Origin of the sequence: Shewanella sp. M16, from assembly GCF_018224605.1 — a bacterium.
Lineage (GTDB): Bacteria > Pseudomonadota > Gammaproteobacteria > Enterobacterales > Shewanellaceae > Shewanella > Shewanella oncorhynchi.
This window is the reverse complement of record NZ_JAGTUL010000008.1, coordinates 115,343-171,391: the sequence shown is the minus strand read 5'-3', so window position 1 is coordinate 171,391 and position 56,049 is coordinate 115,343. Positions and strand designations below refer to the sequence as shown.

46 protein-coding genes and 2 pseudogenes are annotated in these 56,049 nt (G+C 45.8%); 20 read left to right on the top strand and 28 right to left on the bottom strand.

Annotated elements, in window-relative coordinates; genetic code table 11:
• A pseudogene (locus KFE26_RS07835) lies at window positions 1-280 on the bottom strand (TerC family protein); the annotation flags it as partial.
• 690 nt (window positions 281-970) lie between these two features.
• On the opposite strand from KFE26_RS07835, the gene KFE26_RS07830 reads away from it, so the two are divergent.
• Window positions 971-2,596 carry a peptide MFS transporter gene (locus KFE26_RS07830; protein ID WP_212600076.1) on the top strand — a complete coding sequence of 542 codons (1,626 nt, stop codon included), beginning with the start codon at window positions 971-973 and terminating at the stop codon, window positions 2,594-2,596.
• Window positions 2,597-2,621: 25 nt separating this feature from the next.
• Here KFE26_RS07830 and KFE26_RS07825 read toward each other — a convergent pair whose 3' ends face one another.
• Both KFE26_RS07825 and KFE26_RS07820 read right to left on the bottom strand, forming a co-directional pair.
• The gene (locus KFE26_RS07825; protein WP_212600075.1) at window positions 2,622-2,876 is read right to left on the bottom strand and encodes a DUF3624 domain-containing protein; all 255 of its coding nucleotides are present in this window, start codon (window positions 2,874-2,876) and stop codon (window positions 2,622-2,624) included.
• 168 nt (window positions 2,877-3,044) lie between these two features.
• Window positions 3,045-4,427, bottom strand: a complete 1,383-nt coding sequence (locus KFE26_RS07820; protein WP_212600074.1) for an IS4 family transposase — start codon at window positions 4,425-4,427, stop codon at window positions 3,045-3,047.
• A 122-nt stretch (window positions 4,428-4,549) separates the two neighbouring features.
• On the opposite strand from KFE26_RS07820, the pseudogene KFE26_RS07815 reads away from it, so the two are divergent.
• Window positions 4,550-5,441, top strand: a pseudogene (locus KFE26_RS07815) (IS982 family transposase).
• A gap of 344 nt (window positions 5,442-5,785) precedes the next feature.
• A complete protein-coding gene (locus KFE26_RS07810; RefSeq protein ID WP_249195610.1) occupies window positions 5,786-7,537 on the top strand; it encodes a GSCFA domain-containing protein in 1,752 nt (583 codons plus the stop codon).
• A gap of 39 nt (window positions 7,538-7,576) precedes the next feature.
• On the opposite strand, the gene oleD is transcribed toward KFE26_RS07810, so the two are convergent.
• The 5 genes from oleD to KFE26_RS07785 all read right to left on the bottom strand — a co-directional run bounded on the left by oleD (window position 7,577) and on the right by KFE26_RS07785 (window position 14,446).
• Window positions 7,577-8,722: a 2-alkyl-3-oxoalkanoate reductase gene (oleD, locus tag KFE26_RS07805; protein ID WP_212600072.1), complete on the bottom strand. Its 1,146-nt coding sequence runs from the start codon at window positions 8,720-8,722 to the stop codon at window positions 7,577-7,579.
• A gap of 150 nt (window positions 8,723-8,872) precedes the next feature.
• Window positions 8,873-10,717 (bottom strand): olefin beta-lactone synthetase, encoded by a 1,845-nt coding sequence (gene oleC / locus KFE26_RS07800; RefSeq protein WP_212600071.1) that lies wholly within the window; start codon window positions 10,715-10,717, stop codon window positions 8,873-8,875.
• Complete coding sequence (locus KFE26_RS07795; protein WP_212600070.1) at window positions 10,717-11,625, bottom strand: alpha/beta fold hydrolase; 909 nt, start codon at window positions 11,623-11,625, stop codon at window positions 10,717-10,719. The genes oleC and KFE26_RS07795 overlap by 1 nt, the downstream gene beginning before the upstream one ends.
• A 168-nt stretch (window positions 11,626-11,793) precedes the next feature.
• On the bottom strand, window positions 11,794-12,843 hold the full coding sequence (locus KFE26_RS07790; protein WP_028760522.1) for a 3-oxoacyl-ACP synthase III: 1,050 nt from the start codon (window positions 12,841-12,843) through the stop codon (window positions 11,794-11,796).
• Window positions 12,844-13,096: 253 nt separating this feature from the next.
• Window positions 13,097-14,446, bottom strand: coding sequence for a methyltransferase (locus KFE26_RS07785; protein WP_212600069.1), 1,350 nt, complete (start codon window positions 14,444-14,446; stop codon window positions 13,097-13,099).
• 160 nt (window positions 14,447-14,606) lie between these two features.
• Here KFE26_RS07785 and KFE26_RS07780 point away from each other — a divergent pair, with 160 nt between their 5' ends.
• Window positions 14,607-14,840: a DUF1289 domain-containing protein gene (locus KFE26_RS07780; protein WP_006085323.1), complete on the top strand. Its 234-nt coding sequence runs from the start codon at window positions 14,607-14,609 to the stop codon at window positions 14,838-14,840.
• A 56-nt stretch (window positions 14,841-14,896) separates the two neighbouring features.
• Here KFE26_RS07780 and KFE26_RS07775 read toward each other — a convergent pair whose 3' ends face one another.
• The 3 genes from KFE26_RS07775 to KFE26_RS07765 all read right to left on the bottom strand — a co-directional run bounded on the left by KFE26_RS07775 (window position 14,897) and on the right by KFE26_RS07765 (window position 18,381).
• Window positions 14,897-15,259, bottom strand: a complete 363-nt coding sequence (locus KFE26_RS07775) for a YajD family HNH nuclease (RefSeq protein ID WP_028760525.1) — start codon at window positions 15,257-15,259, stop codon at window positions 14,897-14,899.
• 165 nt (window positions 15,260-15,424) lie between these two features.
• Window positions 15,425-17,401 carry a BCCT family transporter gene (locus tag KFE26_RS07770; RefSeq protein WP_105249669.1) on the bottom strand — a complete coding sequence of 659 codons (1,977 nt, stop codon included), beginning with the start codon at window positions 17,399-17,401 and terminating at the stop codon, window positions 15,425-15,427.
• Window positions 17,402-17,799: 398 nt separating this feature from the next.
• Window positions 17,800-18,381: a DUF502 domain-containing protein gene (locus tag KFE26_RS07765; RefSeq protein ID WP_212600068.1), complete on the bottom strand. Its 582-nt coding sequence runs from the start codon at window positions 18,379-18,381 to the stop codon at window positions 17,800-17,802.
• Window positions 18,382-18,567: 186 nt separating this feature from the next.
• Here KFE26_RS07765 and KFE26_RS07760 point away from each other — a divergent pair, with 186 nt between their 5' ends.
• On the top strand, window positions 18,568-18,963 hold the full coding sequence (locus tag KFE26_RS07760; protein ID WP_028760528.1) for a VOC family protein: 396 nt from the start codon (window positions 18,568-18,570) through the stop codon (window positions 18,961-18,963).
• A gap of 199 nt (window positions 18,964-19,162) precedes the next feature.
• Here the strand turns inward: KFE26_RS07760 and KFE26_RS07755 are convergent, their stop codons facing one another.
• Window positions 19,163-19,387 (bottom strand): hypothetical protein, encoded by a 225-nt coding sequence (locus tag KFE26_RS07755; protein WP_212600067.1) that lies wholly within the window; start codon window positions 19,385-19,387, stop codon window positions 19,163-19,165.
• A gap of 171 nt (window positions 19,388-19,558) precedes the next feature.
• Here KFE26_RS07755 and KFE26_RS07750 point away from each other — a divergent pair, with 171 nt between their 5' ends.
• On the top strand, window positions 19,559-20,665 hold the full coding sequence (locus KFE26_RS07750) for a tetratricopeptide repeat protein (protein ID WP_212600066.1): 1,107 nt from the start codon (window positions 19,559-19,561) through the stop codon (window positions 20,663-20,665).
• Between the two features lie 441 nt (window positions 20,666-21,106).
• Here the strand turns inward: KFE26_RS07750 and KFE26_RS07745 are convergent, their stop codons facing one another.
• The 5 genes from KFE26_RS07745 to KFE26_RS07725 form a co-directional block, all read right to left on the bottom strand.
• Window positions 21,107-22,189, bottom strand: a complete 1,083-nt coding sequence (locus tag KFE26_RS07745) for a DUF3137 domain-containing protein (RefSeq protein ID WP_212600080.1) — start codon at window positions 22,187-22,189, stop codon at window positions 21,107-21,109.
• Window positions 22,190-22,657: 468 nt separating this feature from the next.
• Complete coding sequence (gene phoU, locus KFE26_RS07740) at window positions 22,658-23,368, bottom strand: phosphate signaling complex protein PhoU (protein WP_028760530.1); 711 nt, start codon at window positions 23,366-23,368, stop codon at window positions 22,658-22,660.
• A 70-nt stretch (window positions 23,369-23,438) separates the two neighbouring features.
• Window positions 23,439-24,257, bottom strand: coding sequence for a phosphate ABC transporter ATP-binding protein PstB (gene pstB / locus KFE26_RS07735; protein WP_028760531.1), 819 nt, complete (start codon window positions 24,255-24,257; stop codon window positions 23,439-23,441).
• A 33-nt stretch (window positions 24,258-24,290) separates the two neighbouring features.
• Window positions 24,291-25,949, bottom strand: coding sequence for a phosphate ABC transporter permease PstA (gene pstA / locus KFE26_RS07730; protein ID WP_028760532.1), 1,659 nt, complete (start codon window positions 25,947-25,949; stop codon window positions 24,291-24,293).
• 59 nt (window positions 25,950-26,008) lie between these two features.
• The gene (locus tag KFE26_RS07725) at window positions 26,009-28,267 is read right to left on the bottom strand and encodes an ABC transporter permease subunit (protein ID WP_198572158.1); all 2,259 of its coding nucleotides are present in this window, start codon (window positions 28,265-28,267) and stop codon (window positions 26,009-26,011) included.
• Window positions 28,268-28,467: 200 nt separating this feature from the next.
• On the opposite strand from KFE26_RS07725, the gene KFE26_RS07720 reads away from it, so the two are divergent.
• The 3 genes from KFE26_RS07720 (at window position 28,468) to KFE26_RS07710 (ending at window position 31,084) form a co-directional block, all read left to right on the top strand.
• Entirely contained in the window at window positions 28,468-28,968 is a 501-nt protein-coding gene (locus tag KFE26_RS07720; protein ID WP_028760534.1) for a glycine cleavage system protein R, read from the top strand.
• A gap of 467 nt (window positions 28,969-29,435) precedes the next feature.
• The gene (locus KFE26_RS07715) at window positions 29,436-30,089 is read left to right on the top strand and encodes a DedA family protein (RefSeq protein ID WP_212600065.1); all 654 of its coding nucleotides are present in this window, start codon (window positions 29,436-29,438) and stop codon (window positions 30,087-30,089) included.
• A 173-nt stretch (window positions 30,090-30,262) separates the two neighbouring features.
• The gene (locus KFE26_RS07710; protein WP_212600064.1) at window positions 30,263-31,084 is read left to right on the top strand and encodes a DUF2797 domain-containing protein; all 822 of its coding nucleotides are present in this window, start codon (window positions 30,263-30,265) and stop codon (window positions 31,082-31,084) included.
• A 248-nt stretch (window positions 31,085-31,332) separates the two neighbouring features.
• On the opposite strand, the gene KFE26_RS07705 is transcribed toward KFE26_RS07710, so the two are convergent.
• Complete coding sequence (locus KFE26_RS07705; RefSeq protein WP_113938903.1) at window positions 31,333-32,016, bottom strand: DUF4136 domain-containing protein; 684 nt, start codon at window positions 32,014-32,016, stop codon at window positions 31,333-31,335.
• Window positions 32,017-32,416: 400 nt separating this feature from the next.
• Here KFE26_RS07705 and KFE26_RS07700 point away from each other — a divergent pair, with 400 nt between their 5' ends.
• Together KFE26_RS07700 and KFE26_RS07695 are read left to right on the top strand one after the other, a co-directional pair.
• On the top strand, window positions 32,417-33,010 hold the full coding sequence (locus KFE26_RS07700) for a LysE family translocator (RefSeq protein WP_113938904.1): 594 nt from the start codon (window positions 32,417-32,419) through the stop codon (window positions 33,008-33,010).
• Between the two features lie 26 nt (window positions 33,011-33,036).
• Window positions 33,037-33,591, top strand: a complete 555-nt coding sequence (locus KFE26_RS07695) for a DUF1415 domain-containing protein (protein WP_212600063.1) — start codon at window positions 33,037-33,039, stop codon at window positions 33,589-33,591.
• A gap of 228 nt (window positions 33,592-33,819) precedes the next feature.
• Here KFE26_RS07695 and KFE26_RS07690 read toward each other — a convergent pair whose 3' ends face one another.
• The 9 genes from KFE26_RS07690 to KFE26_RS07650 form a co-directional block, all read right to left on the bottom strand.
• The gene (locus KFE26_RS07690) at window positions 33,820-34,347 is read right to left on the bottom strand and encodes a DUF4303 domain-containing protein (RefSeq protein ID WP_212600062.1); all 528 of its coding nucleotides are present in this window, start codon (window positions 34,345-34,347) and stop codon (window positions 33,820-33,822) included.
• 122 nt (window positions 34,348-34,469) lie between these two features.
• Window positions 34,470-34,943, bottom strand: coding sequence for an NTF2 fold immunity protein (locus tag KFE26_RS07685; protein WP_105249681.1), 474 nt, complete (start codon window positions 34,941-34,943; stop codon window positions 34,470-34,472).
• Window positions 34,944-35,128: 185 nt separating this feature from the next.
• The gene (locus KFE26_RS07680) at window positions 35,129-36,415 is read right to left on the bottom strand and encodes an acetyl-CoA hydrolase/transferase family protein (protein ID WP_212600061.1); all 1,287 of its coding nucleotides are present in this window, start codon (window positions 36,413-36,415) and stop codon (window positions 35,129-35,131) included.
• Between the two features lie 169 nt (window positions 36,416-36,584).
• Window positions 36,585-37,724, bottom strand: a complete 1,140-nt coding sequence (locus KFE26_RS07675) for an ABC transporter permease (protein ID WP_212600060.1) — start codon at window positions 37,722-37,724, stop codon at window positions 36,585-36,587.
• Window positions 37,714-38,670 (bottom strand): ABC transporter ATP-binding protein, encoded by a 957-nt coding sequence (locus KFE26_RS07670; RefSeq protein ID WP_212600059.1) that lies wholly within the window; start codon window positions 38,668-38,670, stop codon window positions 37,714-37,716. The genes KFE26_RS07675 and KFE26_RS07670 overlap by 11 nt, the downstream gene beginning before the upstream one ends.
• Complete coding sequence (locus tag KFE26_RS07665) at window positions 38,667-39,662, bottom strand: HlyD family secretion protein (protein ID WP_212600058.1); 996 nt, start codon at window positions 39,660-39,662, stop codon at window positions 38,667-38,669. The genes KFE26_RS07670 and KFE26_RS07665 overlap by 4 nt, the downstream gene beginning before the upstream one ends.
• On the bottom strand, window positions 39,662-40,363 hold the full coding sequence (locus KFE26_RS07660; RefSeq protein ID WP_173497124.1) for a TetR/AcrR family transcriptional regulator: 702 nt from the start codon (window positions 40,361-40,363) through the stop codon (window positions 39,662-39,664). Before KFE26_RS07660 ends, KFE26_RS07665 begins: the two co-directional genes overlap by 1 nt.
• 185 nt (window positions 40,364-40,548) lie before the next feature.
• A complete protein-coding gene (locus tag KFE26_RS07655) occupies window positions 40,549-40,896 on the bottom strand; it encodes a hypothetical protein (protein WP_113938914.1) in 348 nt (115 codons plus the stop codon).
• 592 nt (window positions 40,897-41,488) lie between these two features.
• Window positions 41,489-41,689 carry a hypothetical protein gene (locus tag KFE26_RS07650; RefSeq protein WP_173497123.1) on the bottom strand — a complete coding sequence of 67 codons (201 nt, stop codon included), beginning with the start codon at window positions 41,687-41,689 and terminating at the stop codon, window positions 41,489-41,491.
• Between KFE26_RS07650 and KFE26_RS07645 the strand changes: the two genes are divergently transcribed.
• The 9 genes from KFE26_RS07645 (at window position 41,688) to KFE26_RS07605 (ending at window position 54,106) form a co-directional block, all read left to right on the top strand.
• Window positions 41,688-42,545 carry a hypothetical protein gene (locus tag KFE26_RS07645; protein WP_028760548.1) on the top strand — a complete coding sequence of 286 codons (858 nt, stop codon included), beginning with the start codon at window positions 41,688-41,690 and terminating at the stop codon, window positions 42,543-42,545. The two genes, KFE26_RS07650 and KFE26_RS07645, sit on opposite strands and share 2 nt — an antisense overlap.
• Window positions 42,546-42,556: 11 nt before the next feature.
• On the top strand, window positions 42,557-43,885 hold the full coding sequence (locus KFE26_RS07640; protein ID WP_212600057.1) for a DUF4785 domain-containing protein: 1,329 nt from the start codon (window positions 42,557-42,559) through the stop codon (window positions 43,883-43,885).
• 434 nt (window positions 43,886-44,319) lie between these two features.
• On the top strand, window positions 44,320-47,568 hold the full coding sequence (locus KFE26_RS07635) for a winged helix-turn-helix domain-containing protein (protein WP_212600056.1): 3,249 nt from the start codon (window positions 44,320-44,322) through the stop codon (window positions 47,566-47,568).
• Between the two features lie 19 nt (window positions 47,569-47,587).
• Window positions 47,588-47,965 (top strand): DP-EP family protein, encoded by a 378-nt coding sequence (locus KFE26_RS07630; RefSeq protein WP_028760551.1) that lies wholly within the window; start codon window positions 47,588-47,590, stop codon window positions 47,963-47,965.
• A 278-nt stretch (window positions 47,966-48,243) separates the two neighbouring features.
• Complete coding sequence (locus KFE26_RS07625; protein WP_409437980.1) at window positions 48,244-48,423, top strand: hypothetical protein; 180 nt, start codon at window positions 48,244-48,246, stop codon at window positions 48,421-48,423.
• Between the two features lie 255 nt (window positions 48,424-48,678).
• On the top strand, window positions 48,679-49,707 hold the full coding sequence (locus KFE26_RS07620; RefSeq protein WP_105249692.1) for a diguanylate cyclase: 1,029 nt from the start codon (window positions 48,679-48,681) through the stop codon (window positions 49,705-49,707).
• Between the two features lie 176 nt (window positions 49,708-49,883).
• Window positions 49,884-52,478 (top strand): FAD-binding protein, encoded by a 2,595-nt coding sequence (locus KFE26_RS07615; protein ID WP_212600055.1) that lies wholly within the window; start codon window positions 49,884-49,886, stop codon window positions 52,476-52,478.
• A gap of 106 nt (window positions 52,479-52,584) precedes the next feature.
• Window positions 52,585-53,463 (top strand): DMT family transporter, encoded by an 879-nt coding sequence (locus KFE26_RS07610; RefSeq protein WP_212600054.1) that lies wholly within the window; start codon window positions 52,585-52,587, stop codon window positions 53,461-53,463.
• Between the two features lie 118 nt (window positions 53,464-53,581).
• A complete protein-coding gene (locus KFE26_RS07605) occupies window positions 53,582-54,106 on the top strand; it encodes a lipocalin family protein (RefSeq protein ID WP_212600053.1) in 525 nt (174 codons plus the stop codon).
• A gap of 174 nt (window positions 54,107-54,280) precedes the next feature.
• Here KFE26_RS07605 and KFE26_RS07600 read toward each other — a convergent pair whose 3' ends face one another.
• Entirely contained in the window at window positions 54,281-55,873 is a 1,593-nt protein-coding gene (locus tag KFE26_RS07600; RefSeq protein ID WP_081729050.1) for an ABC-F family ATPase, read from the bottom strand.
• Window positions 55,874-56,049: the final 176 nt, after the last annotated feature.

Genomic DNA, 56,049 nt, shown 5'->3' with positions numbered 1-56,049 from the left:
TAACAAATACGTTATCCATAGACAGTGATTTTTCAATCAGATAGCCCGTTAGGTATTCCATACCGGCGGTTGAACCCTTGTACCACCAGAGCCAAGCCCCAAACAATAAGCCCATACAGATATAAAAGGCTGAAAGCTTTAAACTTTCAGCCACGGTAATTTCATGCTGATCCTTGTGCAATACGCCAAGGTCAAAGGCTAATAACGCCAGCACAAAACCGAAAAACATTAACCAAACCCAAAGCGGGTAACCCACAAATAGGGTGGTAAAAAACTCCATAAGTCTCCTTAGTAACACATAACGACTGATCTAAATCAGTAAAGTTGAGCAGATAGACATTGACTCATTGTAGAAATATAAACTGTGAAATCTTATATGAAAAATGCAACTATCAAGATTAAAATTCTTTTACAATCAATATAATTATGGTGCTTATTTATACTTATGCCTCGAATAAGTTCACTTCTCAATCACAGCGCTTTCCTGAGAAAATCATCTAACCCACCCATTCGTGACATTCCTTTAGATAGCAGCCTCGAACAAGCGCGTAGATGCTCTACCAATAATGCAAAATTGCTATCAATCATAAAACTTACACTATCCATTAAACGACGAACTACAGCTAAATCAAGGCTAAAGCCGCTAAGATAAAACTGCCACAGTTGAATTATGGCCACTATTTAGCACTCATTTCTTAACTGAAAATGAATTAATTTAACCGCTTAGTATTGCTATAGCGAGCCTTAAAGAACGGCTAAAAATGTTAGTTATACAAAATATTCATCACTTTCAAGACCCTTGGCTGTTCCATATCATCCGAGTGTGATTAACTGCTGCAACAGCGCTGTCTTTTAGCGATCAAAAGCGCCGCGATAATCACAAATAATGAAAAATAATTAATAAAATTCATTACGATAAAATGAATCATTAGCTGCTCGGCGCATAAAGTGCCAGCAATGGGAGTCTTAAGTGTCAATAGAACAAAACCCGCCGCACGCAATGCAGGGCCCACAAGGCTCGCCCCCAGCTGAAATGCTATTTGGGCATCCTAAAGGCTTATTTGTCTGCTTTTTTACCGAAATGTGGGAACGCTTCTCTTTCTACGGTATGAAAGCATTACTATTTCTTTACCTGATTAAATATCATCTATTTACCGATGAATTTGGTTACAACGTGATTGGTGCTTACGGTGCCTTAGTGTATGCCATGCCCGTAGTGGGTGGCTTATTGGCCGACCGCTATATAGGCATGCGTAAAGCGGTGATCTTTGGCGGTGTTTTATTGGTGCTCGGCCACTTAGGTATGGCCTTTGAAGGCCATCAAGCGGTTATCGTTGCAGGTGAAGTTCAACGGGATGAACAAGCGCTGCAAGTATTCTATTTATCTCTTGCCTTAATCATTGTCGGTGTGGGCTTTTTAAAACCCAATATTTCCACCATAGTCGGTCAGCTTTATCCTAAATCATCCGCTAAGCGAGATTCTGGTTTTACCATTTTCTACGCGGGCATCAACTTAGGCGCCACCTTAGCCCCGCTAATTTGCGCTTATTTAGGTGAAACCTATGGCTGGAAGTACGGTTTTGGTTTGGCAGGTTTGGGGATGTTAGCGGGTTTATTGGTGTTTATTCGTGGCAAGAAACATCTGCAAGGCTTCGCTGAACCCAGAGATCCTGCGCGGATTTTAAAGAAAACCGCCGGCATAACGACAGAACAATGGATTTACTTAAGCGCAATTGGCAGCGTAATCATAGTCTGGGGGTTGATTCAAACCCACTCCCTCGTACTTTCGATTAGCAGTTTATTACCCGCTGTGAGCCCAGTGATTTGGTTCTTGCACTCAGTATCACTAGCGCTTGCCCTTGGTATTGGCTGGTTCATGGTGAAACATTGTAATCCGATTGAACGTCAACAGATGTCGGCTTTGCTGCTTTTCATCGTTGCGGGTTTGGTCTTCTTTGGCTTATATGAGCAGACCTATGGCTCTTGGGTAGCATTTTCGGACCGTGTGATGGACCGTAACATGCTCGGCCTCAAATGGAGTGCGGGACAGCTAACCTTCCTCGGCGCCTTCTTTGTGATCAGCTTGTCGCCTATCTTCGCTTGGCTGTGGCCTGCCCTCGCCCGTAAAAATTGCGACCTAAGCAAACCAGTTAAAACCGCACTCGGTATTTTGTTCGCGGGTTTATCCTTTATGGTGCTTGTACTCGGGATCCAGATGCCGCTAAGCAGTGGCTTAGTGAGTATTTGGTTCTTAGTCGCGGCTTATTTTGTATTAGAAATCGGGGAGTTATTGCTGTCGCCCATAGGCTTATCTGCCGTGACTCAGCTTTCGGTAAAACGCGTAGTCAGCCTGATGATGGGTGCTTGGTTCCTCGGCACTTCATACTCTGAAATCTTAGCCGCCGAATTAAACAAACTCGCCGCGATTGATACCCAAGGCGGCGTGATAAGTGACGTACCGAGTGCGATGGCGCTATACGAGCAACTGTTTATCTTCTCGGCGCAAATTGGCGTGGTGATGGCATTAGTCTTCTTTGCCCTTGCGCCATTAATGAAAAAAATGATGCACGAGAAAATGGCGACTAACTCAGTTTAAGCACACAAACAGAAAGTCGGTTGGCTTACTTTCGCCCTCTGAGGCGACGGTAAGCCAAGACGATAAGGTGCAAAGCAAGTAACCCCGTAAAAGCCGCGCAGAAAAACAGTAATGCAATCGAGTTTACATCCCTAAGCGCATCACGATAAAGCCACCACCACAGCGGCCAGCCGATGGCCGATAAAGCCGTAAGCTGCCACATACAGCGTTTGCAGCGACCAATCTTTTGCCTAAAGATATTCTGTGTTACATCTGTGTGATCACAATCCCCACAACTCATGCTATTCCCATTCTCAATTAATGCCAGCCTCAAGCGTCATCATAAAAAAACAGCAAATTAGCAGCACTAAATAACCTGAACTCGGGATAAGAAATGTTGAACTAATAGCCCTCCAAGTGATCGGATCTTTCGACCAAGAGAAACCCCATCACACCGGCTGTCTCTTGATCACATCTTTTGCTCAAGAGACAAGGCTAGCTGGTAACCTTCAAGGATGGTTTGCAGTTTAAACCATCCTTGCCATAACCTTTCCCAGCCTACAATTCCGCTTCGTTTGCTGTCATTCCAGCCCGCGAGTTTTCCTAATCTTAGATAAGCCCAATGCACACTGGGGACTTGTTCGGGCGGTTGGCTTTTTTCCGTCTTTAGCCATAACAACTTCCAGGCCAATGGGCTTAACAGGCTATCGCAAGGCCGTTTTTTCGCTTGTTCAGCTTGGCCTGCGTAACAACGCAGTTGCTGGATACGTGTGGCGATAAATGCCAGAATCACAATCATCCGCTCCAAATTATCTTTGCTTTGCATCCGTAAGTCTTCCACCTGCGTTCCGCCCGTTTTCCAGAATTTATGGAAGTCTTCAATCAACCAGCGGCGCTCGTAGTAGTCAAGAATTTGCTGCGCCTGCTCTGCTGTTGTGACTACCTCAGTGGTCAGTAGGTGCCAACAGAGGCCATCTGCGCTGTCTTTCTCCTGACAACCCACATAAAACAGCGGCCCAGACTGGCCCGTTTTATTCGCCGGAACCTTCACGGTAATGGGCGCAAAGCGGATATCACAGTGCGCAACTCTGGCTTTGCGACCGCCTTTTTGTTGCACCTGTACCATCCGCTCACCGGCACTTTGCAGCGTCTCACTAAACGTATAGAGTTTGTGCAGGTCTTCTTCAATACAGCGGCTTTGCATCGAGCGCACAATAAACCGTTGTTGTGTATCGGTTTTAAAGCGCAGGTATTCGATGATATTGGCTTCACGGTCACAAACCGAAATCACCTTCTGCATCTGTGGTCCCAAGCGAGTCGCCATCGCTGCTGAAGCCCGTTGCCATTTGTAACTTTCTTTCTGTTCATAATCACGTTTGGCACGTTGTTTTTTCTGGCCATAGGCCTCGCGGTCGCGTGCCCAGCGATGCTGCTCAATCAGTCCAACGACCTGCTGCGCCTTGGGTGCAAACAATAAAACCGTGTGCGCTTCCAGCCCGCTGGAATGTTTGTGGGACGTGGTATGTCCAAGTTCTTCCTCGACACTTGGGTGGGTGAACTCCAACGACGTGGTGTCTTCCAGCGCCAGTAGGCAGTCAAATGGTTCGCAGGCTTGCACTGTGGCAGCAAAACCTGCCTCAGCAATCGCTGCCGGACTGATATGCTCGTTACGGACAAAGCGATAAGCGGCTTCAATGTCTGCACTGGATGAAAGGGATTGCACGATAGATTGTCCTGTATGAGCTGCAAGTTGAGCAGCCAACTGTACAAGCCGTTTGGTCCTTCGTACATCCCCTAATTTTGCGCGCTGAAAAATGCTCTGTGCCCAGAGTGATGGTTCACTTAAAAACATGGTATGTTGTATCTGAAACAAAAGGTCAGGATCAGATCAGGGTAATTGAAAATGGTTCAAAAAAATCCCTCGGGGCAAACCGAGGGATTTGTGTAGAAGAGACAGATCACACCGGAGGGCCTATGCATAGGCTAGTGGAAGTGTTTTGCGATGTCGATGATTTTTGCGCTGTTTTCATTCCAGAATGGGAAAAAACGCTGTTAACCAATGGTACACGCAAGCGTCAGCGCCCTGGCCGTATGACGATGAGCGAAGTGATGACCATCATCATCCTTTTTCAGATGTCTCACCACCGTGATTTCAAGAACTTCTACATCGGCTATCTGGCTCATTTCTACAAATCCGCTTTTCCCAATTTACTCAGCTATACCCGCTTTCTTGAGGTGATGCCCACTGCTTTAGTGCCGCTTTGCAGTTACTTTGCCAGCCTCAAGAGTGACCCCACTGGCATCGAATTTGTCGATTCAACCAGCATCAAAGTGTGTCATAACCTACGTATTCATCGCCATAAAACCTTGGCGGGGCTGGCGTGCAGAGGTAAAGGCACCATGGGCTGGTTCTATGGATTTAAACTGCATTTAATTGTGAACCATCAAGGCGGAATAGTGGCGGCCAAAATTACCCCAGCAAATGTGCATGACACAAAACCGGTGAACGAGATGGTGCACAGTGATATGAATAAACGCTATGCAGATAAAGGGTATATCAGTAAAGCGCTGTCCAGTGAATTGCAGGAGAAAGGCGTGACGTTGGTGACGAACGTGCGTAAGAATATGAAAGCGAAGGCAATGTCGTTGTGGGATAGAGCGATGCTGTCGAGACGTTTCATCATAGAAACCATCAACGACCCGTTAAAAAATATCTCTCAAATAGTGCACTCAAGACATCGCAGTGTGCATGGTTTTATGCTCAATATGATTGCGGGGGCTTATAGTCTATCAATTGAAAGACAATAAGCCACAACTGAACCTCACTAACGCTGAGTTTAATGCTATTGCTGTTATAGCTTATTAAACCGATCTCAGGTTAAATAGCTACACCGAATTGCGACACCAAATAGTCGTCCATCTAAATACGGACACGCATAAATTCCGACATAGATCTCCATCACACCCTAGATAGTTAAGGGATCGCCTTATTAAGATCGGGTTGGTGTGGCATCATTAGCAACACTTATTTTGATGCACATTTAAATTTTTTCAGGTAAGTTGATTTCATCGGCACAATACAGAACACTCAGGCTGATACCGCATCATATTGTCGAGTGAATTTGAAGGCGCCCCTGTGTGTCGATTACATTTTGATCGCAGAGACTCTGACAGCCAATAATTTGTTTGGAAACGTAAATGGACTACCCAATGAAAACACAGTTTCTTACCCCCTACAGTGAACAAGCAGAACAATATTTTTGGAAAACTGGCGTTGCGGAAATTGATTTAGGCAAAGTGCCTTTTCAATCAATTCATAATTTGCTCATATCAAAAGACAATAGCAGCATTTCATCTGTTGGTTCATGCTTTGCTCAACATGTGGGTAAATGGATGATCGATAATAATTATCCATTTAATCGCAGCAAACTCGACAGTCGACAAATATCCAGCTTTGCCTTTGGCAATGTATATACCCCTAGATGCTTTCTTCAATGGTTAACCTTAGATCCTGCTCATTCCCACAGATTTGATATTTTTTATGACAAGAATGCAGAACGCTATATCGATCTATTGAGACCCAATGTACACCCTGATGGGTTTAGCTCTGAAGAAGCGTTACGAGAGGCACGGATATCTGCAAAAAACGAACTATTCGATACGCTAAGAGCAACGAATGTGCTTATTTTTACCCTAGGTTTAACAGAGGCCTGGAAAGATATTGATGATGTTTTCTACCCAAATTGTCCTGGGGTTATTGCCGGTGAGTTCAATGATGCAATATTTACTTTCCATCAGTTTAATTACAATGAAATTAAATCTGATTTATTGCTTATAAAAGACATCATTCAAGGTATCAACCCACAGATAAAAGTGATCTTAACCGTATCCCCAGTCCCTCTTACAGCAACCGCATCAAATAAACATATCCTTGTTGCAAGCCAATATTCGAAGTCTGTTCTACGCGCTGTTGCGGGTTATTTAGCGGATAATGATGAAGTATTTGACTATTTCCCATCATTTGAAATTATCACAGTCAATAATGTCAATGATTTTAGATTCAATGAGAATAGAAGAACGGTCTCAAATAAAGCTGTTGAGTATGTAATGAGCCACTTCAAATCGGCATTTTCTGACAAAAAAATCACCAAAGCACAAAATAACGGTGAGAAAAATCACCAAGAAACAGTTTGTGATGAAGAACGTTTAGACGCGTTGAACAAATTATTATATCATTCAAATGACACCACAGTGAGCCAACTAACATTACTCGGTGATAGCCATATGGGTAAGTTAGCAAAAGCACTAAAGGAAATGGAAATCCCGTTTATGGGTGGCATGGTAATGAACGGCTCAGGATTTGCCCAAGGCAAATTTTCAATATGCGAAACAGAATATTTCGTACCACTTGAAAACGCCGCATCACGTCAACTTTTCGCACCAATATTGAAAAATTTACAGGCTCACGAGCAATCTAAGTTTGAAAAAAAATCTGTGATTATTTCCAATATTGGCCTACAAACACATCAGACTGTTGCTCGTTTTTTTACATGGCTACAAAAACAAAAAGATGCTGACATTAAAGATATTACCTTGAAGAATTATGTTGATTTCTTCCATGAGGACCAATCAAAACAACTGTCTATATTATTAACGATGAAAGAAAGAGGACATACTGTCATCGTTGTTTCTGATCCACCTTTCTGCCGTTACTTCAAAGAATCACAGTCAATGACGTGGCTTGTCTATTCTTATTTTGACGCGCTTGAATACATTTGCTCACAGCTGAATATTTTGTTTTTTAATGCGGCAAAAGCCTTCGATGAAGAAATTGACACTCCTATGGCATACGCCTCAGATATTTGTTATCCAGACGGCCAACATGATTGGATCCATGGCAACTCGATGTATTACACATGGCTAGCAAATAAATTATTGCCCATCGTATCTGAAAATACCTAAAAATTGCTTGGAATGAGGCCTCATTGAGTCCTCATTCCCTCAAAGAGAAGTTTTAAGCCTTGCCATCCCTTGATTAATAGAGACGAGCGCACGATAACCTAAATCTCGTTTAGCTGCGCTGATATCAAAATAATGGCTGCAGGATAACTGCCGTGCGACAAAACGCGTCATCATGGGCTCTTCTTGCTTCTTTAGGAGGTAATGTACACTTTCCAATACTGCGCCTGCTACGTAGGCCACAGATTGAGGCACACGCTTAGTCACTGGCGGTAAAGCATCGCAGGCCAAAATCAGATTGATCATCTCGGCCATAGTGATGGGTTCATCATTACTCAGAAAATAAGCTTTCCCTTGACACTTAGGCTTTGCTTGGCAAAGTTCCAGCGCCGCCAGCACATGGGCATAGGCAGCGTTATCTATGTAGATGGTATCGACTAGCTTATCTTCGCGGCCAACCAGTTTAAGTTTACCTAAACGCCCGCGCGACAATACCCGAGGCACTAGATGGGGATCGCCAGGACCCCATATCAGATGCGGCCTGAGTGCGACGGTTTTTAACGCATAGGGTGCAGTGGCTTGAATCGTCACTTGGCTAGATACTTGGGTCACATCAGGATTTTCAAGTGGCATGTCACCCACTTGATTGGCATCGAGCATCATCTTTTCAGCGATGGCTTTAGAGTGGGCATAATGATTCAGGAATCTTGTAGCATAGGGAGTAGACTCATCAATACCCGATTCATCCTGCCCTGAAAAGGTCACACTCGGGGTACTGGTGTAAACTAACTTATCTATTTTTAATGCCTTACAAGCGGCAATCACATTGGCAGCGCCTTTCACATTCGGACAAAAATAGCTGTCTCTGTCCCCCCAAACACCCGCTTTGGACGCCACATGAAATACAATATCGCAGCCTTGCATCGCCTGTTGCAGCCGATCTTTATTGACTAAATCCCCTTGCAGCATGACTACGCCCAGTGCTTCAAGTTCGGGATAATGCCCACGGGCAAAACCTGTGACTTTAATGCCCGCAGCTAACAATCTCAGGCAAATCGCTTTACCTAAAAATCCCCCCGCCCCCGTGACAAAGGCGTGTTGCACCCTAAGCGCGAGCTGCGCGAGTGCCGTTTGTTCAGCCGCATCAAATTGGGCAAGCGTCGTGCTCTTGATTGGGTCTTTCGTCATTAAGGGTATCCATTTCAGCACATTTACATGAACTTAAAGTCGGTGTAATAAGTTTAAAATAAGCACAAGGGCTTAAAAATAAGCGAGTTTGTTCAAATGAACACAGAATATAACGTAAAAAATGCAGGAGAAAAGCCGTGGAGTTTCAAATCAACCTTTCGTTTGTGATTGTGCCCAAACGGCTAATTTTTCTCTAAAAATCTTGGCATTATGCCGCACATCCACAGGGAAATCAGGATGGATAAGAAACCGCCTTATGCCCTGAGTCTGCGTAAATTGCTCGGCGATGGCGATCAAATCTTGGTACAACTGCTGACTCTTATTGCACACCAATGACTGGTCGAGTTCAATACAAATTAATGGCTCTATCTCGTTCGCCACTTTCACTCCCACTAAAGCGGAGCGCTTCACATTGGGATGCGTATTAAAAATGCGCTCGCAGGGAATGGAATAATAACGTTTAGCAAACAATCCGTTAAGGGTCGCGTCGACTCTGTGGGCCTTACGACCACACATCCACAGAAGACCTTGATCATCAAGATACCCCAGATCGCCCATGCGGTGTCTAACGGTATTGGTTGACGAGTCCCAAATCTTGGCCGCCGCAGTCGCGCGTTTGCCTTGGCTTTCGTTTTGGCTAGCGTGCTGACTATTGTTTAGATAATAGGACTGACTCACCATAGGCCCCTGCACGACTATCTCGCCGATTTCACCGTTATTCAGCTGTAAGGCATCATCCCACTCGGGAATAACCTCTTCGCTGATAGCAATAATGCGAATCGTCACGCCATCGATAGCGCGACCGACACAGATACCACCGCCGTTATCTGTGATGTCAGTCGTGGCAAATAACGCATCGCTAGCAATCATACTAATAGGCAAAGATTCGGTTGCACCGTAGGAATTTAAAATCGGCACACCTTGGCTCAGCATCTTACTAAAACGGGCGATGGAGGCAATGGTGGCTGGCGCACCCGCGGAAATCACCCGCTGTACGCTAGGCAATTTATGCTGTTTTTGCTCCCCCGCGCGGCCTAAACGTTCGAGCAAAGCGGGATTAACAAAAATATTACTGCATTGATATTTCTCAATCGCGGCAAACAGGAATTCAGGATTGGCGGTAATGGGCTTGCTGGCATCCATTTCTGGAACGATAGACGCCATGCCAAGTGCGGGGCCAAAGAGTGAAAACAGCGGAAAAGTGGCTAAATCGCGCTCGCCATGGCAAATGCCATAATCGTTTTTTAGCGCTTGAATTTGTGCCTCAAACATACCATGGCTATACACTACGCCTTTAGGCGTGCCGGTACTGCCACTGGTGAATAAAATTGCCGCTATCTCATCAGATTTAAGCATCACCATGGGATATTCAGACTTTGAAGCAGAAGATTGCACTGAGGTGCTTTGCAGCAGAGTCGATAAACTTATCGCACCAGTACCGATACGGATTAACTTTGCCGCTAAGCCTGTTTTGCCGTCATCAACATTGAGTAATGACTTAATATTGCCCTTACCCCAACCAAATAGACGTCTAGCAATATGAGCCTTGGGAATACCGATAAAGGCATCGGGCGCGGCTTCAGCAAAACACTGTTTAAGATTGCGGATCCCCATGCCGGGATCAACTAGGATAGGAATAACCCCCGCTTTAAACAGCGCAAAAGTAAGTGCAAAAAAATCCAAACTCGGCGTGACCATAAGCACAGCCTTCATGCCGCGCTCGATGCCATGGGCGTTCAGCGCAAAGGCTATCGCATCGCTTTGTCTGTCTAGATTGAGAAAGTCCAACTCGCTGTAACGCAAATTCGCCACAGAAGCGCCCTGAGCGCTTTGTACAGCGACCGCAAGATGATGGGGAATGGCATGGGCGGCTTGCTTGAGATGACGACAAATATTGGCATCATTGACCGTTGCTGACGCAGAAGTGCCACTTAAAAGTGACTTTTCCAACGGCGTCACTAAAGGAGCAACTTCAGTCTCAAGCAAGGTCGACATTAACCTGCGACCTGTTCGGACGGCGCCGCTGCTTGGTTGTCGGCCATAAATTCTTTGATATATGCAATCACTTCATCGCTGGCATCTTCCAAAATGTAGTGACCACAATCGGCAAATTCATGCACTGTCGCATGGGGCATGTGCTGACGCCATTTTGCTAAAAAGTGCTTATCGAATACAAAGTCCTTGAGCCCCCAGCAAATCAGGGTCGGCACTTTAGCAAATTTAGGTAAACTAGCAGCAATATCAGAGACTAATTGATAATTTCTATCGCCTTCACGCAGCGGAATATCCTGCACAAAACGCAGCGTCGAAATGCGATTGGCCCAAGAGTTAAACGGCGCGACATACGCCTCGCGAATGTATTTCGACATCGGCTGGCGCTTAACACCCACATAGGAAGCAATAGACGAAAAGGCATTGAAACCGCGTACCAACACTGTGCCTAACAGGGTATTACGACAAATCCACAGCGGCCAAGGGAATGGTTTAGTCTCGGGCAAATGGAAAGCGCCCGTGTTCAATATCACTAGGCGTTTAATGCGCTCAGGATAACGCGCCGCATAACCCATACCTATCATGCCGCCCCAATCGTGTACGACTAAGGTAATGTTTTCTTTCACATTCAGGCTATCGAGCAGGGCTTCGAGATCGTCGATACGATTCTTAAGGGTATAGTCATAACCACTATCGTCTGGCTTATCCGACAGGCCACAGCCGATATGATCCGGCACTATGCATTGGTGAGTGTCTTTTAAGGCGCTAACAAGATTGCGGTAGTAAAACGACCAGCTAGGATTACCGTGAACCATCACCACAGGCTCGCCTTGACCCTCGTTGATATAATGTAGCTTGTTGCCATTACGGCTAAGAAAATGACGTTTAAAAGGCAACAGAGTGTCTAACATGACGCTTCCTATCTTGATTCTTTATGAGAGCGAATAACGGGTTATGTACAGCTGGCTTAGCTTATCGACAGAACTAAAGACTGAGCTATCAACTGAATCATGGACTTACTGGGTTGACTCGAATGTATGCCAGCCATCAAGCAAAGGCGTGAAAAGGTGCACTGCACCCTACCACTTAATACCTAACATCATGCAATTCAATCCACTGCCTATGCCTAAAAAGCTCACTTGATCGCCCGCTTGTAAAAAGCCTTGATCGTGCGCCATCGCAGCGGTCACAGGTAACGACACTGTGCCCATATTGCCCAGCAGCTGATACGTAGGAAATTCTTTTTCGGGGGGAATATTTAACGCGCTAAGCACTTGCTTACGGTTTGAGGCACCCACTTGATGGCAAATCACTTTGTCCACTTGCTCAACCAGCCAATTACGCTGCTCAAGGAAATGCTCCCAAGTGTGCTTCGCCAATTCAACGCCTTCTTTAAGCAAGGTAACGGCATCGGTACGCATAAACTCGCGGTACAGATTGTGCCCCACTTCCTGCAGACCCCATTGACACAACTGATGATGCTCAGGCGCCGATAAGTGCGATGCACCCAGCAATTGATGCTGACGCACATTTGTCAGCGGCAAGCTGCCATCGGTAAGAATCACCGCCACGGCACCAGAACCACCGGTTAAGGTCGCCAGTGACTGGGCAAAATTCTGCATGGTCGGATCGGCCAACATGTTATCGATAGTGACATCGACAATATCCCGCGCCGACTCACAGGACACCACCATACCCGCCTTGATTTGACCCAACTCAATACGGTTCGCGATATCTAAAATGCCCGATAACACCCCAAGGCAAGCGTTGCTGATATCGTAAATCGCAGTGTCTTTTGACACACCCAATTCGGCAGCAATACGACACGCGGTTGCGGGCTCATGTTGATCGCGGCAAACGCCGGTATAGACAACAGCACCTAAATCGGCGACATCAATCCCAGTTTCAACCATGGCTTTACGGGCAGCTTTAATCGCACCGTCGGACAATTGATGTCCTTTTGGCCACCAGCGGCGTTCGGTAATCCCAGTCAATGCGGCAAGCTGTCCCATAGGAATACGGAACTTTTGATACAAAGGAGCAAGACGAGACTCTAGCTCACTACTGGAAACCACAACAGGCGCCAGTTCATAGGCCAGGCTATTAATAAATACGCGGGAATATTTCATGAAACTGTTTTATTCGCTCACTAGAATGACTGACCAGCAGGTCAGCTTTCAGTTGTTATTCGTCATTAATGCGACATTTGAACAAGAAAAGCCCGATGATTCAATAAAAAACCATCTTGAGTGTAAGACTTGTCTCACAGCGCAGGTTGCAAACACGACGGCCCTGAATTCACTATCACTAAACTTAAATGCGCTAATATAGAAATAATTCATAAAAAACATCACAGTACAGCATATTTTTAGACGCGCAAAATTATACCTCCATTTTTTGCGCTAAAATCAGCGTATTTCTTGGTGTGACGCTGTTTGCACAAAATTCACCCACGCAAACACCATATCCTTGTTCCTGCAAAAAACAAGCGCGATCTAAGATTAACCACTGCTCCAGTGCGCCGCGGAATAAATGCGCGACTAAATCAATACGGCGAGTTAATTGTTGTCTTTGTCGCCCAACGTCAAGCCAAGCTTCAAAATCCCTGTTTTTCGCTAAATTAACTGCCTTAGTCTCGGCCGCCCACAGGCAAAAATCCGTAAAACTGCCGCTCAATTGACTCTGTTTTAACGAGGGTAAAGGCAAATATTCGTCGATTTGTCGACATTCACGTTGCAGTGCATCAAAGCCTAAGCGCCACGCAATTTCTTGATGGCGTAGCGCTTGCTGTTTGGGATTAGCGATCACACTCTGCTGTAGCGGTAACTGTAAATCATGGCGACTGAGCTTTAGGCTGCTCTGCTGAGCAAGAATGGATAACGGCTGATAATGGCTCGCTTGAATTAAATGATAGCAACAGGGAGAAATAGCCAATGCCTGCGTGCCCGCCTCGGCCGCCAACATTAACAGCCGAACATGCAAATCTCCGCAGGCATGCAAAGCAACTGCTTGCTGCTGAGCAGTTAAGGGATGAGTTGTTAACGGATTCGCTGCTGAGGGATGTTCAACTGGTGTTTTGACAGTGGCTATAGCCCTGTGCTCAACGCCAATAGCAAAGGCATCGGCGCAAATAAAAGTCTGCGATAACTGCCACTTATCGGCAAAGGCCTGCCCTGCTTCACATAATGGCGCTTGCCATTCTAAGCTCACCACTTCGGCGCCGCGAGCTTTAGCAATCAAGCGGCCCAAATGCCCTTTACCCGCACACCATTCCAATACGGGTAAATTAAGCTGGGGTAAATGCTGTACAAAGGCGGTAATTTGCTGCCATTTTCGGCCTTTAATGTGAGCACTAAAGTGCGCCTCATCATCAAAAGACAAACCACGGTCCTGCGCTGTATCTACCTTTGTGGTATCGGTAATTGCAATATCAGCAATGGCAGTGGTGAGCAATGACAAGTCCCAATCTTGGCCTAATGCCCTAAGATCGCGGTTTAATGCCGGTGACAGTGCCTTGACCAGCAAAGATTGCTCGGCATCAAGTCCATCAAGCTCATCATCAGCCAGCGCCCACACAGCTTCGGCCAACTGCGGAAAATCCTGTGCCCAAGGTAAAGCGTTCACTTCAAATGCACGCACTTGCCACAGGGCAGCACTCTTTTCAAGCAACTGATTAAGCTTGCTAAATTGCTGTGAGTAAGTGAGTTGTCGCTGCAGGTTATCTTGGTTCACGTCATGCCCAGTGTAAAAAATACTTGTCTCGTATTAGGCTGAGCAAATCTGCCCTACGGATGACTTTATGCGAAAAAATGTTAGTATCGCGCCCGTTAAAAGCACTCAACCTGACTGTTAACTGCAAACCGCGGTCAGCAATACACTGAAGAGGACACCTATGCTTTCACCTTGCGTCGCACGCTGCGGTTTAAATGACGAAGACTACTGCATGGGCTGCTTTCGACATATCGATGAAATCGTCAGTTGGCGCACGAGTAGCGAAGCGCAACAGGCGGCCATTTGTCAGCAACTCCCCGCCCGCAAAGCCTTATTTGAAGGCAGTGAAAACCAGCATATTTTAAGTCGTGATAAATGGTTAGCTGCCGAGGCGCGTTTAACCGACAAGGACTAAACCCATCCGCTAACGCCACCCTCTGCGCAAGCTCATCCTGCTAACAGCCTACAAGACTATTTTTTCAGCATTGATTTCAAGTCAGCAAAGGGATTGTAGGTCGCCGCCGCTTGCTTGGTTTCTGTGGTGCTACCGTAGCGGATCAATTCTTCAAAGCGAGAATGTTCGTTGTCATGGCAATAAAGACATAATAATTCCCAGTTTGAACCGTCTGACGGGTTGTTATCGTGGTTATGATCCCTATGATGCACAGTCAGTTCACTTAAGTTTTTTGGGGTAAATTCGCGGGTACAGCGGCCACACACCCAAGGATAGAGTTTTAACGCTTGTTCACGGTAACCGCTCTCACGCTTAGCTTTGTACTCCCGCGCATCGGCTAATACTTTATCTAACTTACTCTGGCCTGGCACTGATGACATAGTGTAATCCCTAAAACAAACCCTAAAAAAATTGCCCCAAGGATAATCCGAGTTATCACTTGGGGCAATATCTCCCGCACTTTGCGGGTTAATGGTGCGCGATTTGTAGACGTAAATGGTTAAGCCGACCTAGGTTACTGGCTTAGCTAACTTAGCTTACGTTACTTAGCTTACGTGGGCATGATCGGCATTCGACAGATGCAAATAGTGTAAGTATTTTTCATACTGAGTCACCACATCCGCGAGAATTTGCTCTTCGGTATAACCCATCACATCGTAATGCTGACCACCTTGTTCAAGGTACACTTCGGCGCGGTAATACAAGGTATTGCCCTGCTCGATTTCAGTCCCTATCGGGTTAGTGATGTCAAAACAACGCGTTCGTACACCGTAAACAAAGGGTAAATTCACCTCATTGCTGATCACTAATCGCACGCGGCCATCTAAGTATTCAAGATCGGCCACTATGCCTTTAGCCATAAAGTGTTGGCACACCTTAGACAAAGCGGGCGTCGCAACATTATTCAAGAACACTTGCGCTTCTTCATGGGTAGGATGCGAGACTAAAACCCCAATACGCTCTTCCCAGCTCATATTAGTTTTGGCGTATTGCACACTAGTATTGTGTAACTGCACGCTATTAATCTTCAGCCAATCATTTTTCAGGGCTTTAAATAGGCCCAGACACATGAATAGCATCACCACTAAGAACGGCATAGCACTGGCGATAGCCGCCGTTTGCAGCGCCTGTAACCCACCTGCTAACAACAATACCGAAGCAACGACCCCTTGCAACAGGGCCCAAAAGATCCTCTGCCATACGGGGGCATTGTTATCACCGCCCGAGGTTAGATTATCAATCACTAAGGATCCCGAATCCGACGAGGTCACAAAGAAAGTGACGACTAAACAAATCGCAATCCCAGAAAGTAAAGTCGGAAACGGCATGTGCTCGAAAAACACAAACAAGGCCACTGATACATCGGTATTCACCGCCTCGGCAAGATAGGTCGCGCCGTGATTCATAATAGAATCAATCGCCGTATTACCAAATACCGTCATCCACAGAAAGGTCAGCGCCGATGGCACAAATAACACACCTATCAAAAACTCACGGATGGTACGGCCGCGGCTCACGCGCGCAATAAAGGTACCGACAAAAGGTGACCAAGAAATCCACCAGCCCCAATAGAGCAAGGTCCAGCCGCCGAGCCAATCTTCCTTATGTTCATAAGCGTACAAGTTAAAGGTTTTGCCGACTAAATCACTTAAGTAACTACCGGTGTTCTGCACAAAAGCCTGCAACAGCATAACCGTAGGGCCAAGGATCAAGACGATAAGCAATAAAATAATCGCGAGACCCAGATTGAGTTCGCTTAAGCGTTTCACGCCTTTATCGAGACCAGAAAATACCGATAATGTCGCCAATAAAGTAATGCCGATAATCAAACACACCTGCACTACAGCATTATTGGGTAAGCCTTCGAATAAATAACTCAGACCCGAGTTAACCTGCAACACCCCAAAGCCCAGTGATGTCGCCACCCCAAACATAGTGCCAAGCACAGCAAATGTATCCACTGTATGGCCAATAGGACCATAAATGCGTTCACCAATTAAGGGATAAAGCGCACTTCGCGGCAGTAGCGGTAACTTATGTCGATAAGAGAAATAGGCCAGACTCAATGCCACCACAGCGTAAATCGCCCAAGCATGCAGTCCCCAATGGAAGAAAGTGATCTTCATTGCCTCTTTTGCGGCAATAAGACTCTCTGGAGTTGCATCCGGCGGCGCCAGATAGTGCATCACAGGTTCGGCTACCCCAAAAAACATCAAACCTATGCCCATACCCGCCGAAAACAGCATGGCGATCCAGCTTTTATAACTGTAGTCTGGCACTGAATGATCTGGTCCTAGTTTGATATCGCCGAAGCGACTAACCATGACAAATATGATAAAAATCAGGAAAAACGCCACACTTAGAATGTAAAGCCAACCGGCTTTCATTTCTATCCATGACTGCATTGATCTAAAAAAGGTGTTTGCCTCTGTGGGCCATACTGCGCAAATCATCACCATCAAGATGATGAAAAAGACCGACGAATAAAATACCGGCGGATTAATACTAGACTTGATTGACATTGACTCTCCCTATTTCTAGCGGGTTCACACTCCAAATATCTCAACATACCAACGGCGAGATAGGACAAAACTTATACTTAAAATTTGGTTAATACTGCGTGGCTCATCTATGACCAGTATGGGGGAAATCCCAAAGATCATGGCAACGACTCGCTATGGCTAAACGCGACAGGATCTGAACAACGGGATTAACAACACTCGACTTTTTTAAGCCAATGATTGATGGATAAACAGAATTAACACCACTAAGGCAGCTAACGCCCACCTTTAGCATAAAACAAATATATTACTAGAATATTCAGCATAAAAAATGGCGACCATATTGGTCGCCAAAAAATTATACCACAAAAATCATCAAATTTAATTTTAAACGCTAAAACGCACAAACCTTCATCGGATTACTTAGTCGGTGACTGCGAGATACCAGCAGTTAAATTGAAGCGCATCGCCTCCTCAAACGACCAATCAACCATAATTAAATCATCCCGCTTAACTAAGCTCGTCACGCCCGCCATTTGATAGCTCAATTGGAACAACACAGGCACCCAATCGCCCTCAGGCAACGCATCTAACAAGGGCTGCGGCGGCGTATCTGTCATGATAAATCCCACCACAAAACTGCCATTCGCCTGTTTCACTAACACTGTCTTTTGGCTTGTTGGCTTACCGTCACGATTCATCAAAGAGGCGATATCACGGATACTGCCATAAACTGATTTAAACAATGGGAAACGCATCAACTGGCGCTCAAGCCAACCATAAAGCCACACAATCGGGCTGACCGAAAACAGCAGGCCCACGGCAAAAACTAATGCCACCACCAGCATAAATCCCGCGCCGACAATGTGTTGGTTAATCCCTACCAACTCTAAAATTACAATTCCCAAACCATCTAACGATACAAACAACGACCAAAACAGCCACAAACTCAAGGCCATAGGTAATAGATTCATTAAGCCGCGGGCTAAGGTTTTTTTCATCACACTCTCATTCAGTCATAGGGATACAGAAGGCACAAAATATTTACGCAAAAAAACGCCACAAATGCTACCACAGAGTCACTTTTGCACCAGCACATGATGTAAGGTATCTGGCAGTAATAGTCTCAAGCATAGAGACAGCGTTCAAATTCAGAGCACGCTCTGAGCTATTCTAAGGAAAGTAAAATGCGCGTAACCCGCTTAGATCATTTGGTCTTAACCGTAAAAGACATCGCCGTCAGTGTCGAATTTTATCAAACCGTGCTCGGGATGAAAAAAGTGGTATTTGGCAATCAGCGTATTGCGTTAAGTTTTGGCGACCAAAAGATTAACTTGCATCAAGCGGGCGCCGAATTTGAACCTAAAGCCGCAGCAGCCAAGCCCGGCAGTGCCGATCTGTGTTTTGTGGTCAGCCACAACATAGAAGAAGTGATCGCCCACTTAAACGCACTTCAGATTGAAATCATTGAAGGCCCAGTGCTACGAACCGGCGCCACAGGCCGGATAAACTCAGTCTATATCCGCGACCCAGATTATAACCTGCTTGAGTTATCAGAATATCTGCCCGCCTGCACTGGGTAAGCGAATTAGGGCAATATCAGCTGCAGTTCTGCTAGCACGCGGCGAGCAGAACTGCAGCTAACGTTATACTGGTTCACTGTTGTTTGCGATAAGACTCTCGACAGTTGAGTGGCATTTATTGTCATTACTTCCCCAGTGACTCGTCGTCTCTTTATTTAACAAGAAGCATCCCTAAGGGCTCTAATAAAATATCCATGTTTTAGAAGGTCACTGGTGCAACAATGCCAATCCTCATTAACCCTTCAGCTGTTCGTTTAGCTAAAAAGATATTTGCACCAAAGCAAGATAATTTTATCGTCAGTTGTGCAGTATTCATTGTCATTGTTTCCCCTGTGACTCGCCATAAACTCGTCCCTGAGGGCTCGACGACGGCATCCATGCCGCCAACGGTCACAGTTGCAACAATGCCAATCTTAACTAACACTTCTGCTGTTCGTTTAGCTAATAAGCTACTGCCCCATTCCGTGTCAGCGAGATAATTTTTGTTACAGGAGAATAGCTAATATAACCTCATATTTTCTAATCTATTGTGTGTCTAGATCAGACTTAAAAGTAAATGTATTATCTCTGTATCATTAGCATTGAATCTCTTGAAATGTCTGACAATATAATTCTTTACACTAAAGCCATTTGGGAACAGATTGGCTTACAAAGCGATTCGCAGGTCGCAGTTCTAGCTCTGTTGGTTTCTTTTGCCTCGTTAATTTTATCTTACAGGTCTAATCGTAAGACATTAAAAATAGCAACTGACGATTCGGTTTTAAAAGAAAAACGTTTAAAGCTGGAAATTGACAATAAGTTGTATGAAGCATTCTATCTTATGGGAGCAGATATAAAGACTGAGGCGCTTCAATCCTTTTCAACCCTTGAAACATTACATAAAGCGCAACGGCTTATAGAAGATTGCATCACATTAGATCCTAGCAGTTATAGATCTTATATTATGAGGGGGCATGTTAGAACAGGCCTTAAAAAGCCAAAGTTAGCAGAATGTGATTACAGGTTTGCGATTACTTTAAAGCCAGAATCTGCTGAAGCATATAGCTCATTATCTATGTTGATGCTTGAAACTGATAGACTACATGAAGCTGAAGAGAACATTAGGTATGCACTTAGACACTCTCCTGATGAACCTATATATCATTTCAATTTAGGTAATGTGTTGTCCAAAAAAGGGAATCTTGAAGAAGCAGAAAAATCATATATTAAGGCAACTCAATTAGATCAATTTCCAAGCCCATACTATCTGAACCTTGGGTTAACACTATTTAGAAAAGGACAGTCAGAGAAGGCGTTAGATTTTTTTTATAAAGCTGAGAGTTTTAGTGCTGAAAAATCAAATTTTCACGCAGGGAAAGCCATAATTCTTTCAACACTTGGAAAAGAAGATGAAGCCTATGAAGCCTACACTAAAGCTAATGAGCTAGAACCAAATCTAGATTTTGTTCATCATGCTTTGGGAAAATACTTTCTTTCGAGAAAAAATTACAAGGAAGCGATCGAGCATTTAGAAAAAGCCGTTCAAATAACCCCGAGCTTATCACAGGCTCGCTGTATGTTAGTTACAGCTCTATTTGCTAATAATCAGGATAGTGAAGCTTTATCTATTATTAATTTAGCCATACAAAATGAACCCGAAAGAGCTGAGTATAAGCAGGTGTTAAAGTTAATGTTGGACTGTAAAATTAAAGAGCAGGAATAAGATATGTGGGATCAGCGTAAACGTTATTTGAAACCATACATTTACTAATCCCATGACCTACCTTTAGACCCTTTGCACTAACTGATTTATGTCCCAAAGTGTGTTGCGTATGTCTTTTAAATCTACAGATTACGCGAATGCTCGAAAGGTGAGCCATGGTGATTAGCGAGACGACCGTCCGCACCATGGACGGGGCGGTCGAGCATCCACGGATGGACTTGAACAACATCCCTGTTTAACGGCCAGTTCGCCGTCTATGGCTCTCGTTCATAAGCTCAGAAAATCTAGGTTGCTATTCTCCGAGTCGGTGAGTAAATGCCATGGCAAGCCTTTATGAGTGGATACCTGCAAACGCTAAGTCCTCTGAAGCAAGCTCTTCTTACGACGAATAAAAGCCTGCTCAAAGTACAGTTCAAAATACAGAGAAAAGAACAGCTCTAGTTAACCCGCGAATGTGTTAATCCTCTCAAGTGTCTGCTGTGTCGCCAGATTTTGCGCGGCTAGATAATCCAGTTTTAACTGTTTGATGATGCCAGTAATCAAGACTAACTCCTGCTGTAACAGCGGAATTTTCGACATATCATGGGTGGGTAAATTGATATCGACGGTATCAAATAAATTGCCAAAATAGCTCGCCATGATCAGCACTTTATTGGCTTTAAATTCGATACTTAGCCCCGACCCGCGCGCCGTTTTACGGAATAACTGTTCCAGTTCGACGAGGCGCTCCATTACGGCGGGAGACAATAGATATCGCGCGTAATGCTGGTCATGGGAATACACTTCAAACATCGCTTCAAAGGTCACGCTTTCGAGTTTCACTCTGGGTTTCTTTATGCCTGCCATGGTGTTACCAAGGGAGCCATAGTCTTGGCTGACGACGGTATGGGATTCAAAGCTAAAGGGCATCGTCATGATCACGACCCCACCTTTAAATTGGATCTTGTCTGATTTGCTCCTGCGGGATTTTAAGGTTAATTCGCAAAATTCAAAGCTGATATCCTCTACCTTGCCGCGAATATGATCCTCAGATTGTTGCTTGCTAAAACGGGGCATAAGTTCGAAATCTGCCACTGAATCAAGGTTGACACAGGAATCGGGGCTATAACGGTAGTCCCCTAGTTTTTTGAGTAAAACAGGCAAGATTTTATATTTGTAATGGCGCTTATATTGCATTTCAGGCAGATGAACCCACATCAAAATGCCGGCGAGGACGATCAGGCTCAAAATGGTTGGGTCATGGTTAGAGGCTAACGAGATTAAATCAAAAGCCAGTGCGGGCAGGCACACTAGCCACCCTAGACGCTTCGCCCATTTTTTACGGGAGAGTTTAGTTTCAAGCTTTTCAATACGATAGGCTTCTAGCGGCGCTAATAGCTGCAATAGCTCGGCTTTAGCTTCCTCGTACAGTGGCGGTAATTCAGCGCGGGGGAAATCAGCGGGTAAATTCGCTTCAGAAATATGATTTCGAATACTTTTAAGGGCTTCGAAACCTTGCTTTAAAGAATGCAATAATGGGCTCATCAACTTATCCATGTTATCGCCGACACAGCGCCCATTCCGTTGCGCTGCTAACCCCAAACCTTAGCGGTAACAAATAGGGGTGGCGGTTAAATTCTGAGGTTAACATGCTGTGATATCAATCCACAGCTAAACACAAAAACGCTAGCACTTAGGCTTCGACTACTTTCACTATCTAGGTCTACCGCCCTTTTCCAACAGCTAAAACTTATTGCAAGCATCAGATTAAACAAAGGTTAATTTATTGTAAATACAAAAATGACCTTCTTTATTCGCAGTACCGTTCCAGAATGCCAGTTCATAATCTAATTTAACTATTTAATTTAGCTATCCAATTTCACAATCCATAGCCCAAAAGCCTAGCTCGCCTCTCTATTTCACGATCCTAGCTCAGCATCCTAAAAGCAAAACGCTCCACAGAGACTGCGGAGCGTTTTATTCAGGCATCAAAACTGCAGATTAATGCTTGTGTTAGCCTTTCATGTCCTTTTCCATATCTTCGTAGGAAGTATGGCGAACGTCTTTACCTTTTACGTAGTAGATGATGTATTCACAGATATTTTTGCAGCGGTCACCGACACGCTCTACTGCGCGTGCAGCCCATAATACGTCGAGTATGTCTGGGATTGAACGCGGATCTTCCATCATATAGGTCATTAACTGGCGAATAATGCCTTCATATTCACGGTCAAGCTTAGCATCTTCTTTATGCAGCTCTAACGCGGTATCGGCATCCATACGGGCCAAGGCATCTAAAGTCGCATGCAACATCCGAGTCGCATGACGCCCCATATTTTCAATACTAACTAACAAAGGCTGCTGATTATTCAAACGTTTATCTAATGCTGCTTTTGCAATCCGCACACAGGCATCACCAATACGCTCAAGATCGGCGATGGTTTTTGAAATAGCGATAATCAAGCGTAAATCGCTGGCCGCAGGTTGACGCTTAGCAATAATACGTGTGCATTCTTCGTCAATGGAGACTTCCATCGCATTGACCTTATGATCGCCTGCAATCACCCGCTGGGCTAACTCGGCATCGAGGGCACTTAAGGCATCAATCGCTTGCTCTAGCTGACGTTCAACCAAGCCACCCATGGCGAGCACTCGATTACGGATATCATCCAGCTCAGCGGTGAACTGACCCGAAATGTGCTTACTTAAATTCATGTTTTCCATTGCGTTCCAACCTGTTACTTAACTGTTGACCCATACCAAGCCGTGATGGCCTTATCCGATACTCAAGCGATTAACCGTAACGTCCTGTGATGTAATCTTCAGTCTTACGTTTTTTCGGCGTGGTGAAAATCGTATTAGTATCAGCATATTCAACTAATTCACCCATATACATAAAGGCCGTTTGATCCGATACCCGCGCCGCCTGTTGCATGTTGTGAGTCACGATAACCACAGTATATTTCGTCTTAAGCTCAGTGATTAACTCTTCAATCGTCAGCGTCGAAATCGGATCGAGTGCCGATGTTGGTTCGTCGAGTAATAACACTTCTGGCTCAATGGCTATCGCACGGGCAATCACCAGACGTTGCTGTTGACCGCCAGACAAACCAAAGGCGTTATCGTGCAATCTGTCTTTAACTTCGTCCCAAATCGCCGCGCCGCGCAATGAACGCTCAGCCGCTTCGTCGAGTTCACGACGGTTATTCAGCCCTTGCAATCTCAAGCCATAAACAACGTTTTCATAAATCGACTTAGGGAAAGGATTTGGGCGTTGGAACACCATACCGACATTACGGCGCAGGGCCGCGACGTCAATCTTTTTGTCGTAAATATTCTGGCCGTGCAGCAATATCTCGCCGCCGATATGACAATTATCAACTAAGTCATTCATGCGGTTAATACAGCGCAATAGTGTCGATTTACCACAACCACTGGGGCCGATAAAGGCAGTGACTTGCTTCTTGGGGATCTTCATCGATACATTAAACAGCGCTTGCTTATCACCATAGCGCAAATCTAAGTTACGGATCTCCAACGCGGTGTCGTTCTGGCTTAAGTTAGCTAAATCAAAGTTATTGGTTTTCATTGCTGTCGAATCTATAGAAATCATATTTAGTCCTAATACTTTCAGGATAATCGCTGATTAGTGCTCAAGCGAACGATATTTTTCACGTAAGTGGTTACGCACGCTAATGGCCGTCAAGTTGAGTGCCACAATCACAGACACCAGCAAGAAAGAGGTCGCATACACCAGAGGACGTGCCGCTTCAACGTTAGGACTCTGGAAGCCCACATCATATATATGGAACCCTAAGTGCATGAACTTACGTTCTAAATGCACAAACGGGAAGTTAAAGTCCAGTGGTAATGTTGGCGCTAATTTAACGACACCCACCAACATCAGTGGTGCCACTTCACCGGCAGCACGAGCGACCGCTAAAATCAAACCCGTCATGATCGCTGGGCTCGCCATCGGGATCACAATCCGCCACAGGGTTTCAGCCTTAGTCGCGCCCAGTGCCAAACTACCTTGACGCACCGCGCTTGGAATACGACTTAACCCTTCTTCAGTCGACACAATAACCACTGGCAGCGTCAAAATCGCGAGGGTTAATGCCGACCAAATCACCCCTGGCGAACCAAAGGTAGGAGCAGGCAAAGCTTCAGCGTAAAACAATTGGTCGATGGAACCGCCCATCATGTACACGAAGAAACCTAAACCGAATACACCATACACAATCGAGGGCACACCCGCTAAATTGATTACCGCAATGCGGATCATCTTAGTAATAGGGCCTTTCTTAGCATATTCATGTAGATAAACCGCCGCGACCACGCCAAATGGCGTCACGATAACCGCCATCAACATCACCATAAATACAGTGCCGAAAATCGCGGGGAACACGCCACCCTCAGTGTTGGCTTCACGCGGATCGTCACTCATAAAGCGTCCAATACCGACAAACCACTTACCAATTTTTCCTATGAGTCCTAAGTGATTCACATAGGTCACATCGAGAACGGTATCGAGCTTTAGTTCAACTTCTTCGCCGCGCATATCTCGGACAATAACCGAGTCACGCGCCGCATCATCACGCAGGGCAAATAACGCTTTCTCAAGCACTAAGTAATCTTCTTGCAGTTGAGCTCTCTTGGCGACCAACTCAGCTTTAATACTGTCGGTCAGTTCCCCATCTAGCTCGAAACGACGCTCCTGCAAACGCAATTTTTCAATGGCGTAGTTAATCGAGCCAATATCTTGCTTCTGCAAATCAACCGCTTTGTCCGATAAGGCAACAGCGCGTTCGATGTGCTCCATTAAGGAGGATTCAATCGCATCATTCACTAAATCAAGACGCTTGCCATTTTCAATCACGGCTATCGGATAACCGTAGAAGTTACCGTTTTTAGCCCGCTCGATCAGTGCGACCTCGCTTGGCACAGAACGACTAACAATGTCCGTACCTAATATCCAGCGGAAATCCAAACCCACAAATTCACGGTTACCGGTTTTCACTAAGTAACGGGTCACAAACTCGCCCGGATGTTGCTTAAACACATGGCCAGCAGCAATCAAACGCTCAGTCGGTACTTCTTCCCTATCGTAAACCTCACCAATTAAGGTCGAACGTACACCCGTGTTATCTTCAAGCTCCCACTGGTAAACAGTTGCAGGCCAAAAGTAACTTAAGCCGCGCCATGCGATTAACAATAATAAGCCTAAGACGGCAATCAAACTGATGCTCACAGCACCGCCCGTCATCCATATCCATGGCGAGCCTGATTTTACCCACTTACCCATTGCACAAACCTCTCAAGGTCACTGGCGAAATAGTATTTAATGTCATTGTCTTATCCCCGTTACAGCGAGCTATAGCGTTCACGTAGACGCTGTCTCACCACTTCTGCAATGGTGTTAAAGAAGAATGTAAAGATGAATAGTACGAACGCAGCAAGGAAGAGCACACGATAATGCGAGCTACCGATAGCCGATTCAGGCATTTCAACCGCAATGTTTGCCGCCAAGGTTCGCATCCCTTCGAACACACTCCATTCCATGATGGCAGTGTTACCAGTGGCCATCAGTACGATCATGGTCTCGCCAACGGCGCGGCCAAGGCCCATCATAATGGCCGAGAAAATTCCCGGACTGGCGGTTAACAACACCACGCGTGTCAATGTCTGCCAAGGCGTCGCACCTAAGGCTAAGCTGCCGTTAGATAAATGACGAGGTACAGAGAAAATGGCATCTTCAGCGATGGAGAAAATCGTTGGGATCACCGCAAAGCCCATGGCAATACCAACCACCAGCGCGTTACGTTGGTCGAAGGTGATCCCCAGTTCGTTAGTGATGAATTGACGGGTATTACCATCAAACAGCGCCACTTCGATGATTGGGCTGACCGCAAAAGAGAACCAACCCACGAAACAGACCACAGGGATCAACATCAGCTCTTGGTACACTTCGGGTAAACGTTGTTTCCACTTACCCGGCAACCTGCTCCAGCCATAGGCAGACGTGAGTATCGAGGTCGGCAATAAGATCAGTAGAATTAAAATGCCGGGGAGATGCTCTTCAATCAGTGGCGCTAACCACAGACCCGCCAAGAAGCCTAAAATCACCGTTGGTAATGCTTCCATGATTTCAATGGTCGGTTTCACGAAACCGCGCACCTTAGGCGACATAAAGTAAGCCGTGTAAATCGCACCAGCAACGGATAAAGGCACGGCAAATAACATGGCATAAAATGCCGCTTTCATTGTGCCGTAGGCCAATGGCATTAAGCTCAACTTAGCTTCGAAATCGTCAGAACCTGAGGTCGATTGCCATACATATTTAGGCTCTGGATAACCTTCATACCACACTTTGTCCCACATGGCGCTCCATGACACTTCTGGGTGGGAGTTTTCCACACTGAAGATATGCAGCTTTTTGTCCGCCTCAACGACTATGCCGTTTGAGCGTGGGGTAAAGCCCATTTTACCGGGATTTTTAAGGTCAAACTTTGCATCAAACAGTTCACGATGACTCGTGGTATAAAGTAGTGTTAGCTCACCCTCAGGGCTCACTGTCGCAAAACTCTTACGATAAAACTCAGAGGCAATCGAGCTGATGGGCGGTAAGTCATCAAACTGACGAATCTCTTGATATAAACGCCCTTTTTCACCATTAACTTGGAAGTACTGCGCCACAATACCTGTGTCATAACTGACCAGTAATGAACTCGCCCCCGCCAGCAAAGCCACGTTATTGACTTGTGCCTTAGCACGTTCAACATCAATCACCTGCAGCAGATCTAAGCTGTCAGTATCACGGATGTCGTACACGAAAATTTTATTGCCAGTTTGCAACATCAATTGACGTTGATCGGGCGTCATCAGCTCGTGGGAGACTTTCTTCGGCGCATCTTGAATTTGTGACGTCGTAGAAACCCACTCCACTTCTTCAGTCATCATGTTCTCTTGCCCTTCGAGACGAGTGAGGCGCCAAACACCACTTTCATCTTGATAAGCAAAACTCATTTTGTCTGAGCTATAAGTGAAGGTCAGCTTATGAATCGCACTGCCCGTCTCATCGACGGTAATAGGGGTTTCACCTGCGGGATAACGCAGTTTAGGTGTGATTAAACGTTTGTTATTGGGGTACGTTAAACCAAACTCTAGGCCCGCCACTATGACCTGACCATTACTTAATCCTAGCGCAAAACGTTGTTCGCTCGGTACAGCAACGGCGGCGCTGGTGACTGTAACACCCGCTGGTAACGTCGGGGTAAAGCTAGAAAGTAAGCTACCGTCGGCAACAGTATAGAAGTCCACTTGACCATGAACGCTCACACGGTACATCACCTCATTTTGCTCTTCAGCACCCACCATTAAGGTCGGCACATCCGCGTGTTGATAGCTCACACTCTTAACGGGTGTGACATCAGCACTGTCGAAAATGGGTTTAATCACATACAACAGATAAAAGAAGATCAACAATAAGGCGACAAATACCATAGTGCCGCCGATAGTGACGCTGATTTGCGCCGCTTTATCCTTAAATGCCCTGCGATTCGAGCGTCCGCCTTTAAGCATACTGTGCGATGCAGAACCAGGTTGAGTGACCTGACTTTCCATTAAGAACCTCTATTATTAATAGCTAGCGAGTTTTTTCGCTAGGATTTGCCGAGTGCTATGCTTACACTGTTTGAACGTAAACTGAGCAATAACAACATCCTTTATTCTAAGTGCGTTGGATTATATGACGCAAAGATGACAGTTGTGTTACACCCCGTTTTAAAACAGGTGCCTTTTACAAAAAATAGGAGTCAGTCACTATGCTACGATACTTAATCACACTACAAGCACCTGATAGAAAAGGATTAGTAGAACAAATCGCCCATGCTGTGAGTCGTCATGGCGGCAACTGGCTCGACTCAGAATTACGCCATATTGACGGTGTCTTTGCCGCGATATTGTTACTCGAAGTGCCGTCACTGCGGATGGACGAGCTCATTGAGGCCCTAGAATGCATCGATAGCCTGTCCCTCACCTACTCCAAAACCTCGGTCGCTCTTAAGCCCATTAAACGCTTAAGTTACAACCTAGTGGCCTATGACAGACCCGGACTCGTGCTCGATATATCCAATAAAATCAATGCAATTGGCATCAATATCGAGCAGTTTAGTAGTCAATATGAAACCGCAGGCCACACAGGCATAGCTTTGTTTCGGGCAACCATTGGCCTTGGACTCACAGATCTCGCCCAAGAAGATCAACTGGTAGAATCCCTCTATGCTCTTGGGGATGATCTCGTGCTCGATAGATTAAGCCGTTAATGCCATTAGCTTTTACGGCAAGCTAACACTTAGGACGCCAACACATTTAGAGAGTGCACTCGCAATGGCACTTTCAAACAGCACTTTAAGAGCGCTTAAAACAATGCTTAAAAACCGATATTCGCGGCAAGGTGTTCAAATTAAGTTAAGCCAGTGCAATCAATACTGGATAGTTGGAATCGTTAGAATACGCATAGGAATCTGGCAAATGGGTTTGTAAGTTGATGCCATCATTCGAAATTTATTAACCGTATAATAATGCTTAATATTTTTACTATAAAAAGCCCACAAAACCCGATTACTGAACCATAAACACACTAACACCAACAAAATTTAATGTTGTAACTGCCTTTCGATTCATGCTCCCTTGGTAGAATAACCCACGAAACACCATAGCTCAGGTTCAAAATTGCCGCTTTCGAGTTTCCATCTTTATGTTTTATCAATTATTTTAGGGAGTAGTACGTATGGAGCAGTTATACGAACTGGCCCAAGCCATGATACACAATGATCTGGCGGTTTTAGCCAATCCTAAAATCGCCATCATGGTCAGCGCATTAATTTGTGGCTTTTTAGTGTTAGAAAATGGCTTTATTCCCACCGCATTTTTACCCGGAGATAGCCTACTCTTTCTCACTGGAGTGCTGATTTATCAAGATATTCTTCATATCGGTATTATGCCGTTATTGGTTCTAGCAACCTTTACAGGTACAGCTATAGGTTATTTACAGGGTCGATTTTTAGGGCATACCCAAATTTACCAAAAACTGCTGTCGAATATTGATATCAAACATCAGGAAAAAGCGACCCACCTAATTGATAACTATGGAGTGATAACCCTGCTACTCGCACGTTATATTCCTTTTGTTCGTACCGTTTACCCCTATATTTTAGGTGCAACGGGTATTTCTTCCCGTCGTTTTTTACTCATTAACTTCATCAGTTCAATGGTGTGGATTTTTTCCGTTGTTGGTTTTGGGTATCTCATTAGCCATACCCAATTAGCAACAAAATACCAAACACAATTTATGAGCATAATCATTTACTTACCAGCAGCCTTGCTTACTTTCGGTATTATTGCCTTAGTGTACAAATGGTTAAGTAAAACAAAAGAGGTTTAGGTGCACTCAGTCAATCGACTCACTTATCGACTTACTTATCGAAAAATCCTATCTAAACTGACTTGGATAATCTTGTATACTGACGGCCACGCAATGACGATATAACGGAAGCGTGCACTAGACCGCATGATGAGCGACTAAGCTGCACCAGAACGCAACACATTAGGATGACCATGTTAGGAACGCTAAAAAAGATGCGCGTGCAGTTAGATGACGCGCAACAAGTGCAATATCAACTCGTTGTTGGTGATGAGTTACTCCCGCTCAATCCATTGATAGGCAAGCAATTAACCTTGACCCACACGGGCAATATCTTCTGCTGCAACTGCGGTAAAAAGAGCAAGAAGAGTTACTCGCAGGGCCATTGTTTTGTCTGTATGCAAAAGCTGGCGAGTTGCGATATGTGCATCATGAAGCCGGAAACTTGTCATTACGACCAAGGCACTTGCCGCGAACCAGAGTGGGCCCAGAGCCACTGTTTTGTGCCGCATTATGTATATCTGTCGAATACTTCGGGCGTTAAAGTCGGCATTACCCGCCACACTCAACTGCCCACCCGTTGGATTGACCAAGGTGCTACCCAAGGTTTACCGATTTTTAAAGTCTCAACAAGGCAGCTCTCAGGCTTAGTCGAAGTAGAATTGGCAAAACTGGTTAATGATAAAACCCATTGGCAAGCCATGTTAAAAGGCCATGCCGACGATATTGATTTAAATGCTAAGGCTGCGGAACTGATCCCACAAATTGAGGCTAAGTTGCACGAAATCGGCATGCAAAAAGGCGATTACAGTATCGAGCGTTTGCACGAAACGATTCAGCCAATTCATTATCCAATTGACACCTTCCCGAAGAAGATCACTTCGCACAATTTCGATAAAAATGTGGTCGTCAGCGGAATTTTGCAGGGGATCAAGGGACAGTATTTAATGTTTGATACGGGCGTGATTAACATTCGTAAATTTTCATCCTACGAGATCACAGTCGAGCACGACTGAAACAGTCTGAAATCAAAATGGAACTTCCATCCATTAAAATGAAAAAGCGCGGCAGTTTTCACTGTCGCGCCCTTTATTGAGATGGCTGTCACTAAAGTACCATGTCCCACAGTTCAAAAATGGGAGCTAACACCACAAACATGGGACCAAGACACCTCAATTAAGCACTAATCCCGTTTATCTGGCGAATGCTCCAACCAAAATGCTGACTCAATTCACTTAGAACTGAACTAAAGCTCAAACGCTGACTAAGGAGCCACATTAACCGACGGCATATTGGCCAACATACTGGCAATGAGACTGTCGAAATTTTCGGTTAGCTCATCCATCTTTTTAATGTTGCCAAAACCTTGGGCAAGCACTCGCCAAATTGGCTCATCAACGCCCTGTATTTTAGTGGGTTTAAAGAGCGCTATCACCACGGTACCTTTATCATACTTTTGGGTATTCACACCGTCGGTTGACAGCCCAGCGACTAACCCTGTCACTGCCAAAATTTGTTCATCACTCATTTCAGTTCCCATAGCGACGCCAAAGCCAACCTGAAAATCCGCCAGTAGTGGATCTTCGACCCAGCGATATCCCTTACTCTGCAAAGTTTGCTTCAATACGGCTTGCATGTGTTGCAACACTGGCTGCGGATCTAAGCGTTTATCTGTGATGATTTTTTGAAATTTAGGATGCCAAGTGAATGTCATTGCCGTTGACGGTAATTCACTGAGATCGCCAGACATCACGATTGTGGTTCGCAACGGCTGCGCCGCGTTATCCGTCACAGTTACGCACCCAGTAAGACCTAAAACGCTGCTAAAAAGCAGTATTAACACTCTCAAATACCGACTTAACACTCGGTCGGGAACCCAGCAAGGAACTCGACTGAGCTGTCGATTTAGCACTCCACTTAGCTCACTATGTAATGATGGATTCATCATGCCCTGTTACCTCAATCTATAAAATGCTGTCTAAGGATAGTTGCTATTACTAAAACTGAAAGCTGATATCCATCATAGTGTTAAATCAGCATATTCCAATATATCTTGATTTTCGTACTAACACAGAAAACCATCAAACTGCGCTAGCCCTATTCTCACGCCATTAATCCCATCGAGGCATGTACATATTTTGTTATTCTTTTTAGTTTATAAACTCACTATGTCGTATAGGCGCGGCAACATTTAATCGCTAGAATGCCTCGCCTGCGTTGCAATCAAATGTCGCAATTATAAATAATAGCAACACAGTATTGCGTAACGTCAGATGAGTAAATCGCAGGCTCAATGCGGCAAATAATCACAATGCCATAAAACTAAAATAAAAGGTGTGGATCTATCTATGGAGTTAATACTCGCTATCGCGTTGTTTGCCTTTTCATCGGGGATCACCCCAGGGCCTAACAATATTATGCTGATGACCTCAGGGGTAAACTTTGGCGTAAAACGCAGTATTCCGCATCTTATGGGAATAAGCCTTGGCTTCCCGACCATGATCCTCGCGATAGGTTTGGGCTTGAGCGCCCTATTCCAAAGCTATCCTATCATCCATCAAGTGATTAAAGTCGTCGGCATAGGTTACCTTTTGTATCTGTCTTGGTTGATTGCCAACAGCAGTAGCAAGATGGAAGGCAAAGCCATTGCTAAACCCTTCAGTTTTATCCAAGCCGCGGCCTTTCAATGGGTCAATCCTAAGGGCTGGATCATGGCCGTGGGCGCGATTGCGACGTTCACGTCAGTACAGCAGGATTTGACCCCGCAGGTCATCACTATCGCAACGGTATTTTTGTGCGTCGCATTTCCCTGCGCTATCGTCTGGCTAGGCTTTGGCGTAGCCCTTAAACGCATTTTGAAAAATGAGCGCCAACAGAAGATTTTTAATATCAGCATGGCGCTCTTGCTTGTGGCGTCTATCATCCCTATGATCGCCCCCTAATTTTTAAGCACGAGCAAACGACCGCCATGAACGAAATTGACATGATCACTCAACAAACCGACGACTGGGTGAAAAAAGTGATCATGAAATACAATATTTGCCCCTTTGCCAGACAAGAAGTCGAGCGCGGCAGTATTCGGTATCTGGTGGTGGAACAAACCAAAGTCAAACTCGTACTCAAGGCATTGATCGAAGAATGCCAATACCTCGACGCCCACCCCGAAGCAGAAACCACACTGTTTATTCTGCCCCGTGGTTTTGAGGGGTTTTATGCCTATCTCGACCTCATCGACATGGCAACTGATACGCTTATCGAACACGAGTACGAAGGCACTTACCAACTCGCCACCTTTCACCCAGACTATTGTTTCGATGGTGAACCACAGGACAGGGCAGCCAACTTCACCAACCGCGCGCCCTACCCAACCCTGCACATCATCCGCGAAGCCAGCATGGAGTTAGCCCTTGCTAACTACAAAGATCCCGAAACCATCCCAGAACGCAACATCGCCTTTTGCGAACGCAAAGGCAGCGACTTTTTCGTTAAGTTGTTAGCAGAGTGCATGGGGAAATCCTCATAACAGTCCAAATACGGCAGCTTTAATGAGATTGCGGCCCTTATCACTGAAACGGATGAAGCCCTTTTCGATGATAACGTCAATATCCAGCCAACCTATGTTGAGCTAATTAAAGCGATGATTGTTAACCATGTAGGGCTTGAGCAAGGCAACAAGATAATCGAGCAATTGGAAATCAGGGCGTACTAATAACGTAGATGTTAATGATTTTAAAGTGTTTAAAATCAATTTTTATAAAAATCTATCGGCCAGCATATCAGCAACATCTTCGTCATGGTCGATACTAAAGGCCATAAAACCATCGATTTTAGGGATCGCTTGATAGACTTCAGTTTGGGTAAACTGCACTAGGCATTCGTTAAACACTGCGCGTATTTGCCGCACTATCTCCTCCCACTCACTAAAGTCATCCTCGGGTAAACTCTGTTGAATCGTCTGCAACTCATCCTCTGAAAGCAGGTAACATGTACTAAAACATTGATACTCCCAGTCACCTGTATTGAATTTAAGTTCTTGGATAGCCTCAGGGCTTTGGTATGACTCAGCCCATTCCCCAGACTGGTAATAGGCCAATCGCTGCTGAAAATCTGCCTCTGTATTAAAACAAAGATTTAATTCTGCGTATTCGGCATGGGTGTCAAAAGCAAAGGCATAAAAGGTTTTATCAGGATGAGCTAATAAAAATTGCTCAACCTCAACCGTTGTAAACCGCAATATCTCGGCTTTGATTCGAGCAATAAGAGCATTATCTAATGGCATAAAGATGTTCCATTTACACAATATTTTTTGTGTCTCAGTGCATCACTTAAATTAAACCGACGTTACTAAACTCAATGCTTTAGTCATTTTTTACTGACGTCAAGCATTGAGATTAAGCTGAATTAAAGGATTTGTACGCTCCATTTCTCATTGCCATAGCGACGATTTTTATAGCTATCGATACGCCATTCATCGGCTTTTTTAAGAGCAATAAACAAATACTCATCTTCGAAGTTAGTGTTGGTTTTAATATAGATTTCGGCTCTGCTTTTACTTTTTAAAGTAATTTGCACTTCAAGAGGATGATCGCAACCATTAAATTTTGAAGGAAACCCGAAGGAATTACGCACTTTTCCGCCGTAAACACGGGGCTTATCGGTACAAAAATCGTCAAATAATGGCGCTATTTGCTCACTCAGTAAAGCAAACCAATCGGTTTGCTTCGCATAATGGAATTCAGCCACTGGCAATTCCTGCCGTAGCTTATCTTCTTCGGCAGTTCTTTCGGTATAGAGGGTATTTTCGATACTGTTCCAGCGCGTACAAAAAGATAACACCCTCTCTGTTAAATATGCTTTTAATTCAATCTCATCCATTTAAATTATTGACTCCTTTATTTATAAGTCTGTCGGTCAAACCCGCCAAGAGTTTATACCATATCGGGACAGACGAATGACTCTTTACCGCGATTAAACGACGTATTAAAACCAACCCTTTACGCTCAAACGAGCTTGCACCACTGCAAACTCGGCAGCAAGCCATAACACCAAGATTTACAATGCTATAGATTTAATCCCCACACCTCAAAGGCATCACGACTCAGTTGTTCCCTAAAATCTGGGTGAGCGATGGCGATCAGCGCTTGTGCCCGTTCGCGCAGAGAACGGCCGCGTAGATTGGCGGCACCGTATTCGGTCACAATATAATGCACATGGGCCCGAGTGGTGACAACCCCTGCGCCAGGTGATAACACGCTTGCAATGCGAGAAAGCGTTCCCCCCGCGGCCGTGCTGGGCAGCGCAATCACAGAACGACCACCTTCAGATAACCCTGCTCCGCGGATGAAATCCATCTGGCCCCCGACACCAGAATAGATTTTAGTGCCAATGGAATCGGCACACACTTGGCCTGAAAGGTCGACCTGCAACGCCGAGTTAATCGCCATCACATTGGGATTTTTACGGATAATGGCCGTGTCGTTAACTTGCTCTATGTCCATAAAGATGACCGCAGGATTATCATCAACATAGTCGTATAATTTCTGGCTACCCAGGGCGAAACCTGTGACGAGTTTTCCCGGATAAAAACGCTTCTTGCTATTGTTAATCACACCTTTTTCAACCAGTTGCAATATACCGTCAGAAAATAGCTCAGTGTGGACGCCTAAGTCTTTATGTTCGGTTAAGCAAGACAGCACGGCATCGGGGATCGCACCTATGCCCATTTGCAAACAATCGCCATTACGCACTAATTGGGCAACATTTTTACCGATCGCCAAACTCACCGCATCCCCCGTCGCGAAGGAATGAATGGGCAACGCCGCGCTCTGCTCATACACAGCGGCAAAACGGTCGATATGGATAAAGCTGTCGCCATGGGTGCGCGGCATTTGTGGATTAATATGAGCGATGATCTTACCCGCGACTTGGCAAGCTGCGAGCGTTGCTTCAACCGAAATGCCTAAGGAACACATGCCATGCTTATCGGGTGGCGACACTTGGATAATTGCGGTATCAATTTTTTGCTCGCCGGAACGAAATAACTTAGGCACTTCAGACAGGAAAATCGGCACATAATCCGCGTCACCACTTTGCAGTAATGCCCGCGTTGGCAGCCCACCGAAAAAACATCGATGGCGTAAATGCCCCTGTAAACTGGGATGGCTTAAGGATTCGGCGCCTTCAGTATGTAACTGTAACAGGGTGAGATTTTCTTTGGTGAGTGCATGCTGCGCCAACGCATCTAATAAAATGCGCGGTGTGGCGCCCATGGAATGAGTCCACAGCGTCTCGCCGCTTTGAATTAAAGCAACCGCATCGAGCGCGCTATGACAAATGATTGGAGGCATAATGAATTCCCTTCGCTAAGCATGATGGCGGCAATCGCCCTAGCGGCAGTGTAAGGGATATCCTAATTAAGCAACATTGATTTCAATGGCTTAGCGCGACTGTTTACTGATAATTTGCGCTATATCAAAACTCGGCACTTTGCCCTTGACGATGAAACTCAGTACAGGGTTAATCCAAGCGCTTCGAAAATCTCATACTGGCAATCAATAACCCAATACAAGTAAAACCTATCATCCACAGGGCATCAAATTGCAGATCCATCACTTGGGCATCGCGCAGCACTATGGCCCGTGACATGCGCATAAAATGGGTTGCGGGTAAGGCTTCGGCAATCCACTGCGCCGCGATAGGCATGGCTTCGTAGGGGAACATAAATCCCGACAAGAGAATCGATGGCAGCAGGATAAATACCGTCATCTGCATCGATTGCAACTGGGTTTTCGCTATGGTCGAAATCACTAATCCTAAGGTTAAACTGGCGCAAATGAACAACATAGCGGCAAGGGCGATAGAATCAAGCCCGCCGCGAATGGGCACATCAAACAACAGATGCCCTGCGCTCAGGATAATGGTCACTTGCACAAAGCCAACCATCACATAGGGCACGATTTTACCCAGCATCAACTCCAGCGGCCGTACTGGCGTAGTGATCAAAAACTCCATATTGCCCTGCTCGCGCTCACGCACTATGGCGGCGGAAGTAAACATCACCATGGTCATAGTCAAAATCACGCCCAACAGACCGGGCACTATGTTGACCACAGAACGTTGTTCTGGGTTGAAATATTGCACCACTTCAAAACTCGGTATCGCCGTTTTTAGTGCTCTTCCTGCGACTTCATCCAGTGGCATTTGCCTTAGGCTACGAATAGTTGAAGCGACAACCGTATCTGAACCATCCACCAGCCATTGGCCAGCGGGTTGTGCGATATAGGACTGGGTTAAATATTGCTGACCCACAAAGAAGCTTGGGTGACGCACTAAACGCTCATCGAGATCGGCGGGCAAATACAGCACGGCTTTGACTTCGCCGCGAGTGATCGCCGCCTCAGCCTCCGCGGCACTTAAATAACGTTGTTTGAAATCCACCACCTGCGTTGCTTCCACCGCCTTAACCAGTGCGCGACTGTAGGCTGAATCACTTAAATTAACTAACCCAGCAGGCAGATGGCGAGCATCGGTATTGATCGCATAACCAAACAACATCAGTTGCACTAACGGGATCATGATTATCATGCCAAAGGTCATACGATCCCGCGACAACTGCCGCAGCTCTTTGACCACAATCGCAAAAATCCTACGCCACATGGTCAGTCTCTCCCTTGGAAACCCCAGCCAAGCGCTCGCCGGTGCAAGTGACAAACACATCCTCAAGGCTAGCGCGCACTTCTTCCATCGTCCGGCTGGCAACTCTTGGTTTAAGCCAAGCGAGCGGATCTTCAATATCGCTGCGCACTAACACCCGCAAACGACTGCCGATTTGCGCCGCCGACAATACCGCAGACTCGCTAATCAATGATTGCTTTAAATTGCGTAAATCATCCCCTGAGATCTCAACCACCCGAGCGCCCATCGCCGCCATCAGCTGCTGGGGTGAACCGTCGGCGCGTTTTATCCCCCGCTCTAAAATCGCCAGACCGTGGCAACGCTCGGCTTCATCCATATAGTGAGTCGACACAAGAATCGTGGTGCCTTGGGCGCAGAGATCGAATAAGCGCTCCCAAAACTCGCGCCGATTCTCGGGATCGACCGCCGAGGTCGGCTCATCGAGAAATAACAATTCAGGGTGATGCAAGGTCGCCGCCGCTAAGGCCAAACGCTGCTTCTGGCCGCCACTCATGGAGCCCGCCATTTGTTTTTCTCGGCCGACTAAATCGTACAGCGTGACTAACTCGGCTATCCGCAGCTTTGAGGCTCGGCGGTTCAAACCATAAATTTGCGCAACGAATTCTAAGTTTTCCCGCACCGAAAGATTGTCGTACAGGGAGAATTTTTGCGTCATATAGCCAATGCGGCGACGCAGTTTTTCCTCGGCGCCGGGTAAGGTTTCACCCAATACGCGGATATTCCCCGATGTGGGACTCAGTAACCCAGTCAACATGCGAATTGAAGTCGATTTCCCGCAGCCATTGGGGCCGAGAAACCCATAAATGGTTCCCTTGGGAATGGCGAGGTCGAGGTTTTCCACCGCATTGACTCCGCCAAAGGCGCGGGTCATCCCTTGGGTCTCGATAGCAAAATCAGCGCTTTTCATGGCTGATCCACTTTTGGCTGCACTCCTTGCAGCACATCGAGTTCAACTTCTAATGCCATGCCAGTAGGTAGGTCCTGATCTGTGGCGGAAATAGTAATATCGGTCAAATACATCAGCCGCGCTCGATCACGTTCATTTAGCGCATAAAATGGCGTGTAAGCAGGTTGACTGCGAATATTGCGCACAGTGCCAGCAATCGGTATCTCGCGGCCATCCACAAGAATATTGACGCTATCGCCCGCCTTCACTCTGTCTAACCAAGTCGCGGGCAGGTAAACCCGTACATAGGGATCCTCGCTCGCCAGTAAACCAATCAACTGAGTGCCTGCGGCAATGCGATCGCCGACTCGCCAAGGCAACGTATCGACAACGGCATCACGCGCCGCCACTAAGCTCAAGTCTGCTAAGGCTTTTTGTTCAAGTTCGACACTGGCGCGAGCTGCAGTCACCGCGGCTTTAGCTTGTTCAAGCTGCTCACTACGGGTGCCATTTTCTAGTAGTCGCAGGCTTTGCTGCGCCTCGGCTTGCTTAGCGAAACTGGTATCCCGCGCCGCACGGGCCGTATCTAAATCCGCTTGGCTAAGTACTTTAGTGGCAAATAAACGGTTTGTTCGTTCAAAGGCTCGCTGAGCCTCTTTCACGCTGGCATTTGCCCCGTCGAGCACGGCCTTGGCGCGTTCTATATCCTCTAAACGCGCACCTGTGACCGCCTCAGAAAGTTTAGCTTTAGCCTGCTCAAGCTCGGCTTGGCGCAGGGCAAGGCGCGCATTGGCTGAGGTTGTATCGAGCTGAATTAACACCTTACCCGCCTTAACCTGTTGACCTTCAACCACATTCACTTGAGTAATCAACTCACCTACGGGCGCGGTAAGCGTCAGCCTGTCCCGCTCGACAGTGCCAAGCACTCTGGGCGGCGCTTCGGTGCAGCCGACTAATAGCAAGATCACACAACCCACACTCACGTGCGTAAGAATTTTAAAATTCACACTCATTACGACTTCCTCGGTTCACGCAGTACACCTTGGGTAAAAACCTGCATATTGTGCAGCGCTAGACGCTGTAAACCATCAGCATCGGCACTAAAAAAGCCGAACTGACGCATTAACACCGGGGGCGCAATAAGCGGAAAGACCATCAGACTCACGAAACTGAGGCGTACTAAATCGGGATCTAATCCCTCCTTCAATAGCCCTGCATTGACTAATGTGGATTCGAGCCATTGCCGCGAGAGGGATAAAATTTGCTCAAAAACAGACAACATAATGCGATAGGGTTCTGTGCCATCGCCTTCCTGTAACACCCGTATAATCAACCGTGGCAATCCTAGGTTAGGTGCCATAACGCGATAATATGTCTGCATAAGTTCACCCAAGTTATTAGGGGCATCCGCAGCGGATATTTCGCGAAAACGCGCTAATACGGGCTCAAGGGTTTCCCGCACCATTTGTTCGAACAAGCCCGCTTTTGAACCAAAATAATAACGAATAAGCGCGGCATCAACCTCGGCTTCGCGGGCAATTTCACGGGTAGAAACACTGGGATAACTGCGATGACTGAAGAGATTTAGGGCTGCGATAATTAAGCGTTGGCGGGCATCGGAATCCCCTTTCGGACGACCAGGAGTCTGCGGCTGTGATTCAGTTTGGGCGGTAAATGGCACAACCCCCTTTGGGCGACCGGGAATAAGCGACATGGCAAGCTCCAGCAAAATTCATCTATTGATGAATATACTGAAAAGCCGCGTAAAAAGGCAGCAGTTAAATTCCTCATTTTCATTGATATTGAGGAATTTAACCCTAGGACTGCATGGTTAAAATTTAGATACCGTTCAATCGAAAAATTAAGCGGCCTTCTATTAAAGATTTATACAGTAAAAGCTTATGCGCCTTTCACTATCGCACTCAAACGGGTAATGAATTGCTGTACGGCTTCAACAGTGTCAAAACTAAAGGCAAGGCCATAGTGGGTTTCGGTCAAACTCTTATGCAAACGTTTGGGGAAACGTGTCATCTCGGCATTGTGGAAATAGTCGTATTTGGCATGCACGCCTGCAATAGTGGCAAGTTCGCCGGAAAAGACTTCGAATGCAGGGCGAATAATCAAGTTTGGTGATTTACCGTCGAGGTGTAAATAGAAAGCCTCTTTGGTTTCTGGGAGCATGTATTCTGTAATGTTTTTTATGGTGAAGTTAGTGCGACATTGCAGTCCACTTAAGCAGCTCACCATCTTATTATGTTCTATCGCCAAACTTATTCTCCCGTGTTTGTTGTCTATTTAGATTAAACCTGCCCATATCGCGCTACTTTTTCTACTCTCAGTCAATCCATGGCTCAGATGACTGATTCAGATGAGAAGAATGTCATCTCGGCAATGTTGGTTTATTCCGTTTATCCCACTTTACCTCAGCTCAGCCTAATCGGTTTAGTCTTTAAATGCACTAAAGTGATACCCATATCCCAGAGTAAATGGGCGAGTTTGAATTATTTATCACAAAAAACCTTTATATACAGAATGATAAACTGATTAAATCAAACACTAAGCGGGTGTCACAGAAAATTCTTTTGTGTAAGCAAATCGATATTTCAAACACGATAAAGCACAATTTAGTTTATTAGGCATTGCTTATCATCAGGTTACCAACCTTTAGTTTGACATTAAAACGAACCGTTCAAAATGCGACCCTGCGATTGCATTTTATAATGATGGTTTTACTTGCCAGCTTAAAATGTTGCGTCTAGGTTAATAAGCTTGAGTTAAGTCCTGTTGATAATGGCTAAGTTACGGCAATCACATTTGATGCCAACCTAAACTAGCGCATTCACACTATCCCGTCGTATTCAGGCCTTAAGTCATGTTTTACCCAAAGTGAGTAACCCGCGCTTAAGCGCCTATAAACCGAGCCATGCCAGCCGATTTCAAGCTTATTTACGGCAAATCCTGCATTAACTGACTTGCCCTGAACTGTCGCAACGGACTGGCGGCCACAATCAACAAGACCAACAACACGAGATATAGCCATGAAGATCAAAAAAGCCCTCATGCTCTTGGGTCTGTTCGCTGTCAGCCCAGTAACGTTAGCCGCAACCGGAGTCGCCTTTATCCATGGTACGGGTCACCAGACCAATGCCTTAGCCGATTACTGGACGCCCGAATTTGTTAACTCAGTGCGCCAAGGCATCCCAGTGCCAAACAATTACACAGTGATCAACTGCGACTTTGACCAATATATGTGGGAAGAAAGCGCCGCAGGTTGTCTGGCCACGCAGCTCAATAGCTTTATCCAAGCCAAAAATATCGACGACTTAATTCTGCTGACCCACTCCAATGGTGGCAACGTAGTGCGGTGGATTTTATCTAACCCAACGTGGGACAGCCGTTATCCTGCAGTGATCAACGCCACCTCAAAGGTTATCGCCATCGCACCTTCCAGTGCTGGTACGCCGCTGGCCGATGCGGTGAACCAAGGTAATGTGTTCGAAACCAGCTTAGGCTGGCTCTTAGGCTATGGCAGCAATGCGGTGAAACAACAGCAAGTCGGTTGGATGGCAAACTACAACAACGCTTGGCTTAATGGCACAGCGGGTCGCCCATCGCTGGGTAAACCCTTCGAAGTCGTGGTGGGCTCAGATGTTGATTCCGCTATTTGGGACAGCGACAGTTACTGCGCGGGTTATCAATACCAAGTCGCGCTCGAAACCACCCAAAACTGGCTCGATAGCTGCTCCGACGGCTTCTTAAATTGCAGCTCGCAAAAAGCGGCTGGCACAGTCTGGTTTACCGATAAACAAAAGACCCGTGGCCAAGAGCCCTTAAGCCATCAGCAGAGCCGTCGTACGTGTTTCAATTTAGACACGCTGATCCGCAACCACATTTAAGGAGCACTAAGATGCACACACTCAGCAAACTTGCCAGTGTCTTGGCGCTAAGCGGACTGCTTGCAGCCTGCCAAGATGAAGCCACACCCATAGATCCCAAAACCAATGCCAGCCCAATGTACGCCAAAGGGTTAACCCTAGCCGCGCCGAGCGATACCGATTTAGTCGATAGCAATATTGCCAGCCCAACACTCACGCCCATCAACACCAGTACGGATTACATTAGCTTTATCACCCCGCTGTACGGTGAGTATCAAGCGAGTATGCTTAAGCTGGAGCAAGCCAGCCAAAGTGACGAGTATTGGGTCAATGTAACAGGCGCACAGCTTAATGCGGGCGTGGGCCTCACCATGAGCCAAGCGTCGAGCTTAGTGCGCATTGCACCTCGGGGCGATACCCGCTCTGGCGCCTTGATGCACGCCGAGGTCATTGCCCCTGAGCGCGTGCAAATTCAGCGCGTTACCCCTAATCAGTCACCCCAAGGCAAAGCAGCCAACAGCAGTGGGATAAACACCAATGAGTCACTGGTCAAATCGATGGTCAACGCCGATGCTTTGGCTAGCGCAGGGTTAACCGATGATTCCAGTGCATTGCAAATGTCGGCGAAGGCCACACCGGGCGAATATCGCCTGCAGGTCAGCCAGCCGTTAACGCCAAGCGCAAACTACTTAGTCAATGTGAAGGAAAAAGGCTCGCCCTATCAACTGAGTGTCAAAGCCTCCTCCGCTATCGCGGCTGATGCGCAAACCCTTGGGCTTGAACTCGCACTCAGCCAAAGTGATAACACCTTTGTGCCACAGGCAACACTCAAGCAAGCCGATGGCAATATGCAACCACTGGCGATGGTAAAACAAGGGGAGACATGGCAAGCGGTGATCCCCGCGGGCGTGGCACTTTCGAGCAGTAATGCGGGTTTCAGTGAAGTTGAGATTACAGTGCAAACCCAAGTCGATGGACGACCTGTGCAGCGCACGGTTAAATCTGTCTTTAAGTCCTATGTCAATTCGGCGAGCATCAAGCCCGAAGTGCTCACGGTTTGGGATAAAGGCTTGCCTAACCAAATCAACTTTGAGTTAACTGTCGCCGAGGCGGGACGTTTTGGCTTAAGTGGCACGTTAACGGGCACCAATGCCGAAGGTCAAAAGGTAGCGATTCTACGCACCCAAGCGGCCAATTGGCTGACCCCAGAGTCGCCGAAGTTAAAGCTGATGTTAGATCCTAAGCTTATCCAAGCCTCGGGTTTACAGCCGCCCTTCGAACTCAATGAATTAGAACTGCAAGATCAAGGTCAAATGGCCAGATTAAGCTATCAAGCCAAGGCACTAACCTTAACGCGCTAATTCAAAGGGACCAATGTTAAGGGGCTAACGTTAAGATACTTAGCTTAACGTGCTGATAAGTCAGGCTTGTTAGCCTTAAGTTCCTCTCTAATACAAAGTGCCCAATCACGGGCACTTTTTTATTGTTGATCTTTTGCAATCGACACCTAAAAGCCATCACCTTATTTAACATCTAGCGTAAAGCACAAACTGTTGACAGAAAAATGACAAGCTAAAGACTATTTACCACACCACACCCTGATAAAATTTACATTGATTATCAAGGGTTATTCCTTTTAAATAACAATCATCAACGGCATAATGTCAACGTCTTGACGTCAGACCTTTGAATGACAAGCATACGGTTCTTTATAACAATACGTATAACAATAAGAGTGACTCACAGCGCAAGTTTTTACCGTGCCATGGTCAATACTCAATAAATGGACATCGTTATGAGTGACAGCACATTTTTCTTTGGTGAATGGCAAATCAATCCCAGCGCCAATAGTCTGCTCCTTGGCAAACAAGTCAAACAACTTGAACCCAAGGCGATGGATGTGCTGCTATTTCTCTGTCAACGGGCGGGCGAAGTCGTCAGCAGTGATGAAATAGTCAGCCACTGCTGGCCAGGTGTAGATACCGGCGACAATCCACTACACAAGATTATCAATCAGTTACGTCGAGCATTAGGCGATAGCGCCACAGAACCCACCTATATAGAAACCATACGCAAACGCGGCTATCGCACCTTAGCCGAAGTGCGTTTTCCTATCGGACACCAAGCCACCGCCAGCCCACAGAGTTGGCAAGGCGGCTCGCCCTTTCCGGGACTGCAAGCCTATAGCGCTAATTATGCCGAGGTGTTTTTTGGCCGCAGTGAACAAATCAGCACTTTGCTTAACCGGATAAGCCAACAAATCCTGTTTGGCCGTGCCTTCTGCCTGATCTTAGGTCCAAGTGGCAGCGGTAAATCCTCCCTGATAAATGCGGGTGTTGTGCCCAATTTAATGAAGGGCGACGGCTATAACGGCATTGGTGTCGCGTCATTCAGCAGCTTAGATTTTGCCGATGTGAGTAAAGGGCAACTACTCACCGATCTTGCCAGTGCAATGCTCGACTGGGAAATCAACGACACCCCAGTATTCGAAGGCATGAGCGCTGAGACTCTGGCGATTCAACTCGTCGAAGATATCCAAAGCGTAATCGACCAGTGCACCCAAGCGCTCAAGGCTAAACCCTTTTCCAATCCGTTTTTTGCCTTGTTTATCGACCGATTAGAAGTGTTGCTCTCATCACCGCTATTTAGCGATACCGAACGAACTCAGTTCATAGAATTATTGGAACAACTCGCCACCTCAAAAGCCGTGATTATCATCAGTGCCTGTCGCAACGATTTTTATCCTTTATTGGTCAATTACCCAAGCTTAATGGCGGGTAAAGCCCGCGGTGCCCACTTTGACTTAGCGCCGCCAACACGCACTGAGCTATTACAAATGATCCGCCTGCCCGCGGTGGCTGCCAACTTAAGCTGGGAAGTTGACAGCGACACCGCGATGCCACTCGACGAAATGCTCTGCAGCGATGCCGCCAGTAACCCAGATGCGTTGCCCATGTTGCAATACACTCTGCAGGCCTTGTATTTACAGCGCAGCGCCGACAATAAGTTATTAGTCTCTGTTTATCATGCACTTGGCGGTATTGAAGGGGCGATTGGTAAAAATGCCGAGCAGGCGATTTCCCATTTAAGCGATGCTGAAAAAGCCAGCCTACCACGGATTTTATCCCTGCTAGTGACCCTGCGCGAAGATGAAAAGTCCATCACCAGCCGCACCGCTCGCTGGTCACAACTACAAAGCACGGCCGAAACCGCCCTAGTGCAAGCCATGGTCGATAGTCGCTTATTCGTGTCGCATCTGCAAAATGGTGAACCCTGTTTTAGCATCGCCCACGAAGCACTTTTGCGCCGTTGGCCGCGTGCAACCGCTTGGATTAGCGAGCATAACGACAGCTTAAGCATTAAGAGTCGCCTACAGCATTTATCTAAGCGTTGGCTCAGCGAAGCCAAACACAGCGCTTATCTGCTCGCCGAAGGCAAGCCGTTAAAAGAGGCCCAAAACCTCAGCCAAAATCCGTTATTCGATTTAGACGATCCCGAAACCGCCTTTATCGCAGCCTCCAGCAAACGCGCCAATATGCTGCGCTGGACGAGGCGCCTAACCGTCGCCCTGCTGTGCGTCCTCACCTTAACCTCCGTCATTATGAGCGTGCGTAGCATAGAAGCCGAAAAACTTGCCCTGCAAAAACGCCTCGCCGCCGAAGATTTGCTCGGCTTTATGGTGGGTGACTTCGCCGACAAGATGCGCGGCATCGGCCGTATGGACTTACTCGACGGGATCAGCAATAAAGCACTGGAATATTTCAGTGATTTTTCCAATAAAGAAGATGATACGCACTTAAGTTTTGATGCCCGTTTCCAACACGGCCAAACCTTAGAGGCCATGGGCGAAGTGGCCTATTCGCGCAATAAAATCGATGAAGCTCGCAGCGCATTACTCGCAGCGCAAGAAAAAATGCTGCCACTACTCGAATTACAGCCGGAAAACTTAGCCCTACTGAAAACCCTAGGTGCCAATGCCTTTTGGTTAGGACAGCTTAAGTATGATGTGAGTGAATGGGTATCTGCACGTCCTTTTTGGGAGCAATATTTACAATACAGTCAAGCCATGTATGCCATTGCGCCAGAGGATAAAGATGCGCTGATGGAGCTTTCCTATGCCCATAACTCGCTGGGTTCTGTATCAATGAACCAGCAAGAGTTTGCTAAAGCAAAGCAAGATTTTGAGGAGTCATTAAGGCTTAAATTGCTGGCTTTGGCAAAAGCGCCTGAGGATAGTCAGTTGATTGCGGATGTGGCGGATACAAGATCTTGGTTAGCGAGCGCAGCGGTATCACAAGGGGATATAAATACCGCTATTCAAATCCATGAAGAAATTCAAGAAGCCTTGCTAACTAAAAATCTTGAAAAACAGCCTTATTTACTCGATAGACTCACTGGAAGTTATCAAAATATCGCCACACTGTTAAGTTATCAAGGTCGCCTAACAGAAGCTTTGAATAAAGCCTCTTTGGGACTTGCGACTATTGAGTCTGCATTTAAACAAGACCCTGAAAACGAACGCTGGAAAAGATTAAAATATTATTCTTATTCACAAATACTTGAGTTCACCACGAGTGAAAGCCAATATTTAGCATTTGAGAAATCAACAAACATAAACTTTGATGATAAATCTTCACCAATAAAACTCTCAACATACAAAGATATCTCTGCAAAACTCCTTTTATCCAAGGCAAAACTCATGCTAAACATTGGAAAATTAAAAGAGAGTTTGCAATACGCAAAATTAGCAACTGAATCATATCGAGAACTTGGAAATGACTTCAATCAAGAAATAACCTACATAGCAAACCTTGCAATAAGCGAATTATTACAAGCTAATATCTATAAAAAACTGGGCGAGTTATCTTACATTGAGTTATGTAACAATGTTAAAAAACAAGTAATGCCTTTTACTGAAAAAAACAAAGACCCAATATTTACGATTTCCTATGCAAAATCGCTCGATTGTTTAGGGGTACTTGATACACATAAAGAGCTTATTCTTTTTTTAGAAAAAACCGAAATTAGAAATATTCGATTCTAACCACAGAAGGAACATAAAGATGACAGCACCACAAGGCTCAGCACAATTTATTAAAGTTAATGTTACCCTTGAAAATGGTGAACCTGTATTTATTTATACGGATGCCAATGGTCAAGTTTGCCAAGGTGATGTCACCATCACTCAGGCAGGTACAATTACTTTTTTACTAAATGATCAAACCACTAAAGGGTTAAAATTTGTCGGGGTAGGCTTTGTAACCCCATTCGATAACATTGTCGATGCTGTTACCATCAGCAGCGATGGTAAGTTAGTGCAATTTGTTGACCTCGATAGAACTCCTGGTACTACTAAGTTCCAGTTTGTATTAAGTAACACCACAAATACCTTACTGGTGTTAAGTCCAGATCCACAAGTTATCAATCATCCTAAAAACTAGGGTCTGTGGATTGGATTTTTCTCATGATTTCTCTCAGGACAGCCATATCTTTTCGAAATAAACGCCTCCTGAAATGAGCTCAAAATGCTCTGCTGCTACGGCAGAGCATTTCTCACAGCACATCCGCTTATACTCCGTTTTCCCATAGCAGCACTGTCTTTGGTTGCTAGTAACGCTGAATCCCGTAAGAAAAGCGGGGACAGCCATGTCTTTTTGTGCTTTATCCCCTCTTATACTAGCCTTTACATTATCTTGATTGCGTCTGTTTGGAGCGGATGATGACCTCAGCCAGAAGAATGCTTATCGATGCTAATACAACGCCCTTCTATCATGTGATAAATCGCTGTGTCAGAAGGGCTTTTCTGTGCGGTGAGGATAAACTCACAGGCCGCAGTTATGAGCATAGACGTGGCTGGATTGTCGATAACAAAGCATTATCCACCATCTTTAGACACTAAAATCCTTTGCGTTTGCCGCTTAATACCCAAAAATCCACTCATGAGTGCCACTCTTTTAACTTAGCCATGCCCCAAAACCTCGCACGTTTCAGCTAAACCTGAGAATTTACCGTGAGAAAATTAAATTCAAAACCTTTATAAACAATAGATTAAATCGGAAGGTAAGCAGAAGGTATCTTTTCTTTGCGAAGAATAAAGTCATCATCAGAAAAGCGCTTAGCGCAGATGACATTAGGTTCACGGAGAATGATAACAATGACAAGCTCACCTAAACTGACACGTTCACAACATCCATTATCACTTGTGGGTGAAGGCAATGGTTCACAGTGCACTGCGCAGCAAGGCTTGGTCGAGCCCGCATTGCCGTTAACCTTCTTCGAACATGCCTCGATTGAAACGATTCAACAGTTTATTCAGCATCTGACTGAACCGGTGATTATCGTCAATGCCCAAGGTTACATTTACTTTAGCAATAGCAAAGGTGCTGACTTACTAACATGCCCGCAGGCCAGTTTGAAGGGACAAGATTGGCGCAACTTTTTGACTGAACACCACCAAGCTCGCTATGACAATCTGCTGAGCAATGATATTAAATTAGGCAAAAATTGCGGTATCCCAGTGCAGCACTCCGCCGAAGAAATCACCCTCATTACAGCCTCAGGCAAAGCAAAAGATGTTGAGCTTTCCATTTCCTACATCCCCAGCCATGAACCTCTGTTTGTGATGATGATGCACGATTTGACGCAGCACAAAGCGGAAAATCAAAAGCTACGTAAATTGGCCGCCACAGATTCACTGACTGGGCTGGCGAACCGCCGATATTTTGATGAAATGCTGCATCACTATTGGGAAGAATGCACAGGTAAGTTGCGCCCGATCAGCGTGGTGATTATCGATGTGGATTACTTCAAAGTGTTCAACGACCAATTCGGCCATATCCAAGGCGACGAATGCCTACGTAAGATTGCCAAAGTGATTGCTGACATAGTGCCGATAGAAATTGGCCTGGCAGCGCGTTACGGCGGCGAAGAGTTCGCGCTAATTCTGCCAAGCCACAATGCCAAAATGGCACTCACCATTGCCCAAAAAGTACAGCAAGGGATTAATGACCTGCGCTTTACCGAGCAAGGGCTGCGCGATTATGTCTCTGTGAGCGCGAGCCAAGGGATTGCGAGCGAAATCAATGGCCAGTTCCGTACCTCACTCGCCATGCTGTGCGCCGCCGACACCGCATTATACCGCGCCAAAGCCGATGGTCGTGACAGGATCAATACATCGCTTTAATACCTATTAATTGCCGACTTGTTTGCCCGCAACTGATTTACCCCAAACTGATTTACCCAAAACATAGTTACCCGCGGCTTAGTTACCCACGATTGATTAACAACGGGATGAATGACCTCAGTAGCGCTTTACCGCATTGAGGAAAACACGCAAAGCACAAGAAAGGACGCATGAATATGGACAAGCTTGAGGCATCAAGAAATATACGGGCAGTGATTAAAAAAAGCTTACCCGTGAGCACGTCACCCCTTGCCATATTCACTTACCAGTGTTGGTTGAAAACCAGCGCAGGTGGGCGTGTGTTCCATTATAAAACCGATCGAGAAGATACCTATTTTGCGGTGGATATTAATTCACTTGGGCATATTGAATGCGTGATTAATACCACCTTACTGCGGGTTGAAGCAATATCAACCTTAGGTGGACTCAACGATGGTCAGTGGCACTTATTGTCTATCTGCCATGAATACCATGAAATCAGTTGTTATGTGGATGGTGAAATTACCCATACACAACTCAATAACCTGTCACTGGTTGCCGACAATGAGTTTTTAATTGAAAACGTGTCTTTACCGAATCATCGCGATACACATTTCGATGGTGAAATATTTGGCATCACCTTGCTTAATCGATTATTAACCCGAACTGAAATCGTTGACTATTACCGTAATCCTGCGCAACAAAGATCGATTAGCGAAAATAACCTTTACATTTACCAGCATCAAGATGCACATAATATTCGTGGTGAAAACTTTATCCCACTTAAAAGACAAAAAGTGCTGCTGGTCATATTTAATGACACTGAATATCAATTCATAAAAACCACTACGGATAGCAACACCTATAATCAACAATTACCTAAAATTATTCCGCCCCACGAACGCCGAGCCTACATTATTGAATGTAACTATAACACTTGGCCAAATTTTAGTTATTTAGTGAATTACACGGCGAGTAATCAAGCGGATATTACACTCAATATTGAAGTGTTTAAATCGCTGACGGCCTATCGCTCTAATATTAAAGTGACCGTCGCAAATGAACTGGAACGGGATTGTTTGATTATTCAATCGACCGAAGAAGAATTAAGTGCTGAAGTGCGTATTAGTGAAAACTTAGTGATCACTCAAGCCAAAAACTTTGTTAATTTCATCAATGAAGTTCGCGCACACATTCCGGCCGATAATATTATTACCGGTGGCCATTATTATAGTGAGCAGCAACTCTCGGTCAGCACAGGTAAGCAAATGATTGCCTATCAACAGGCTTGCCAACTGTTCAACCGCAGATTACAAAAAAAACCACTGGCGATCATCAAATGCACGTCAACTGAAGAAGTCAAAATCGCCTATAAAGCGGCCATCGATTATAACTTGCCAATCAGCGTACGCTCGGGTGGGAATGATCACGAAGGTGAAAGCACTGAAACGAATACCATAGTGTTAGATCTGCTGAAGATGGATAGCCTCACTTTAGATCCCATTACAGGTATTGCGGCCATTGGCCCAGGTAATCGTTTTATCAATCTCACCACAGCCCTTGCCAAACAAGGCGTGATGATCCCCCATAGCTCCTGTGGCAGTGTTGCCATAGCGGGATTTATTATGGGCGGCGGCTCAGGACCTTGGACCCGCAAACACGGCATGTGCTGCGAATCCCTATTACAGGCAGAAATCGTCCTCGGCGTTGGTGAAACTCAAGTCGTCTCTGTTGCCAATAAACCTGAGTTACTCTGGGCGCTCAAGGGTGGCGGTGGGTTAAGTTACGGCATAGTGACCCGCTTTTTTGTGCAAACCTTTCCACTACCACCTTGCCTTATCAAGTTTGAATTAGAATGGAATTGCTACGATAAACAAACCCATGAACTCATTGAGCACACCCCAACTAAAGACATTTTACAGCGCTGGGAAGCCATCATAAATGCCGACAGCACTGGCTGTTTGATTGGCACTAATCTCAAGATTAATGCCAAACATTTACCCGTAGAACAACACAAAACACTCGACATAGACACTGACTCAATTACGCATAACTGCTTGATGTATGGTTTTTGGGAGGGCAATTCCGCCAGCCTAAACCACTTTATCCAGAAACAATTTAATGAATTTGGCCTAATCCCCAATGATATTCGCATCGAGGGTATGGGCGGACTCACCAAAGCCTACGGTGAAAACTTAATGCCCAGTTGGGAAAGGGAATCTTTTCATCATCTGCAAGCTGACTTACAAGGCATAAACCGCTCACCGACGCCACCCGATTTGGATGAGCCCGCGCCCCATAAAGTCACCTCGCGCTTAGTGAATCAAACGGGCCTAAGGGACGGTTATAAGCCACTGCTTGAAAGCTTAACCTCTCGCTATGTGCTTGAAGGCAATCGCCAACTGGGGCTATTTACCTATGTTACCCTTGGCGCCATTGCGGGCGATTATTATCGCACTATGGGCGAAGAGCAAAAGAGCCGCAGCGCCTTCCCCTACAAGGACAGACAATACACAATTCAATATCAAACTTGGTGGAATAACGCCCTGCAAGAGAAGCAACAATTGCAGGATAGCCAAGTGTTTACCCGCATTAATCGTGCACTCGATTGGATTGATGCCAGCCGAAATTATGACATCCCCAACACCTCAGGCGCTTTTATCAGTTTCAAAGATAAGGCCATTCCTACAGATGTGTACTTTGACCACAATTACGCCGCGTTAAAACGGATTAAGGCGGCCTACAGCCAAGATAGCTTTAACCATTTCCGTTCACGTAAAAGCATTATTTAAGTTAATACATCGGCATAGCCTAGGGTGAGTTTTTAAGGCAAAATCGACGCCGTCCACAGGACGGTGTCGCCCCTTAACTCTCTATTCACTCTGTTGTAGGTTATCTATGCCCAGCTCAGCTTTAGCTATCATTTTTGCCCTATTGGCGGCCATTCTTATGGGCACAATCGGTGTATTAGCGCGCTTTGCCGCCCTGCCCGCCGAACACATTACCTTCTACCGCTTACTGCTCGGTGCCCTATTTCTATTGGCTTATATGCTGCTTACAGGTAAAGGCCATCAGATTCGCCATAGACCCAGTAAACGTACCTTAGTGAATGGCATTATGCTCGCGGGTTTTATGGCGTTTTACATTGAAGCCATTCAGTACACCCAAATGGCCAATGTAATCATGATTATTTACTTAGCCCCTGTGGTGTCGGCTATTTTCGCCCATTATTTCTTTGCCGAAAAACTCACCCGCTTAAGCATGGCAAGCGTGGTCGTCGCGCTGGTGGGCTTTATGTTAATGATCCCCACAGGGCCGCAGCAAGCGAGCAATCACACTGAATTATTAGGCTATTTTTATTCCCTACTCGCCTTATTAACCTACTGCGGTTTTATGTTAATCAACCGAAAACCTAGCCTGAGTTCGCCCTATCAAAGCACTTTAGTGCAGCTTAGTGTCGGCGCTTTGTGCCTACTGCCCTTAGTGATAAATGCACCGCTAACGCCAAGTTTGCCGCAAATGGGTTGGTTAATTGCGATTGGATTCTTCCCCGGATTTTTAGCCATTTTGCTGGCGGTAAAAGCCCTACGCCAATTGCCTGCTGTCACTTTTGGCACCCTCGCCTATGTGGAACCGGTTATCGTAGTGACGTTAGCATGGTGGATATTTGGTGAAACCTTGAGTCCCATGCAATTAAGCGGTGTCGGCTTGATTATTCTGGCCGGCATTAGCCAAGGCTTTATCAGTCAGCGCAAAGTATTGATTACGAGCGGCTAACCAACAACCTTTGCCAAGTAGCTGAAATAATGTGAAGAAAATAGTGTAAGCTCGATAGAGGATTGATTGAACATTGCACTTAAGACGTGCGACTAAGACTTAAGATCAGGAGGTCAAATTGAGAAAGTTACTGTTAGTCATTAGTATATTTTTGCTCAGCGGTTGCTTAGGCATGCCTAAACTGGTTCAACCCGTGAATGATTTTGAGCTAAATAAATACTTAGGTAAATGGTACGAAATTGCACGATTAGATCATTCATTCGAAAGAGGCTTAAGCCAAGTTAGCGCAGAATACAGCCTGAAAAAGGATGGTGGTGTTAGGGTCATTAACCGTGGATTTTCCGCGGCTAAAAATGAATGGAAAGAAGCCGAAGGAAAGGCCTATTTTGTGAATGGGGATTCAGAAGGCTATTTGAAAGTCTCCTTCTTTGGGCCATTTTATGGATCGTATGTGGTCTTCGAATTAGATCATGAAAACTATCAATACGCTTTTATATCGGGACCCGACACGGGTTATTTGTGGCTATTGGCTAAAACCCCGACTGTGCCACCCGAGGTGTTGCAAAAGTTTGTTGAAATGTCTAAAGCCCGCGGCTTTGATACCGACAATTTGATTTATGTGCAGCAAGAGTCAGCGCCCTAACGAGTGCCACCAATGCACTAAAATCGAGTGCGCGAAAGCTAATCGCTAGATAAAAAGACAGCCAATGGATACAAAAACGCCGCAATACATTGCGGCGTTTTTATTTATGTTGCATTTAGCTGCACTGTATTTAAATGCATGTATTTACACATGCAGCTAAATGAGCGAATAACCTTAGACTTCAATGCCTTTGCTGGCAAGGAACTCATCGTAAGTGCCTCTGAAATCATTCACACCTGAGTGAGTGACTTCGAGGATACGGTTTGCCAGAGACGATACGAATGCACGGTCATGACTCACGAAAATCAAGGTCCCTTCGTACATTTCCAGCGCGTTGTTCAGTGATTCAATCGATTCCATATCCATGTGGTTGGTCGGTTCGTCGAGCACTAAAATGTTGGCTTTTTGCATGATGAGCTTGCCGAATAACATACGACCTTTCTCACCACCAGACAGCACTTTGACTGACTTTTTAATGTCGTCAGAGCCAAATAACATACGGCCTAAGATGCCACGTACCGATTGGTCGTCATCTTCTGGCTTGCGCCATTGGCTCATCCACTCGAACAGCGTCATTTCGTTAGCGAAATCAGACTCATGGTCCTGCGCATAGTAACCAATGTTAGCGTTTTCAGACCATTGGATAGTACCTGCATCCTGCGGGATATCATGGATAAGAGTACGTAACAGGGTTGTTTTACCGACGCCGTTTTCACCCAATACCGCAATGCGCTCGCCCACTTCAACAATTAAGTTTAAGTCTTTGAATAACGGGGTGTCGTAGCCTTTAGTTAGGTTTTCAATCACTAAGGCATTACGGAACAATTTCTTCTCTTGCTCGAAACGAATGAAGGGGTTCACACGGCTAGAGGCTTTTACTTCATCTAACTTAATCTTGTCGATTTGACGGGCACGTGATGTGGCTTGTTTCGCTTTAGAAGCGTTAGCCGAGAAGCGTGCTACGAAGGTTTGCAGTTCAGAGATCTGGGCTTTTTTCTTCGCATTATCAGACAATAAACGCTCGCGAGCTTGAGTCGCTGCTTGCATGTATTCGTCGTAGTTACCTGGATAAACGCGCAGTTCGCCGTAGTCTAAGTCAGCCATGTGCGTACAGACTGAGTTTAAGAAATATCTATCATGCGAAATGATAACCATAGTACTGCTACGTTGGTTCAACATGTCTTGTAACCAACGGATTGTGTCGATGTCCAAGTTGTTGGTAGGTTCGTCAAGCAGCAGCACGTCTGGATCAGAGAACAGGGCTTGTGCTAACAATACACGCAGTTTTAAACCCGGTGCGATTTCAGACATCAAACCAAAATGGCTTTCAATACCGATACCTACACCTAACAGTAATTCGCCAGCACGAGATTCGGCGGTATAACCGTCCATCTCAGCAAAATCCATCTCTAGGTTGGCGACGGTAATGCCATCTTCTTCACTCATTTCGGGTAAAGAATAAATACGGTCACGTTCTTGCTTTACCTTCCACAGTTCGCGGTGGCCCATGATCACGGTATCGATCAGGTTGAATTCCTCATAACCGAACTGGTTCTGGCTTAATTTACCCAGACGCTCATTCACATCTAACGAGACGTTACCGCTGCTAGGGTCTAGATCACCACACAGGATCTTCATGAAGGTCGATTTACCACAGCCATTCGCGCCGATAAGACCGTAACGGTTACCACCGCCAAATTTAACTGAGATGTTTTCAAACAGTGGCTTAGCGCCGAACTGCATGGTGATATTTGCTGTTGTGATCAAAATGAACTTCCAAATCGAGTAATGTTGGCCGAGCCCGCTGGCGCCGCTTTAAATAAGCATAAACCAAATAACGCTATGCCGAAGGGGTAAAAATAAACGTGGCACTATAGCAGTTTGGGCTAAATTATCAACTAAAAAGGCGGCTAGAAAGCCAGAGGGAATGCCGAAATCGCCGC

Coding starts and splice junctions, on each gene's coding strand:
- KFE26_RS07825 (WP_212600075.1), bottom strand. CDS start 2,876: ATGAGTTGTGGGGATTGTGATCACACAGATGTAACACAGAATATCTTT.
- KFE26_RS07820 (WP_212600074.1), bottom strand. CDS start 4,427: ATGTTTTTAAGTGAACCATCACTCTGGGCACAGAGCATTTTTCAGCGC.
- KFE26_RS07810 (WP_249195610.1), top strand. CDS start 5,786: ATGAAAACACAGTTTCTTACCCCCTACAGTGAACAAGCAGAACAATAT.
- oleD (WP_212600072.1), bottom strand. CDS start 8,722: ATGACGAAAGACCCAATCAAGAGCACGACGCTTGCCCAATTTGATGCG.
- oleC (WP_212600071.1), bottom strand. CDS start 10,717: ATGTCGACCTTGCTTGAGACTGAAGTTGCTCCTTTAGTGACGCCGTTG.
- KFE26_RS07795 (WP_212600070.1), bottom strand. CDS start 11,625: ATGTTAGACACTCTGTTGCCTTTTAAACGTCATTTTCTTAGCCGTAAT.
- KFE26_RS07790 (WP_028760522.1), bottom strand. CDS start 12,843: ATGAAATATTCCCGCGTATTTATTAATAGCCTGGCCTATGAACTGGCG.
- KFE26_RS07780 (WP_006085323.1), top strand. CDS start 14,607: ATGCTTTCACCTTGCGTCGCACGCTGCGGTTTAAATGACGAAGACTAC.
- KFE26_RS07775 (WP_028760525.1), bottom strand. CDS start 15,259: ATGTCATCAGTGCCAGGCCAGAGTAAGTTAGATAAAGTATTAGCCGAT.
- KFE26_RS07770 (WP_105249669.1), bottom strand. CDS start 17,401: ATGTCAATCAAGTCTAGTATTAATCCGCCGGTATTTTATTCGTCGGTC.
- KFE26_RS07765 (WP_212600068.1), bottom strand. CDS start 18,381: ATGAAAAAAACCTTAGCCCGCGGCTTAATGAATCTATTACCTATGGCC.
- KFE26_RS07760 (WP_028760528.1), top strand. CDS start 18,568: ATGCGCGTAACCCGCTTAGATCATTTGGTCTTAACCGTAAAAGACATC.
- KFE26_RS07750 (WP_212600066.1), top strand. CDS start 19,559: ATGTCTGACAATATAATTCTTTACACTAAAGCCATTTGGGAACAGATT.
- KFE26_RS07745 (WP_212600080.1), bottom strand. CDS start 22,189: ATGAGCCCATTATTGCATTCTTTAAAGCAAGGTTTCGAAGCCCTTAAA.
- phoU (WP_028760530.1), bottom strand. CDS start 23,368: ATGGAAAACATGAATTTAAGTAAGCACATTTCGGGTCAGTTCACCGCT.
- pstB (WP_028760531.1), bottom strand. CDS start 24,257: ATGATTTCTATAGATTCGACAGCAATGAAAACCAATAACTTTGATTTA.
- pstA (WP_028760532.1), bottom strand. CDS start 25,949: ATGGGTAAGTGGGTAAAATCAGGCTCGCCATGGATATGGATGACGGGC.
- KFE26_RS07725 (WP_198572158.1), bottom strand. CDS start 28,267: ATGGAAAGTCAGGTCACTCAACCTGGTTCTGCATCGCACAGTATGCTT.
- KFE26_RS07720 (WP_028760534.1), top strand. CDS start 28,468: ATGCTACGATACTTAATCACACTACAAGCACCTGATAGAAAAGGATTA.
- KFE26_RS07715 (WP_212600065.1), top strand. CDS start 29,436: ATGGAGCAGTTATACGAACTGGCCCAAGCCATGATACACAATGATCTG.
- KFE26_RS07710 (WP_212600064.1), top strand. CDS start 30,263: ATGTTAGGAACGCTAAAAAAGATGCGCGTGCAGTTAGATGACGCGCAA.
- KFE26_RS07705 (WP_113938903.1), bottom strand. CDS start 32,016: ATGATGAATCCATCATTACATAGTGAGCTAAGTGGAGTGCTAAATCGA.
- KFE26_RS07700 (WP_113938904.1), top strand. CDS start 32,417: ATGGAGTTAATACTCGCTATCGCGTTGTTTGCCTTTTCATCGGGGATC.
- KFE26_RS07695 (WP_212600063.1), top strand. CDS start 33,037: ATGAACGAAATTGACATGATCACTCAACAAACCGACGACTGGGTGAAA.
- KFE26_RS07690 (WP_212600062.1), bottom strand. CDS start 34,347: ATGCCATTAGATAATGCTCTTATTGCTCGAATCAAAGCCGAGATATTG.
- KFE26_RS07685 (WP_105249681.1), bottom strand. CDS start 34,943: ATGGATGAGATTGAATTAAAAGCATATTTAACAGAGAGGGTGTTATCT.
- KFE26_RS07680 (WP_212600061.1), bottom strand. CDS start 36,415: ATGCCTCCAATCATTTGTCATAGCGCGCTCGATGCGGTTGCTTTAATT.
- KFE26_RS07675 (WP_212600060.1), bottom strand. CDS start 37,724: ATGTGGCGTAGGATTTTTGCGATTGTGGTCAAAGAGCTGCGGCAGTTG.
- KFE26_RS07670 (WP_212600059.1), bottom strand. CDS start 38,670: ATGAAAAGCGCTGATTTTGCTATCGAGACCCAAGGGATGACCCGCGCC.
- KFE26_RS07665 (WP_212600058.1), bottom strand. CDS start 39,662: ATGAGTGTGAATTTTAAAATTCTTACGCACGTGAGTGTGGGTTGTGTG.
- KFE26_RS07660 (WP_173497124.1), bottom strand. CDS start 40,363: ATGTCGCTTATTCCCGGTCGCCCAAAGGGGGTTGTGCCATTTACCGCC.
- KFE26_RS07655 (WP_113938914.1), bottom strand. CDS start 40,896: ATGGTGAGCTGCTTAAGTGGACTGCAATGTCGCACTAACTTCACCATA.
- KFE26_RS07645 (WP_028760548.1), top strand. CDS start 41,688: ATGAAGATCAAAAAAGCCCTCATGCTCTTGGGTCTGTTCGCTGTCAGC.
- KFE26_RS07650 (WP_173497123.1), bottom strand. CDS start 41,689: ATGGCTATATCTCGTGTTGTTGGTCTTGTTGATTGTGGCCGCCAGTCC.
- KFE26_RS07640 (WP_212600057.1), top strand. CDS start 42,557: ATGCACACACTCAGCAAACTTGCCAGTGTCTTGGCGCTAAGCGGACTG.
- KFE26_RS07635 (WP_212600056.1), top strand. CDS start 44,320: ATGAGTGACAGCACATTTTTCTTTGGTGAATGGCAAATCAATCCCAGC.
- KFE26_RS07630 (WP_028760551.1), top strand. CDS start 47,588: ATGACAGCACCACAAGGCTCAGCACAATTTATTAAAGTTAATGTTACC.
- KFE26_RS07625 (WP_409437980.1), top strand. CDS start 48,244: ATGACCTCAGCCAGAAGAATGCTTATCGATGCTAATACAACGCCCTTC.
- KFE26_RS07620 (WP_105249692.1), top strand. CDS start 48,679: ATGACAAGCTCACCTAAACTGACACGTTCACAACATCCATTATCACTT.
- KFE26_RS07615 (WP_212600055.1), top strand. CDS start 49,884: ATGGACAAGCTTGAGGCATCAAGAAATATACGGGCAGTGATTAAAAAA.
- KFE26_RS07610 (WP_212600054.1), top strand. CDS start 52,585: ATGCCCAGCTCAGCTTTAGCTATCATTTTTGCCCTATTGGCGGCCATT.